The organism is Aquincola tertiaricarbonis (assembly GCF_000969605.1).
GTDB lineage: Bacteria > Pseudomonadota > Gammaproteobacteria > Burkholderiales > Burkholderiaceae_C > Aquincola > Aquincola tertiaricarbonis.
The window spans coordinates 1-40,790 of sequence record NZ_JZUE01000037.1 but is presented as its reverse complement, the minus strand read 5'-3'; the positions used below and the strand labels follow the sequence as shown (position 1 = coordinate 40,790).

The window sequence follows — 40,790 nt, the reverse complement described above, 5'->3', positions numbered from 1 at the left end:
GGTGGTGCCGCCGTTGCCCACCTGCAGCGTGTTGCCGGCGTTGATGGTGAGGCCGCCGAAGCTGTTGGCGCCGGTGAGCACCAGGCTGCCGCCGCCGGCCTGGGTGAGCGTGCCGGCACCGCCGAGCGATGCGGCGACGGTGGAGGCACCGCTGAGCGTCCAGATGCGCGGGTTCACCAGCGTGGCCGCGCCGTCCAGCACCAGGCTGGTGGCGCTGATGTCGGCGCCCAGCTGATGCGGCGTGCTGCTGACGCCCTGGGTGATGGAGACGGTGCCGGCTGCCGTCACCGCGGCGCCCAGCGCCACCCGGCCGGCACCACTGGCCGGCCCGCCGGCATCGTTGGCGGACAAGGTGAGGTTGGCGCCCGCACCGGTCACCGAGATCGCGGCGGCCACATTGATGTTGTTGCCCGCCTGCAGCGTGAGCGACGAGCCGTTGGTGGAGGTGATGGTGCTGTTGACGAACAGGTCGTTGGTCGCCTGCAGCGTGACCGAGCCGGCGCCGAGTTGCGTCTGCACCGCGCTGGCGCTGATGCGGCTGTTGGTGCCGGGGTCGGCAAAAGCCAGCGTGGGGCTGCCGAGGTCTTCGCTGACACCGTCGTCGTTCACATCGGGCGTGGCCAGATCGTCGATGGTGATGTTGGTCGGGTCGAGCAGCAGCCGGCCGCTGCGGCCCTTCGGGGCCAGCAGGTCCGCGCTGCCCTGGTAGTCCAGGAACCGCTTGCCGGACACCTCCACCTGCCCGCCATCTCCGCCTGCCTCGCCACCGCGCGCAGCGATGCGGCCCTGGTAGCGCGTGGCCTCGTCCGACCACACCACCACCGTGCCGCCGTCGCCGCTGCGCCGGGCGCTGGCGTCGATCTGCGCGCCGGCGGCCACGGCCGTCATGCGCGCATTGGGCTGCGGACCCTGGCCCTGCCAGTTCCCGCCCACCAGCACGGTGCCGCCGCCCGCGTCGCCGCGGGCATCGATGCGGGCGGTGCCCGAGAGCAGCAGCTTCTCGCCCAGCAGTTCGGCCTGCCCGCCCTGTTGGCCGGGCTGCTGGCCGCTCACGTCCACCGTGCCGGCCATGGTGGTGATGCCGGCGCTGCCGCCGTCGATCACCACGCGGCCTTCACGCTGGCCGATGCTGCGCGCACGCACGATGCCGTCCATGTTCAGCACCGTGTCGGCAAAGCCGCTGCGGGCCACGGCGCGCGCTTCCACGCTGCCGCCATCGGCCAGCACCTGGCCCAGCACCGACAATCGCGTGGCCAGGTCTTCGTGCCGCATGTGGAAGAAGATGAGGCCGTCGCCCTCCACGTCCACCTGCACCGCGCCGGCCGCGGCCAGGCCTACCCGGGCGCCGCTGATGTGGCCGCCCTGCACCAGCGTCGGCCCTACCAGGGCCACGGTGCCGCTGGCGCGGATGTCGCCTTCGGCCCGCAGCTCGCCCGGCTGGTCCAGCCCGCGCGTGAGCTGGTAGCGACCGTTGGCCAGCGCCTGCGGATCGAGGTTCAGCGTGGTGGCCACGAGGCCGCCCACGTCCACCTGCGAGCCGGCGCCGAACAGGATGCCGCGCGGGTTGGACAGGAACACCCGGCCATTGGCCTGCAGCTGCCCCAGGATCACGCTGGGCTCGGCTCCCACCACGCGGTTGAACAGGATGGACGAGGCGCCGGGCTGCTGCACCTGCACCCGCTCGCCGGCGCCGATGGAGAAGCCCTGCCAGTCGATGCCGGCCTTGCCGGTGGTCTGGCGGATGACCAGCTGCCCGCCCTGCGGCGTGCCCACCTGCACCTGGCCGGCAGTCACCTGCGCGCCGGTGGGCAGCGCCTGCGCCGGCAGCGCACCGGCCGCCAGCGCGGCGGCCAGGCACACCGGCTTCAGCGCCGTGGCCAGCGGCCGCGCGGCACGCCGCAGGACCGGCCGATGGTGTGGGTGGGAGCGTTCACGCATGGCATAACCCCTCGTGCGGCCGCCGGCGGCCGCCATCCAGTTCAGAACAGCTTGCTGAATTGCAGGTACAGGCGCGGGTCGCGCTCGCGGGCATCCGCGCGCGGCGTGCCCACCAGCGGCTTGGCCAGGCTGGCCCGCAGCGCATAACCACCAGGCCGCACCCACGACACCGCCAGCCCGGCCGCCGTGTAGGTGGCCGCGTTGTCGAAGCCCGCCGGCCGGGACGAAGCGTCATGCCGGAACTTCACCCGGCCCGCGTCGTAGAACACGCCGAACACCACCTCGCGCGACAGCGACCCGAGCCAGCTCTCCGGCGGCAGCAGCCGCAGCTCCAGCGTCATCAACTGGCCGCTGTCGCCGGTGCCTTCGCCGGGCGCGAAGCCACGCACGCCGTCGGGCCCGCCCAGTCGGAACTGCTCGGTGGTGTCCAGGTTGGAGAACGCCTGCTGCGCCCGCAGCGCGATGTACAGCAGCAGCCGCTGGTCCACGATGTTCTGCAGCCGGCTGAAGGCCAGCATCAGCTTGCGGTAGTGCTCGTCGTCGTCCAGCCCGGCGGGCGTGCCGCCGGGATAACGCACGCGGCCCAGCGCGATGTTGGCCTCGTAGGTGTTGACGCCGCCGCTCAGCAGGCTGTCGCGGAAGTCGCCGGTGGTGCCCAGGGTCAGGCTGTCCACGCGCTTCTTGTCCTCGCTGCGGGTGACGTCGCGGCGGTCTTCGTACCGCTTGTGCTCGAAGGAGCCCACCACGAAGGTGTTGAGGTTGCGCGAACGCACCAGCGGGTACAGCGCATAGGCGGTGAGGTTCAGCGCGTCGCCGTTGACGTCGAGCGGGAACTCCTCCTCGTCCAGCTGGTAGCGCACCGCCGAAATGGAAGCCCCCACCTTCAGCCCGTCGCTGCCGATGGGCAGGGTATAGCCGGCCAGCGCGAAGCTCAGCCCGCGGTCGAAGCTGGTGAGCGCATTGAGCGTCAGCGCATCGCCGCGGCTCAGCAGGCTGTTGCCCGAGACCAGGCCCCCGATGCGCTCGGTGCCCAGGAAGCGCGAGCCGTTGAGGTCCACGTCGAGCTTGCCGGTCCAGCGGGCCTCGGCGGTGGGCGTGACCACCAGCGTGGCGGTGCCGGGCACCGAGCCGGTCTTCACGTCGAAGCGGGCGGTGATGCCGCGCAGGTCGTTCAGGAGGAACACCACCCGCTCCACCTCGCGCACCCGCAGGATGTCGCCCGGCTTCAGGCGCGCCAGGTAGGCCTCCACCACCTCGCGCTTGACCGGCAGGCCATCGCGCCAGTTCAGCTCCACCCGGTCGAGCCGGCCTTCCAGCAATGCGATGCGGATGACCCCGCCTTCCGGCGTCTGCTCCGGCAGGTAGGCATAACCCAGGTAATAGCCCAGCTCCCGCTGCAGGAAGCGCGTGACCTCCGTGGCCGCATTGACCAGGTCTTCATAGGAGCGGCCGCGACCCACGTAGGCCGCGGTCAGCGCCGGAAGCGCGGCGCGCAATTCCGGCGGGGCATCCGGCGACACCGCATAGGCGGTCACGTCGATGGCGATGTCGTCCTGCGGCTTGGCCAGCTCGCGCGGCACCGGCTGCGGCGGCAGGCCCGGCGTGTCGGCCAGCGACGGCAATGCACGCGGCGCCAGCTCCGAAGGCGTGGGCACCACCGGCAGCGGCCGCTCGGGCGGCTGCTGGGCTTGTGCGCCGCCATGGAACAGGCCCGCCAGCAGCAGGCACGCAGGCCACGTCCGCCGCCCGGCGGCTGCCTGGAACGTGCTGGATTGCCGCTGAGCCCCATCTATTTTCATCGTCCCCCCCAAGGGCGGCATTGCCGACTGCGGGCGCATGGTAGCGAAGGAGTTCACGCTTCCTTATCCCCCAACGGGTTGACATCAATAAGAACGACTCGCGGCACTTTTCACGGTCACGGAACACTGCGACACTCGCGCCTCGCTGCGGGGGCTGCAAATAGTGCATACCTTTGTAGCAAGTGCACAACATAAAACCAACGGGGCGTGATCGATGCTGAGGATGTCGAAGTGAGCGACGGTTTCACGGGCACCAGTGCCATCGACGGCTGGCTTCAACCCCTGCCGGACGACGACGCGCCCTGCGGCCCCGACCTCGAATACGACAACGACTTCCTCGCGCTGAACCAGGCCGCCGCCGGCCGGCCCGAGACGCAGTTCGAGGCCGCCGTGCCGCCCGACTGGCGCGACGTGCGGGTGCGCTGTGAAGCGCTGATGGAACGCACGCGCGACCTGCGCATCGCCGTCATCTGGGTGCGTGCCTGCGTGCACCTCGAAGGCTTCGCCGCGCTGCCCGAAGGCCTGCGCCTGCTGCACGGCCTGCTCGACGCCTTCTGGGACACGCTGCATCCGCTGCCCGATCCTGACGACGGCGATCCCTATGCCCGCATGAATGCGCTCGCCCTGCTGCGCGAATCCAACGGCCTGGTGGGCGACGTGCGCCGCGCGGTGCTGTTCAGCCAGCGTGGCATCGGCGAAGTGCGGGTGCGGGCGGTGGAAGTGGCGCTGGGCCTGATGCCGGCCAAGGAAGGCGATGCCAACTACTCACGCGACCAGCTGCAGCAGATGCTGGCGGCGGCCGCGGGGCAGCAGCCTGCATTGCGCAGCAGTCCGTCGGAGGCGATGGCGCAGCTGAAGGCGCTGGCCAGCCTGGCCAACGACAAGGCCGGCATCGAATCCGCGCCCGACTTCAAGCCGCTGCAGTCGCTGCTGCACATGCTGGTGGGCGTGATGCCGGCCGAGGCCGCCGATGGCGCGGCCGACGCCACCGGCGCCGATGCGGCGCAGGACGACGGCGCTGCAGCGGTGGATGGCGGCGGCGCTGCAACGTCGGGCGCCGCGCCGCGCCGGGGGCTGTCGGGCACCGTGGCCACCCGCGACGACGCCATCCGCGCCATCGACATGGTGTGCGACTTCCTCGAGCGCACCGAGCCCACCAACCCCGCGCCGCTGCTGTTGCGCCGGGCGCGGCGGATGATCAACCGCAACTTCCTGCAGCTCATGAAAGAGCTGGCGCCCGATGCACTGGCCGAGGTGGCCCGTGTGATGGGCGTCGATCCCGACAGCGTGCAACTGGACGACGAGTCCGCGTAGGGCCACAGCGCCCGGCCTTTCAACCAAGGAGTGAGTCATGGGTAGCAGCCAGAAATTCATCGCCCGCAACCGGGCGCCACGGGTTCAGATCGAGTACGACGTGGAGGTCTACGGCGCCGAGAAGAAGGTGCAGCTGCCCTTCGTGATGGGCGTGCTGTCCGACCTGTCGGGCAAGCCGGCGGATCCGCTGGCGCCGGTGGCCGACCGCAAGTTCCTCGAGATCGACGTCGACAACTTCGACGCCCGCATGAAGTCGATGAAGCCGCGCGTCGCCTTCCAGGTGCCCAACACGCTCACCGGCGAAGGCAACATCAACGTCGACCTGTCCTTCGACAGCATGGACGACTTCTCGCCCGCGGCCGTGGCGCGCAAGGTCGATTCGCTGAACAAGCTGCTGACCGCGCGCGAGCAGCTGCAGAACCTGGTCACCTACATGGACGGCAAGGGCGGCGCCGAGGAGTTGATCGCCAAGCTGCTGGCCGACCCGGCGCTGCTGGGCTCGCTGGCCGCCTCGGCCAAGCCGGCCGACGAAGGCAGCGCCACCTGAGGCGCGCCGCACGCTGACACCGCATTCCGGAGCAACACCCATGGCAGAAGCCCAAACCAGCCCTTCCGCATTGGCCGCGGTCAGTCTCGAAGGCAACGACCTTGCCTCGCTGCTGCAGAAGGAGTTCAAGCCCAAGAGCGACGAGGCCAAGAGCGCCGTCGAGCAGGCCGTGCAGACGCTCGCCCAGCAGGCCTTGTCGCAGACGCAGCTGATCGGCAAGGACACGATCAAGACGATCGAGGACATGATCGCGGCGATCGACAAGAAGCTGTCGGAGCAGATCAACCTGATCCTGCACCACGCCGATTTCCAGAAGCTCGAAGGTGCCTGGCGAGGCCTGCATTACCTCGTCAACAACACCGAGACGGACGAGATGCTGAAGATCCGCGTGATGAACATCAGCAAGCAGGATCTCGGCAAGACCCTCAAGCGCTACAAGGGCACGGCCTGGGACCAGAGCCCGCTGTTCAAGAAGCTTTACGAGGAGGAGTTCGGCCAGTTCGGCGGCGAGCCCTTCGGATGCCTGGTGGGCGACTACCACTTCGACCAGAGCGCGCCCGACGTGGAGCTGCTCGGCGAGATGGCCAAGGTGGCCGCGGCCGCGCATGCACCCTTCATCACCGGCGCCTCGCCCAGCGTGATGCAGATGGACAGCTGGCAGGAGCTGGCCAACCCGCGCGACCTGACCAAGATCTTCACCACGCCCGAGTACGCCGCCTGGCGCTCGCTGCGCGAGTCCGACGATTCGCGCTACATCGGCCTGGCGATGCCGCGCTTCCTGTCGCGCCTGCCGTACGGTGCGCGCACCAATCCGGTGGAGGCCTTCAACTTCGAGGAAGACACCGGCGCGGCCGACCACAGCAAGTACACCTGGGCCAATGCAGCCTATGCGATGGCCACCAACATCAACCGCTCCTTCAAGGAATACGGCTGGTGTTCGCGCATCCGCGGCATCGAGTCCGGCGGCGCGGTCGAGGGCCTGCCGACGCACACCTTCCCCACCGACGATGGCGGCGTGGACATGAAGTGCCCCACCGAGATCTCGATCAGCGACCGCCGCGAGGCCGAGCTGGCCAAGAACGGCTTCATGCCGCTGGTGCACCGCAAGAACAGCGACTTCGCCGCCTTCATTGGCGCGCAGTCGCTGCAGAAGCCCGCCGAATACGACGACCCCGACGCCACCGCCAATGCCAACCTGGCCGCGCGGCTGCCGTACCTGTTCGCCACCTGCCGCTTCGCGCACTACCTGAAGTGCATCGTGCGCGACAAGATCGGCTCCTTCAAGGAGCGCGACGAGGTGCAGCGCTGGCTGCAGGACTGGATCCTCAACTACGTCGACGGCGATCCGGCGCATTCGTCGGAATCCACCAAGGCCCGCAAGCCGCTGGCCGCCGCCGAGGTGGTGGTGGAGGAAGTCGAAGGCAACCCGGGCTACTACACCTCGAAGTTCTTCCTGCGGCCGCACTACCAGCTCGAGGGGCTGACGGTCTCGCTGCGGCTGGTGTCGAAGCTGCCTTCGGCCAAGGGGGCCTGAGTCTCGTTTCTTGGGGATGGCGGCGCAGGGTGCGCCGCCTAGAGTGTTCACGCGACAACCAACCGCCCGCTTCCGTCCAGGGCATCAAGGAGATCCATCATGGCTGTAGACATGTTCATCCAGATCGGCGACATCAAGGGCGAGTCGACCGACGCGAAGCACAAGGAAAAGATCGACGTGCTGGCCTGGAGCTGGGGCATGAGCAACTCGGGCACCACGCACATGGGCGGCGGCGGCGGCAGCGGCAAGGCCGCCGTGCAGGACCTGTCGTTCACCAAGTACATCGACTCGTCGTCCAACGCGCTGCTGAAGTCCTGCTGCGAGGGCACCCACCACGACAAGGCCACGCTGATCGTGCGCAAGGCCGGCGGCACGCCGCTCGAGTACGTGGTGCTGGAGCTGGAGGAAGTGCTGGTCACCTCGGTGTCCACCGGCGGCAGCGGCGGCGAGGACCGCCTGACCGAGAACGTGTCGCTGAACTTCGCCAAGTTCAGCTTCAAGTACCAGCCGCAGGATCCCAAGGGCGCCAAGAAGGGCGGCACGATGGACTACGTCTACGACATCGCCGGCAACGCCGCAGCCTGAGCGGGCGCCTAGCCCGCACCGCACCACCGGGCACCGCCAGGGGCCCGGACCGACTGTCCGCTGTACCAGAGCGCACCCATGGCCAAAGGCGACATGCACCTGCGCATCGAGGGAAAGAGCACCGGCGCGATCCGGGGCGAATCCAACGTTGCGAGCCACATCGGCGAGATCGAGGTCAAGGAATGGTCTTGGGGCATGGCCGCCGCCTCGGGCCTGGGCGGTGCCGGCACCGCCTCGCGCGCCGCGCTGTCCGAGCTGCGCCTGACCAAGGGCGTGGACAGTGCCTCCACCGCGCTGATGGCGGTGATGCGCAACAACGAGCAGATCAAGAAGGCCGTGCTGTCCGTGCGCAAGAGCGGCGGCGCACCGGCCATCGACTACCTGCAGGTCACGATCGAACGCGGCCGCATCACGGCCTTCGACATCGGCACCGAGTCGCCCGACAGCCCGGTGCTGGTCGAGCGCATCGCCATCGCGTTCGAGAAGATCGACGTCACCTACAGCGCGCAGGATGAAAAGGGCGCCAAGAAGGCCGCTTCGTCCTTCTCGGCGGAGATCACAGGATGAACCCCACACCCGAACAAGCCCTGCGCGAAGGCGACCCCCAGCGCGCGCTCAAGCTGCTGCAGGACCAGGTGCGCGCGAAGCCGGCCGAGCCGAAGCTGCGCATCTTCCTGTTCCAGCTGCTGTGCGTGCTGGGCCAGTGGGAACGTGCACGCAACCAGCTGGACGTGGTGGGCGAGCTGGATGCCTCGGCCCTGCCGATGGTGCAGACCTACCGCGAGACGCTGCAGTGCGAGGCCCTGCGCGAAGCCGTGTTCCAGGGCCGCAAGGTACCGCTGCTGTTCGGCGAGCCCGAGGCCTGGGTGGCACTGCTGATCGAGGCGCTGATCCGCGATGGCCGCGGCGAGGCCGAGGATGCGCACAAGCTGCGCATCCAGGCGCTGGACGATGCGCCCGACTGCGCCGGCCAGGCAGACGGCCAGGCCTTCGCCTGGATCGCCGATGCCGACATGCGCCTGGGCCCGGTGATCGAGGCGGTGATCAATGGCCGCTACTACTGGGTGCCGATGACGCGCCTGGCCGAAGTGAAGATCGAAGCCCCGGCCGACCTGCGCGACCGGGTGTGGACACCAGCGCAGCTGCTGTTCGACAACGGCGGCGAGACGGTGGCCTTCATCCCCACCCGCTATGCCGGCACCGACCTGACCGACGGCCTGCTGGCCCTGGCCCGCCGCACCGACTGGCTGGAGCCGCGGCCGGGCCTGTTCGTCGGCGCCGGCCAGCGCATGTGGGCCACCGACAGCAGCGAGCTGGCCCTGATGGACACCCGCTCCATCACCTTCAGTGCCTGACCACCGCCCTCTGATGGACACGAGGGCGCGATGGCCCTGAACAAAGTCACCGACCGCCTGCAGCCCGCGCTGCTCGACCGCCTGCGCGACGACGATCCCGGCAGCCGCACCGACGCGCCCGAGCAGCGGGTGCTGTCGCGCCAGCAGCTGCGCCAGGCGGTGCTGCGCGACCTGAGCTGGCTGTTCAACAGCGCGCGGCTGTCCGACTCGCAGCCGCTGGACGCGTACCCGCAGGCCCGGCGCTCGGTGCTCGACTACGGGCTGCCGGCGTTGTCGGGCCTGTGCGCCTCGTCGGTGGATGCGGTGTCGCTGGAAGCGCAGGTGCGCCAGGCCATCGTCGACCATGAGCCGCGCATCCTGCCCGCCACGCTGCGGGTGGAAGCGGTGGTGGCCGACGAGCAGCTGGACCACCACAACCAGATCAGCTTCCGCATCAGCGGCCAGCTGTGGGCGCAGCCGGTACCGCTGGAACTGCTGCTGCACACCGACATCGACCTGGAGACCGGGCGTGTCGACATCAAGGAACTGGCCCGCTGATGGACCCGCGACTGCTGCGCTACTACAACCAGGAGCTGGCACACCTGCGCGAGATGGGCGCCGAGTTCGCGCAGCAGTTCCCCAAGATCGCCGGCCGCCTGCGCATGGACGGCGTGGAGGTGGCCGACCCCTACGTTGAGCAGCTGCTGGAGGGCTTCGCCTTCCTCACGGCGCGAGTGCAGCTGAAGCTGGATGCCGAGTTCCCGCGCTTCACGCAGCGGCTTCTGGAGATCGTCTACCCCAACTTCCTGGCGCCCACGCCGGCGATGCTCATCGCCCAGCTGCAGCCCGACCTGGCCGATGCCGGCCTGGCCACCGGCACCACGCTGCCGCGCGGCAGCATGCTGCGCAGCGGCACCGGACGCGCCGGCCAGACGGCCTGCCGCTTCCGCACCGGGCAGGACCTGACGATGTGGCCGCTGGAGATCACCGAGGCCGCCTACTTCACCCATGCGGCGCAACTGCCGCTGGCCAGCGTGCCCGAGTGGCGCAGCTACGGCGGCGGCGTGCGCATCAAGCTGCGCACGACGGCGGGGCTGGACTTCTCGCAGGTGCAGCTGGACGACCTGCGGCTGCACTGCGCCGGCATCGACGACATCGCCTACCGGCTGCATGAACTGGTGTGCGGCCATGTGCTGGGCGGCTTCGTGCTGCCGGCCGGCCCGCAGGCGCGGCGCGACCGCTGGCAGGTGCTGGATGCCGATGACGTGAAGCGGGTGGGCTTCGAGCCCGAGCAGGCGCTGCTGCCCCCCGCCCTGCCCGGCTTCGACGGCTACCGGCTGATGCAGGAGTACTTCGCCTTCCCGCAGCGCTTCCTGTTCTTCGACGTCTGCGGGCTGGGCGAGGCGCTGCGCACGCTGGGCGGGCGCGAGGCCGAGCTGGTGCTGCTGTTCTCGCGCGGCGACGGCAGCTTGCAGCAGTCGGTGGACGCCAGCGCCTTCGCGCTGAACTGCGTGCCGGCGGTCAACCTGTTCGAGCAGCGCTGCGACCGCATCCATGTCACGCCGCAGACCAGCGACTTCCATGTGGTGGTGGACCGCACCCGGCCGATGGACTACGAGATCCACGACGTGCTGCAGGTCACCGGGCACGGCGTGGGCAGCGGCAGCGAGCGGCAGTTCATGCCGCTGTATGCCGCCTTCCATGCCGAGGACCATGAGCACGACGCCTACTTCGCCCTGCAGCGCGAGCCGCGGTTGCTGTCGACCACGCAGAAGCGCGACGGGCCGCGTTCCTCCTACGTGGGCAGCGAGGTGTTCATCAGCGTGGTGGACGCCCAGGAGGCGCCCTACAGCGGCAGCCTGCAGCAGCTGGGCGTGAAGGCGCTGTGCAGCAACCGCGACCTGCCGCTGCTGCTGCCCGCGGGCGCGGAGCTGACGCTGGAGACCACCGCGCCGGTCAAGGGCGTGCGGGTGATCAAGGGGCCGTCGCGGCCGCTGTCGGCGCTGCGCGAGGGCAACGTGGCCTGGCGCTTCGTCAACCAGCTGTCGCTCAACCACCTGTCGCTGCTGGACACCGATGCCGAGCAGGGCGCCGCCGCGCTGCGCGAGATGCTGCGGCTGTACGTGCACGAGGCCGATGCCGCGCAGCACAAGCAGGTGGAGGGCCTGCGCTCGGTGCGCACCGAGCCGGTGGTGCGCCGGCTGCCGATGCCCGGGCCCATCGCCTTCGGCCGCGGCGTGCGCATCGAGCTGGAGGTGGACGACCTGGCCTTCCAGGGCAGCAGCGCCTTCCTGCTGGGCTGCGTGCTCGAGCGCTTCCTGGCGCGGCATGTGTCGATGAACGGCTTCACCGAGACGCATGTGCGCTCGGCCAGCCGCGGGGCCATCCTGGTGGGCCGCCCCACCACGGGCACGAGGCCGGTGCTGTGAGCGCGACGAGTGCGGAGCAACTGCTGCAGGCGCTGGCCGCCGAGCCCTGGCGCTACGACTTCTTCCATGCGCTGCGGCTGGTGGAGGCGGCCCATCCGCGGGCGCCCCGGCTGGGCACCGCGCGTCGTCCGCAGGACGAGCCGGTGCGGCTGGGCCAGTCGCCCGACCTGAGCTTCGCGCCGGCCACGCTGCATGCGGTGCGGCCGCGCACCGGCAGCCGGCCGCCGCGCATCGACGTGCGTTTCCTCGGCCTGTTCGGCCCCAACGGACCGCTGCCGCTGCACCTGACCGAATACGCCCGCGAGCGCGAGCTGCACCACGGCGACGAGACCTTCGCCCGCTTCGCCGACCTGTTCCACCACCGGGTGCTGCTGCTGTTCTACCGCGCCTGGGCGCAGGCGCAGCCGGCGGTGGGCATGGACCGGCCGGACGAGGACCGCTTCGCCGCCTTCGTCGGCTCGCTCATCGGCATCGGCAGCCCGGCGATGCGCCGGCGCGATGCGGTGCACGACCATGTGAAGCTGCACTTCGCCGGCGTGTTCACCCGCCAGTCGCGCAGCGCCGAAGGCCTGGCCGCGCTGCTGGGCGGCATGCTGCGCCGGCCGGTGCAGGTCGAGCAGTTCGCCGGCGCCTGGATGCCGCTGCAGCCGGCCGAACGCAGCCGCCTGGGCACGCGCCGCAGCGGCGCCCGCCGCAACACCAGCGCAAAGCTCGGCGCCGGCGCCGTGCTGGGCGCCATGGTGTGGGACCGGCAGCACCACTTCCTGGTGCACATCGGGCCGCTGGACCATGCCGCCTTTGCCGCCCTGCTACCGGGCGGCCGGGTGCTGCCGGCGGTGGTGGCGCTGGTGCGGCAGTACGTGGGCGATGAATTCGGCTGGGGCCTGCGCCTGGGGCTGCAGGCCGAGCAGATCCAGCCCGCCCGCCTGGGCCGCCATGGCCGCCTGGGCTGGGACAGCTGGCTGCGCCAGCCCGGCCGCACCGGCATTGCGCCACTGCGGCTGCAGCCGATCGAGGCGCTGCGCTCCCTGCGCCGCCGACAGCACACCGAGAGCCACCGATCCACCACCGACTCGATAGAGGTCTGACCATGGCAGAAATCAGCCGCGTTGCCGTCTTCGGCAAGCTCAACGCCCTCGCCTACAAGGCGGTGGAAGGCGCCACGGTGTTCTGCAAGCTGCGGGGCAACCCGACGGTGGAGCTGGAGCACTGGATCGCGCAGATCCTGCAGAGCCCCGACTCCGACTGGCACCGCATCGTCAAGCACTACGGCCTGGACGCCTCGGTGCTGGCCAAGGACATCACCACCGCGCTGGACCGCCTGCCGCGCGGCGCCACCTCCATCAGCAACATCGCCGACACCATCGACACCGCGGTGGAACGCGGCTGGGTGTACGGCTCGCTGATGTTCGGCGACACGGCCGTGCGCAGCGGCACGCTGCTGCTGGGCATGCTGAAGACCGGGCTGCTGCGCAATGCGCTGTTCGCGATGTCGCGGCAGTTCGAGAAGATCAAGGCCGACGACCTGGCCGACAACTTCGCGCGCATCACCGAAGGCTCGCCCGAGGACGGCCAAGGCGCCACCGACGGCTCCGGCGTGGGCAGCGGCGCGCCGGGCGAAGGCTCGGGCGCCATCGCCCCGGCTGCCATGGGCAAGCAGGAGGCGCTGAAGAAGTTCACCGCCGACCTGACGGAGCAGGCCCGCAGCGGCAAGATGGACCCGATCGTCGGCCGCGACGACGAGATCCGCCAGGTGGTCGACATCCTGATGCGCCGGCGGCAGAACAACCCGATCCTGGTCGGTGAGGCGGGTGTCGGCAAGACGGCGGTGGTGGAAGGCTTCGCCCAGCGCATCGCGCGCGGCGACGTGCCGCCGGCGCTGAAGGACGTCAAGCTGCTGACGCTGGACGTGGGCCTGCTGCAGGCCGGCGCCAGCATGAAGGGCGAGTTCGAGCAGCGGCTGCGCTCGGTGATCGAGGAAGTGCAGGCCAGCCCGCAGCCCATCATCCTGTTCGTCGACGAGACCCACACACTGGTGGGCGCGGGCGGCCAGGCCGGCACCGGCGACGCGGCCAACCTGCTCAAGCCCGCGCTGGCCCGCGGCACGCTGCGCACCGTGGGCGCCACCACCTGGGCCGAGTACAAGAAGTACATCGAGAAGGACCCGGCGCTGACCCGCCGCTTCCAGAACGTGCAGGTGGACGAGCCCGACGAGAAGAAGGCCATCCTGATGATGCGCGGCGTGGCCAGCACCATGGAGAAGCACCACAAGGTGCAGATCCTGGACGAGGCGCTGGAGGCCGCCGTCAAGCTCAGCCACCGCTACATCCCGGCGCGCCAGCTGCCCGACAAGAGCGTGAGCCTGCTGGACACCGCCTGTGCCCGCGTGGCCGTGAGCCTGCATGCCACGCCGGCCGAGGTGGACGACAGCCGCAAGCGCATTGAGTCGCTGGAGACCGAGCTGCAGATCATCGGCCGCGAGAAGGCGATCGGCATTGACGTGCGCGAGCGCGAGGACGACGCCAGCAGCGCGCTGGCCGAGGAACAGGCGCGCCTGGCGCAGCTGGAAGAACGCTGGGCCGGCGAGAAGAAGCTGGTCGACGAGCTGCTGAGCCTGCGCGCCACGCTGCGCGGCGGCCCCGGCGGCACGCAGCCGGTGGAAGGCACCGGCAGCACGCTGGAAGCCCAGGCCGCGGCCGATGCGAAGGCCGCCGCGGACGTCGACCGCGAAGCCACGCTGGCCCGGCTGCAGGAGGTGCAGCAGCAGCTCACCACGCTGCAGGGCGAAAGCCCGCTGATCCTGCCCACGGTCGATTACCAGGCGGTGGCCGCGGTGGTGGGCGACTGGACCGGCATCCCGGTGGGCCGCATGCAGCGCAACGAGATCGAGACGGTGCTCAGGCTGCCGCAGCTGCTGGCCCAGCGCGTGATCGGCCAGGACCATGCGATGGAGATGATCGCCAAGCGCATCCAGACCAGCCGTGCCGGGCTGGACAACCCGAGCAAGCCGATCGGCGTGTTCATGCTGGCCGGCACCTCGGGCGTGGGCAAGACCGAGACCGCGCTGGCGCTGGCCGAGGCGCTGTACGGCGGCGAGCAGAACCTCATCGTCATCAACATGAGCGAGTACCAGGAGGCGCACACCGTCTCGTCGCTCAAGGGCGCGCCCCCGGGCTACGTGGGTTACGGCGAAGGCGGCGTGCTGACCGAGGCGGTGCGCCGCAAGCCCTACAGCGTGGTGCTGCTGGACGAGGTGGAGAAGGCCCATCCCGACGTGCACGAGCTCTTCTTCCAGGTGTTCGACAAGGGCTTCATGGAAGACGGCGAAGGCCGCAGCATCGACTTCAAGAACACGCTGATCCTGCTGACCACCAATGCCGGTACCGACCTCATCGCCAGCATGTGCAAGGACCCGGAGCTGATGCCCGAGCCCGAGGGCATGGCCAAGGCGCTGCGCGAGCCGCTGCTCAAGATCTTCCCGCCCGCGCTGCTGGGCCGGCTGGTCGCCATCCCGTACTACCCGCTGTCCGACGAGATGCTGGCCAGCATCGTGCGGCTGCAGCTGGGCCGCATCAAGAAGCGCGTGGAAGCGCGCTACAAGATTCCGTTCGAGGTGGGCGACGACGTGGTCAAGCTGGTGGTCAGCCGCTGCACCGAGAGCGAATCCGGCGGCCGCATGATCGACGCCATCCTCACCAACACCATGCTGCCGGACATCAGCCGCGAGTTCCTCACGCGGATGATGGAAGGCAAGCCGATCGAGCAGGTCAAGGTGGGCGTGGCGGACGGCAACTTCAGCTACAGCTTCGGCTGACCGCTGGCCCGCATACCAGTCCTGCACAGCCACCCCCACGGGAGTTCCACTGACATGATCGACCTCACGCTTTGGTCAGCCACCCTGCGCGACGACCTGCTGCTGAAGAACATCACCATGCCGGGAAGCCACGACGCCACCATCTACGACGGCGACGACTTCAGCAAGAGCGGCTTCACCAAGTACGTGGTGTCCAAGTCCCGCTCGATCACCCAGAGCGGCACGATCGGCGAGCAGTGCCGCGCCGGCTCGCGCTTCTTCGACGTGCGGCTGAAGACCGACGGCGGCGTGGTGCGCGGCTACCACCAGACGGCCGGCCAGGGGGGCGTGGGCGCCACCTCGCGCAAGATCCTGGACGACGTGGACGGCTTCCTGGGCGCACGGGGGAGCGAATTCGTCATCCTGCGCATCTCCCACACCGACCGCTCCACCGGCATCGTGGACGAGGTGCTCAACCATCCCATCGCCAAGCGGCTGTACAAGGGCAACGGCAACCTGGCCAATGCCCGCATCGGCGACCTGCGCGGCAAGGCCATCTGCATCTTCGACGTCAAGAAGTTCGGCTTCAAGAAGAAGACGATCGGCAGCAACAAGGACAGCCAGATCGACCAGGCCAAGGGCATCCACGGCTTCTACAAGTATTCGAACGGGCAGAACGTCACCGACGGCCTGCCGATCTGCGGTTGCTTCGAAGGCAAGGTGTCGATCAACGACGTGATCGCCGACGGCCTGAAGGGAGCCAACGAACATGCCTGCCACCCGGACGACCACCTGTTCTTCCTGTACTGGCAGCAGACCGGCGGCTACGTGGAAAGCAACACCAAGGCCCCGGGCGGCGTGGACCCGAAGTCGCCGCTCAAGCTCACCGGCGGCACGCATGCCAACACACCGAAGATGATCAAGCTGCTGCAGCAGCATTCGGTCAAGCACTTCGCCTACAAGCCCGAGAAGGCGGACGAGGCGCAGTGGAAGGTGGTGGCCGCCAGCCGCGGCGACCGCATGTGCCTGCCCAACGTCATCAGCTACGACTTCGTCAACCCGACGACCAGCGAGCAGATCGTGCTGATCAACGATCCGGGCGTGCGCCACTACCTGCAGCGCCGCGCCTGAGCGCCTTGCGGAAGCTGCCGGCATGCAACGCCCCCCAGCCCCTGCGCCCCAGGCCGAAGTGACCTTCGACGAGGCGCTGCGCATGGCCATCGGCCTGCACCGCGACGGCCGCTGGGAAGGGGCCGAGAAGCTCTACCGCCGGCTGCTGGCCTTCCAGCCTGGCGATGCCAACACCATGCACTTCCTGGGCATGCTGCTGCACCAGCGCGGCCAGCGGGCCGAGGCGCTGCCGCTGCTGCAGGAGTCGGTACGGCTGGACCCGACGGTGGCGGCCTGGCAGAACAACCTGGGCAATGCGCTGCTGGACGCCGGCCGCGGCCAGGAGGCGGCCGATGCCTATGAGCGCAGCTTCGACCTCGACCCCGGCAACCTCGACGTGCTGAACAACCTGGGCTGCATGCTGATGCGGCTCAGGCGCTTCGACGAGGCCGAGGCCTCGCTGCGCACCGTGCTCGAGCGCAACGCCGACTACGCCGACGCGCACTTCAACCTGGCTTCGCTGCTGTCGCGCGTGGGCCGGCTGCCCGAGGCCTATGTGCACTTCGCGCGCACGCTGGAACTCAAGCCGCAGGACACGCGCTCGCGGCGGCTGCTGGGCATCGTCTATGCGCAGGCCGGCCGGCTGGCCGAGGCGGCCGGCGTGTTCCGCGAATGGCTGGCGGTGGAGCCCGACAGCGTGCAGGCCCGCCACCACCTGGCGGCCGTCACCGGCGACGGCGTGCCCGAGCGGGCGCCCAACGACTACGTGGTCGACGTGTTCGACAGCTTCGCCGGCAGCTTCGACGAGCGGTTGACCGCGCTGGAGTACCGCGCGCCGCAGTTGGTGGGCGATGCGCTGGCCGAGGCGCTGGGCGCCCCGCCGGCCAAGCCCACGCTGGACGTGCTGGATGCCGGCTGCGGCACCGGCCTGTGCGCACAGCATCTGCGGCCCTATGCCCGCCGGCTGGTGGGCGTGGACCTGTCGCCCGGCATGCTGGCGCAGGCCCGCCTGCGCGGCGGTTATGACAGTCTGCAGGCCGCCGAGCTCACCACCTGGCTGGCCGCCCATCCGTCGGCCTTCCACGTCATCGTCTCGGCCGACACGCTGTGTTATTTCGGCCGGCTGGACGAGGTGCTGGGTGCGGCCGCGCGCAGCCTGCGGCCCGGTGGCCTGCTGGTGTTCACGGTGGAGGCGCGCAGCGCCGGCGCCGACCACCTGCTGGAGCCGCACGGCCGCTACAGCCACACGCAGGACTATGTGCAGCGCAGCCTGGCGGCTGCCGGCCTGGCGCATGTGCAGCTCGCCTCGGTGGCGCTGCGCAAGGAAGCCGGCCAGCAGGTGGCGGGCTGGCTGGTGACCTCCCGGAGACAAGATGCCTGAAGCCAGCGCCACGCCGCTGATGACGCTCACCACGCCGCTGGGCGAGGACGTGCTGCGGGTGCGCAGCCTGTCCGCCCACGAGGAACTGGGCCGTCCATTCGAGTTCCACGTCGCCGCGCTGGCGGACGATCCCTCGGTGGACCTGGACAGCCTGCTGGGCCAGCCGGCACACGTCACGCTGCGGCTGGCGGACGATGGCGCGCGGCACTTCCACGGCGTGGTGGCGTCGACGGGCATCGACGGCGTGGCTGGCAGGCTGCTGGCGGCGCGGCTGGTGCTGCGGCCGTGGCTGTGGCTGCTGACGCGGCGGGCGGACACGCGCATCTTCCAGGGCAAGACGGCGCAGCAGATCCTGGCCGACGTGTTCAGCGCCTATGTGCACAGCGTGCGCTTCGACCTCGGCACCACGCTGCCCACCTACGAGTACTGCGTGCAGTACCGCGAGTCGGACTTCAACTTCGTCAGCCGGCTGATGGAGCAGGAAGGCCTGTACTACTTCTTCGAGCACACCGAGGCCAACCACACGCTGGTGATCGTGGATGCGATGTCCGCGCACACGCCCTACCCCGGCCACGAGACCGTGCCCTTCCGTGAATCGCTGGACGGCATGCTGGAGCTGGAAGCCATCACCGAATGGCGCAGCAGCCTGGAGGTGCACACCGGCAAGGTGGTGCTGGACGACTACAACTTCACCACGCCCGACACCTCGCTGCAGGCCCAGGCCACCGGCAACGGCACCGGGGCCGACGGCGCGCTGGAACACTACGACCCGCCGGGCGACTACCAGACCAGCGCCGACGGCGACCGCTATGCCGCGCTGCGGCTGGACGAGCTGGCCGCCGCCGCGGTACGCAAGTCGGGCTCGGGCAATGTGCGCGGCCTGGCCACCGGCAGCCGCTTCACGCTGCAAGACCATCCTCGCGATGCCGAGAACGCCGAGCATGTGCTGGTGTCCACCCGCATCGACGCCGGCTTCACCGACCAGGAATCCGGCCAGGCCTCGTCCTGGTTCCGCTGCAGCTTCACCGCCGTGCCCGGCAGCACGGTATACCGGCCGCCGCGCATCACGCCCAAGCCCACGGTGCCGGGGCCGCAGACGGCGGTGGTGGTGGGCACCTCGGGCGAGGAGATCGACACCGACGAGCATGGCCGCGTGAAGCTGCATTTCCACTGGGACCGGCTGGACCAGCGGAACGAGAACAGCTCCTGCTGGGTGCGCGTGTCGCATCCGATGGCGGGCAAGGGCTTCGGGATGATCGCGCTGCCGCGCATCGGGCAGGAGGTAGTGGTCGACTTCATCGAGGGCGACCCCGACCGGCCGCTGGTCACCGGCCGCGTCTACAACGCGACGCAGACGGTGCCCTATGCGCTGCCGGCCAACAAGACCGTGTCCACCGTGCGCAGCATGTCGACCACCGGCGGCGCGGTGTCCAACTTCAACGAGCTGCGCTTCGAGGACAAGAAGGACAACGAATACGTGTGGTTCCAGGCCGAGAAGGACTTCTACCAGTACGTGAAGAACGACAAGGCCGTCTGGGTGGGCAACGACGAGTTCCGCATCGTCACCAACGACCAGAAGGAAGAGATCAAGAACGACGTGCAGCGCAAGATCGGCAACCACCGCAAGGAAAGCGTGGGCGGCGACCAGAGCCTGGACATCACCGGCAAGAGCGCCAACCAGGTGGGCGGCGCCTACGGCCTGAAGGTCACAGGCGACCTGGTGCTGGAGTCGGGGGCGGCGGTGTCGGCCAAGTCGGGCGCGGACATGGTGCAGAAGGTGGGCGCCAACCTGGGCGTAGAGGCCGCGGCCAATGTGCACATCAAGGGCGGTGCCAACGTGGTGATCGAGGCGGGCGCCATGCTCACGCTGAAGTGCGGCGGCGGCTCGGTGGTCATCGGCCCGGCCAACGTGGCCATCACCGGCGCCATGGTGCTCATCAACTCCGGCGGCGGTCCCGGCGCCGGCAACGGCGCGAGCCCCAAGACGCCCGAGGCCATCCAGGCACCCGAGGCGCCCGAGGCCCCCACCGATCCGCTGGCCTGATGCACCCGGCCCGCCGCGGCGCCTGAGATGGCCCAGTACCGCCTTGCCGGCCCCACCTGCGGCGCGCAGCAGACGCTGTTCACGCAGGACGGCACCCTGCAGCGCGCACCCGCTGCGCTGCCCGGCGCGCTGGTGGCGGTGCAGGCCGGCGCCGCCAGCGGGCTCGATCCGCTGGTGCTGTGGCGCCGCGCCGCCTGCGTGCAGGAGGCCGCCGCGCTCGGCGCCCGCGAGGCACCGGCCGCCATCCTGCGCGAGACCGGCTACCAGCTGCAGTCCTTGATCGAAGGCCTGCTGCCCGGCCTGCTGATGATGATGGCGGTGGTCGGCGCCTCGGCCGCGCTGGGTGGCGCCATCGGCGCCGCGGTGGGCGCGCTGGCCGGTGGCGTGGGCGCGGTGCCCGGTGCGGCGGCCGGTGCCACGCTGGGCACCGACGTGGGCATCGCGGTGCTGGCGTGGCTGGGCCTGGGCTTCCTGGCGGCGGCCATCGGCCGCGGGCTGGGCGAGGTCAGCGGCATGGTGATGCAGGCGGTGCGCCTGGCCTGGGACGCGCACGGCACGCCGCGCCGCGATGCCGACGTGCAGGCCGCCGGCCGGCTGATGGCCGATGCAGTGGCGCGGCTGATGATGCTGATCCTGATGGCCATCGTGGCGCGGCTGACGATGGGCCAGGCCACCGGCGCCAGCGCACGCGCGGCCGGCTCGGCCGACGAACTCATCGCCGCGCTGCGCAGCAGCCGCCTGGGCGCCGGCTTCGCCGACTGGGTGGCGGCCAATGCGCAGTCGCTGCTGCGCAACCCGCGGCTGCGCCCGCAAAGCGGCGGCAGCGGCGGCGCGGCGGGTGGCAGCGCGACCAGCACACCTTCCCAGTTGCGCCCGGCGGCACCGCCCCCGCCCGCGCCGGCGCCCACGCCGGCCCCCGCCGCGGCCGGCCGGCCGCAAAGCGCGCGCACGCGCTACATGGGTCGCACGCCGGGCAAGGACTCGGCCACCGGCCGGCAGGTGCAGGCCCGCATGCGGACCGACGGCACGCTGCGCGACAACCTGATCACCGGCAAGCCGGAGATCCTGGCCAGCGACGGCAGCTGGCAACCGCTGGCCAAGGCCGACATGACGCATGTGGCCGGCAAGGACGCGGTCACGCAATGGAACCAGCACCTGCGCCAGTTCGGCGCCAAGTCGCCGGAGGTGCGCGAGTTCATGCTGAACCCCGATAACTACACTCTGGACTACTACCGGCTCAATCGCTCGGCGGGTGCCGTGCTGGGCCAGACCGAGCGCTACCTGCCGCCGTTGAAGTGAAGCCCGCCGATGACCTCATCCCCCGCACCCATCCCCTTGTCCGACGCCGCCTTGCAGGCCCTGCAAACCCATGCCAGCCAAGGCCGTGCGGCCTGGGCCGCCGGCGACCTGCCACAGGCCGAGGCAGAGTTCCTGGCCGCCTGGGCGTTGATCCCGGAGCCCAAGCCCGCACATGGCCATGCGCAGTCGATGGCGTCGGGACTGGTGGCGTTCTTCATGCAAACCCGGCAGTTCGACAAGGCCGCCCTCTGGCTCGAACGCATGCGCGAGGCCTACGGCCCCGGGCCCGATGCTTCGGAAGCTGATTTCATCGGCGCCGCACTGGCCTACGAGACCGGTGACCTCGACACGGCCTTCCAGCGCTTCCAGGCGCTGTACAAGCGCTTCAAGCGCCGGCCCTTCCAGGACGAGGACCCGAAGTACCTGAAGTTCTACCTGCAGCGCGCCGGCGGCGCATCCAAGCCATGAACTCGCTGCCCGATGCCCTGCATCAGCGGATCGAAGTTCTGTCGGAACAAGGCAACCAGCACTTCGACGCTGGCCGGCAGGCGGCCGCCATCTCGGCCTGGCAGGCTGCGCTCGAACTGCTGCCGCCCCCGGCGGTGCAATGGGAGGCCTGGACCTGGCTGCAGACCGCCATTGGCGACGCCTATTTCCAGCTGGGCAACTTCGCGGCCGCGCGTGCCGCGCTGCTCGACGCACTCAACGGCCCCGGCGCGCAGGAGAACCCCTTCGTGCACTACCGGCTGGGCCAGGCCAGCAGCCGCCTGGGCCAGGAGGCCGAAGCACGCGAGCACCTGCTGCGCGCCTACATGCTGGATGGCGAAGACATCTTCCACGCCGAGCCCGGCGGCGAAGGCTGGCTCGGCCTGCTGCGCCAGGCCGGCCTGGTGGATTGACGCCACGCAGCCACCCGTGACCACACAGTCGCTCATCGGTGTGCTCGGGGGCCACACGCTGCTGTTGCTGGGCATGCCTTCGCAGGTCGAAGCCTTCTTCCAGGCCGTGGCCACGCCCGGGTTGCTGTGGCCCGCGCAAGTGCCGCCCGAGCTCGTGACCGACCGCCTCTACCGCCGCTATCTCCTGGTGGACCAGTTGCCGGGCGCATGTGCCGCCTTCGGCGCGCTGAGCCCCCAGCTGGAGCAGCTGCCTGCCGGTGCGGCTCTTGTGCCGCTGCTGCAGCAACTGGACGAGGCCGCGCACGCCGCAGCCGCGTTCCATGCCGAGTTCGGCATCGACCAGCCGCTGCGCCTCGTGCGTGCCGACATGCCGGCCTTCATGCTCGACAAGAAGCGGCCGCTGGCCGACTACGACGCGCTGCAGGGCGCGCCGTTCTGGAGGCGTTGACCTCGCCATGCCCGGTACACCACGCGCCATGCCTGCATCCGACGCCTTCGAGCGCATCGCGGCCCACTGGCCCGCCGTGGCCGAGCGGCTGGGCGAGCGGCGCGAGGCCTTCCTGACCACGGCTGCGCAGCATGCGGCGCGGCATGGCCTGGCCGATGCGTTGTCGCAGCAGCGTTACCTCAACCTGAGCTTCGCCTTCGGCCCGGGCTTCGAGACCCGGCCGCAGCATGAATGGGCGCTGGCACTGCTGGCCGACGAGCGCCTGCTGCCGCAGGTCAAGCTGCACCAGCTGCTGCACCGCGCACAGGCCGAACTGCAGCGCAGCGGCGGCGACGCGGCGGCGCTGGTGCGTGCCGACGGCGCGCTGCTCGACGCAGCCGATGCACACGCGCGCAGCCAGGACGCCGATGCCGTACCGCTGCCGCGCACCGCCTGCGACATCGAGGCGATCGACCTGCGTGTGCTCGATACCGAGTGGCGCCACGAATACTGCCTGCTCGACGGCCAGTGGCAGCGCGTGCCCGGCCCGCCCGCGCCTCCGGCCCTGCGCATCGACGCCACGCAGCCGGCGCCATCGGTGCTGGCAGTGCTCACGCATGCCGCACAGCAGGGCCCGCTGGCCCGGCTGCAGGTGCGCCAGGCGCTGCATGCCGGCTGCGGGGAGCGGCATCCGGCCGTGCGCTGGCTGGGTGCCGAAGGCCTGGCACACCGGCAGGGCCATGAGGCCCGCGCCGCGAGCTGGCCGGTGATGGCGATGCCGCCGCAGCCGCCCGCCACCGGCCTGGGCCTGGCGCTGGCCGAAGAGGTGTCTCCCGCCGTGTGCCTGCTGCAGCTGCCCACCTGCGGGCTGCGCGACACGGGCGTGCCGTTGGGTCCGCAGCAGGCGCAGGTGTGGGCCTATCCCGCCGACCAGTGGCTGTTCGCGCTGCAGCGCGAGGCCGCGCCGGAGGCCGCCTGGCCCACACCGGCCGGCCATGCCGCACCGCCCGCCGCTACCGGCCCGGCCACCCGCTGCCACATCGAGCACGACGGCTTCGCCCTCGATTCGCGGGCATGGACCGCCGGCTTCGACCAGGCGCTTGCCGCGGCCTGGCGTCAGGGCCTGGACAGCCTCTTCACCCATTGGCAGCGCAGCGCCGAAGCGGCCACGATGCGCGCCACGCCCGGCCTGCTCACCGGCCGCGCCGCGCTCACCTGGGGCTGGCGCGAAGGCCCCGGCGGGCTGGCGGGCGAAGCGCTGCTGCGCGTGGCGGGCGAGCTGGATTTGGCCTGCAGCCTGGCCCTGTCGCTGGAGGGCGAGATCGACCTGGGCGGCAGCCGCGCGCGCGTGGCGCTGCAGGCCGAAGGCCAGGCCCCGCTGCAGCGCACGCTGCTGCGCGACACGTTGCGCCCCGGCCTGCTGGACACGGTGCTGCCGCTGTCGATGGAACTGCGCCTGCCCTGGCAATTGAGCCTCGACCCCATCGCCCATGACGACGGCCTGGTGTGGCGCGAGGCCGGCCCCTGCAGCGGCGCCCTGGTGCTGCAGGCCGGCCTGCGGCCGCGGCAATCCGGCGGCAGCGGCTGGCAATGGTTCGTGCGCGCCTCGCTGGAGCCGGTGCTGGCACCGGTGACGCTGCACGACCCCCTGCTGGGCCACACGCGGCGCCAACTGGCGCTGCTGCCCGCATTGCTGCTGCTGGACTGGAGCCTGGGCTGATGGAACGCCTGCTGCTGCTGCGGCTGCGCTCGGTGGGCTGTGCCGCCGAAGCGCGCATCAACGACATCCCGGTGGTCCGCACGCCAGCCAGCGGCGGCCAGGTGAATGTGCCGGTGCATGAATACCTGCTGTCGGGCACCAATCAGCTGACGCTGCTGCTCGACCCGCGCGCGCCCGGCCTGCCGGCCGCGCCGCGGCTGGCCGCGCAGGGTCTGGCGGCCCAGGCGCGGCTGCTGCTGCCGCGCATCGGCCAGCCCGGCAGCGAACTGAGCGCCCGCACGCTGGCCGAGCTGGAACTGGGCGTGCTCGAGGGCGAGATCTACACCGCCCCGCTGGCCGCCCAGCGCAGCACCGAGCTGCCGATCAGCTTTCCGCGCTGGCGCTGGCTCGACCTGCCGCCGGTGGCCGATGCCGCCGCGGTGCAGCCGCTGGTGGCGGCCTTCGTGCAGGGCCTGGCGGTGTCGCTGGCCAAGGGCGATCCCGAGCCCTTCGTGCAGGCCGCGCGCCTGCGCTTCGAGGAGCTGGCGGTGGCCTACCAGAAGCCGGTGGCCAAGCTGGCCGCGCGCTGGCGTGCCCGCATCCAGATGCTGTATGCCACCAAGGCGCTGCGCATGGTGCTGCCGGCACCAACCGAGCTGCAGCTGCGACCCTGCGCCGGCGGCCGGCTGCTGGAGTGCGTGGACGCTGCCGGCCAGCCCATCCTGCGCACCGAAGCCGCGCCCGACGGCAGCAGCCACGCCTGGCCGCTGCGGGTGGGCGTGGTGGAAGGCCATTGCCACGTCATGCGCTGACGCACCGCAACACGGACCGCTATGCTTGCAACGTCTGTTTACCCGCCCTGCCGTCGTCAGCCATGATCGTCCTCACCGTCCAGAGCTTCAACGGCCAACCCACGGCCGCGCTCTCCGCGACCTTTGACGAACTGGGCGGCACCGTCGGCCGGGCCGACAACAACCAATTGGTGCTGCCCGACCCCGACCGTTCCATCTCTCGCGTGCATGCACAGGTGGTGTTCCGGCATGGCGCCTTCGCGCTCGTGGACCGCGGCAGCAACCCGGTGCTGGTCAATGGCACGCCGCTGGGCAACGGCCGCGAGGCGCCGCTGAAGCAGGGCGACACGCTGCAGATCGGCGGCTACCTGATCGGCGTCAGCCTGGGCCAGCACACCACGGCCAAGGACCTGTTCGCCGACCTCTTCGGCGACGCCGGCGCCAAGGCACCGGCCGCACCGCCGCGCCCGCCGCCGCCGCTGTTCACCCAGTCCTTCGGACCCACGCCAGTGGCCGCGCCGCCGGCGCCCGCGGCCGGCGCAGCCAGCGTGATCCCCGACGACTGGGATCCGTTCGCGCCCTCACCGGCGCCGGCCTCCGTTGCCACGCCTTTCGGCGCGCAGCCACCGGTGGCGGGCGGCTCCAGCCCCTACATCCCCGACCTGCCACTGCAGGCCCCCTCGGCCGGCAACTCGCTGGATGCGCTGTTCAATCTCGGCGGCAGCGGTGCCGACCCCTTCGCCGGCTCGCCGCTGGCCGCGCCGCTGGCCGGCCCCAACACCGCGGCCGATGCCGACCCCTTGCGCGCGCTGGGCCTGCAGGCCACGCCGGTCGCGCCCAGCGCTTCCGACCATGTGTCCGACCTGAACACGCCGTGGATGGCGCCACCCCTGCGCGAAGCCGTGCCGCCCGCGCCGGCCATGGCGCCGCCGGTGGTGCCGGCACCTGCGCCGCTGCCCCCGCCGGCGCTGCCGCCGGGTGCGGTGCTGTCCTGGGACCAGCCTTCGCGCGAGACCAAGGTCGTCACCCTGCCCGGCGTGCGCCGCGTGCCGCCGCCGGAGCCACCGGCCCCGAGCCCTGCACCCGCACCGACGCTCGAGGCCGGCTGGATGGCCGAGGCCGATCCGCGGACGATGATCCGCCCGCCATCGGCGCCGCGGGCTGCGGCCGTGGGCACGACGCCGGCGCCCGCGCCCGACGAGCTGCTGGCCGCGCTGGCCGAGGGCCTGGGCCTGCCGGCGGCCGAGCTGCGCGGGCTGGATGCCGACCAGCTGCGCCGCGTGGGCGCGCTGCTGCGCGAGTCCACCCGCGGCGCGGTGGAGCTGCTGGTGGCCCGCGCCGCCATCAAGCGCGAGATGCGCGCCGACGTCACGCTGATGGCCGCGCGCGAGAACAACCCGCTGAAGTTCTCGCCCAACGTGGAGGTGGCGCTCAAGCACCTGCTGGGCGCGCCCACGCCCGGCTTCATGGGCCCCACCGAGGCCATGCGCGATGCCTTCGACGACCTGCGTGCGCACCAGCTGGGCGTGATGGCCGGCATGCGCGCCGCGCTCGAGGGCGTGCTGCAGCGCTTCGACCCCGCGGTGCTGGAAGCCAAGATCAGCAAGCGCTCGGGCCTGGCCGGCCTGCTGCCCTCGGGCCGCAAGGCGCAGCTGTGGGAGCAGTTCCAGCAGCTCTATTCGCAGTTGTCGGCCGAGGCCGCCGACGACTTCCAGGAGCTGTTCGGCAAGGCCTTCCGCAAGGCCTATGAAGCGCACATCGATCAGCTGCAACAGGACGAGTGACCCTCGTTCCACTTGAGGAGAGCCCGCGATGCTGGCGTTGGAAGTCGCCCTGCTTTCCGAGATGGGGGGCCGCAAGGCCAACGAGGATGCCTGTGGCCACTGGCATTCGGTGGACGAGCTGTGCTGCGTGCTGGCCGATGGCGCCGGCGGCCATGGCGGCGGCGGCGTGGCCGCGCGGCTGGTGGTCGAGCGCATGCTGCAGGGCTTTGCCGCCCGGCCCACCACCGGCGCGCGCCAGCTCACCGACCTGGTGTTCGACACCAACCGCGCGGTGATCGAGGCGCGCACGCCGCACACCGAGCGGGCCAACATGTTCAGCACCGTGGTCGGCCTGGTGATCGACTTCGTACGCCACCGGGTGCACTGGGCCCATGCCGGCGACTCACGGCTGTACTGGTTCCGTGGCGGCCGGCTGCATGCCCGCACGCGCGACCACAGCCTGGTGCAGTCGCTGGTGGATGCCGGCCTGCTGCCCGCCGACCAGGCCCGCCATCATCCGCAGCGCAGCGAGCTGCGCTCGGCGTTGGGCACTGCCTCCGACGTGCTGGAGGTCAGCGACAGCGGCGAGCCGCACGAGGTGCTGCCCGGCGACGTGTTCCTGCTGTGCACCGACGGCCTGTGGGAGCACGTGCCCGATGCCACGCTGGAGGCCACGCTGCTGACCGCCGGCACCCCCACCGCCTGGCTGGCCGCGCTGGAGCGCGTGGTGACCGAAGCCACGCGGCAGAAGGCCAGCCATGACAACTTCACCGCGCTGACGGTGTGGACCGCCGCCGCCGCGGCCGACTGAGCAAAGGACACCGCATGCCGAACCAGACCTGCATGGGCGGACTGCTGAAGTGCAGCTTCGGCATGGCGCCGAGCAGCCTCATGCCCACGCCGAAGACGGTGATGACCAGCAACATGGTGGCGGCCAACATCCTGGACCATGTGCCGATGACCAACGTGATGCCGTTCGGCATGTGCCAGTCGCCGTCCAATCCGACGGTGGCCGCGGCCACGGCAGCCGCGCTGGGCGTGCTCACGCCCATGCCCTGCGTGCCCGCCACGCCGGCGCCCTGGGTGCCGGGCGCACCCACGGTGATGCTGTGCAATGCGCCGGCGCTGGACGACACCAGCAAGCTGATGTGCATCTGGGGCGGCGTGATCGAGTTCGTGCAGGCCGGGCAGGCGACCCACCAGATTCCCTGATCCCTCAGGGCTTGGCGCCGATGCGGCCGATCTCCACGCGGCGGTTCTCGGCGGCGAAGGGGTCGCTGCTGATCTTGGGCGTGGTGGCGCCCAGGCCGACCGCCTCGAGCATCGCGGGGTCGGCGCCCTTGTCCACCAGGTAGGTCTTGACGGCTTCGGCCCGGCGCTCGGACAGCGCCTTGTTCGCCTCGGCCGTGCCGGAGGCATCGGCATGGCCCTCGATGCGCACGGTGCGGCCGGTGCCCTTCTTGCCGCGCAGCACGTCGGCGAACACGTCGAGCTGCCGGCGCAGCATCTCGGGCAGCTCGGCCGAGCCCACCTTGAACGAAGCCGCGGGCAGCGAATAGCGCACCGCCGGCTTGAAGCCCATGCACTTGAAGCCCGCGGCCTCCAGCTCCTTGCAGGCGTCTTCCGGGAACAGGCCTTCCTTCACCGCCTCCGCATCGGGCACCTGGTTGCCGATGTCCAGCGCATCGGCGGCATTGGCCTGCAGCAAGGTCACCAGGCACACGACGACGGCCGCGCTACGGCCGGCGTGCAACACAGTGGGCGAGCGTTTCATGTCGATTCCCCAACGAGCATTCATGCGGCAGACCGCGCCGCACCGAAGGCAAATGATAGTCGGCCAGCGTTGCGCAGCATCCCACGCAGGAGGGAATCAGGACGCCTTTTCCTATCGCGCAAAGCGTGACGCTGCAAGCATCGGCGTGTATCGTTGCCACCTCGTTTTGCGGGGCTGACACGCATGTGGGGTGCGCCGGTTCCGCCGGCTCCGGCTGCCACCGGCCGCCGCTGGCCCAGCACACAACCAAAACATCCATGACCTGGCACAACAAGGTGATGTGGACGGAGGGCATGTTCCTCCAGCCCCAGCATTTCCAGCAGCAGGACCGACACACCGCCCGACTCGTCGATGCCCGTGTCAATGCCGTGGTACCGCACTACTGGGGCTTCACCACCCTGGCCCTGGACGACGCCGCCTTGCTGCAGGGCAAGCTGGCCCTGACCAGCGCCAGCGGCGTGCTGCCCGACGGCACGCCCTTCCACATTCCTTCGCACGACGCCGCGCCGCCCGCGCTCGACGTGCCGGCCGACGCCCGCGACGAGCCGGTGCTGCTGGTGGCCGCGATGGCCCGCCCCGGCGTGGCCGAGAGCGACGTGGAGGACGCCACGCCCACCATGCCGCCGCGCTACCTGGCCAGCGACGTGGAAGTGGCCGACAGCCATGCAGTGAGCCTGCGCCAGGCGCCGCTGCAGATCGGACGCCTGAACCTGCGGCTGATGCTGGCGCGCGATGCGAACGAAGGCTTCACCCAGCTGGGCGCCGCCCGCATCGTCGAGCGCCGGGCCGATGGCCGCGTGGTGCTGGATGCGCAATACGTGCCGCCGATGCTGCACGTGGCCGCGCATCCGGTGCTGGAGAGCTACCAGCGCGAGGTGCTGGGCATGGTGCGCCAGCGCAGCGAAGCCCTGGCCGCACGGCTGGCGCAACCGGGCCGCGCCGGCGTGGGCGAGATCGCCGACTTCGTCTTCCTGCAGGCGCTCAACCGCACCGAGCCGCTGCTGGCCCACCTGCCGCAGCTGCCGGTGCTGCCGCCCGAGCGGCTGTACACGGTGCTGCTGCAGCTGGCCGGCGAGCTGTCCACCTTCCGCGACCGCAAGCGCCCGATCGACTACCCGCCCTACCGCCATGACGACCTGGCGCCGTGCTTCCGCGCGGTGATGGGTGACCTGCGGCAATCGCTGTCGATGGTGCTGGAGCAGACCGCCATCCCGATCGAGCTGCAGGAGCGCCAGCACGGCGTGCGCGTGGCCATCATCGCGGACGTCGACTTGCAGCGGCGAGCGCAATTCGTGCTGGCCGTCAATGCGCAGATGCCGAGCGAAGCCCTGCGGGCGCGCTTCCCGTCGCAGGTGAAGATCGGCCCGGCCGAACGCATCCGCGACCTGGTGAACCTGGCGCTGCCGGGCGTGGCCGTCAAGCCGATGCCGGTGGCGCCGCGGCAGATCCCGTACCACGGCGGCTTCAGCTACTTCGAGCTGGAGACCCGCGGCAGCGAGCTGTGGCAGCAGCTGGAACGCTCCGCGGGCCTGGCCATGCATGTGTCGGGCGACTTCCCCGGCATCGAGTTCGAGTTCTGGGCGATCCGGCCATGACGGCCCGGCGCACCGACCAGCGGGACATTGAGCGATGAGCGACCAGGATCCGTTCTCGGCCTTCGAGTCCGACCGCACCGTCATCAAGCCCAGTGCCGGCCGCGGCATGCGGCCCGGTGCCGCCGCACCCGGCCAGCCCGCGGCCATGCCCGGCGCCGCGCCCGCGCTTGAAGCCGCGCCGCTGCCCGAGCTGCCCGGCGTGGCCGGCTTCAACCCGCTGCTGCAGGCGGCCTCGCCGCTGCTGGGCACGGCGGCGCGGCTGCGCACCATGCCGCACCATCCCAATCCGGCCGCATTGCGCGCGGCGCTGGCCGAAGGCGTCAAGCAGTTCGAGGCCACGACGCGTGCGCAGGGCCTGCCCAACGAGCAGGTGATCGCCGGCCGCTACGTGCTGTGCACCTTCATCGACGAATGCGCCAGCAGCACGCCCTGGGGCGGCTCGGGCGCCTGGGGCTCGCAGAGCCTGCTGGTGCTGTTCCACAACGAGGTGTCGGGCGGCGAGAAGGTGTTCCAGCTGATGGGCAAGCTGGCCGAGAACGTGCCCGCCAACCGCAACCTGCTGGAGCTGATGTACATGGCGCTCGCGCTTGGCTTCGAGGGCCGCTACCGCGTGATCGACAACGGCCGCGCGCAGCTGGAAACCGTGCGCGAGCGGCTGGCGCAGATGCTGAAGCAGGCCACGCCCGCGGTGGACAAGGAGCTGTCGCCCGCCTGGGTCGGCGTGCGCGCCGCGGGCCAGCGGCTGCGCGACGGCATCCCGGTGTGGGTGGTGGCGGCCGTCACGGCGCTGGTGCTCATGCTGGTGTTCATCGCGCTGCGCATGGCCATCAATGCCCGCACCGATCCCACCTTCCAGGCGCTGCAGTCGCTGGACGTGAAGGCGCCGCCGCCCGCGCCGCCGCCGGTGCCGGCGCCCCAGCCACGCCTGGCCGGGCTGCTGGCACCCGACATCCAGGCCGGCCTGGTGGAGGTGCGCGACTATGCCGACCGCTCGGTCATCGTGATCCGCGGCGACGGCTTCTTCGAGCCCGCCAGCGCCGACGTGGCCGACCGCGTCAAGCCGCTGCTGGGCCGCATCGCCGCTGCGCTCAAGCCGCTGCCCGGCCCGGTGCTGGTCACCGGCCACAGCGACAACCAGCCCATCCGCTCGGTGCGTTATCCGTCGAACTGGCACCTCTCGCAGGAGCGGGCCGACAGCGTGAAGGCGCTGCTGGCCGCCACGCTGCCGGCCGAACGGCTGCGCGCCGAGGGCCGTGCCGACAGCGAGCCGGTGGACGGCAACGACACGCCCGCCGGCCGCGCCAAGAACCGCCGGGTCGAGATCACGCTGGCTTCGCCGCCGCAAAGCTGAAGCCTGCCGGAGCCACAGTCCATGAAACGTGTGTTGAACGTGTTGCTGGGCCCTGCCGTGCTCGGCAGTTTGGCGGTGCTGGCGCTGAGCGCCATCGTCTGGTGGCTGGGACCGCTGCTGGCCTTCGGTGCCGATGCGGCAGGCCAGGTGTCGCGGCCGCTGGGCAGCGCGATGGCGCGCGCGGTCGTCATCGTGCTGATGTGGCTGCTGTGGCTGGGCCGCCTGGGCTGGCTGGCCTGGCGCCGCAAGCAGGCCAATGCCGCGCTGCTGCAGGGCATCGCGCCGGGCCCCAGCGCCAGCGACCAGGAAGCGCAGGTGCTGGACCAGCGCTTCCGCGAGGCGGTGGCCAAGCTGAAGGCCGGCGGCCGGGGTCGCCGCTGGCTCAGCGGATCGGACGCGCTGTACGAGCTGCCCTGGTACGTCTTCGTCGGCGCGCCGGGCTCGGGCAAGACCACGGCGCTGCTGCATGCCGGGCTGGACTTCATCGGCGCCGACAGCCAGCAGGGCGCGGCCGTCAAGGGCGTGGGCGGTACCCGCCACTGTGACTGGTGGTTCACCGCCGATGCGGTGCTGATCGACACCGCCGGCCGCTACGCCACGCAGGAATCCGACCGCCAGGTCGATGCCTCGGCCTGGGACAACTTCCTCGGCCTGCTGCGCAAGTCGCGGCCGCGCCGGCCGATCAACGGCGTGCTGCTGACCGTCAACGTGCAGGACCTGCTGCAGCAGGGCGCGACCGAACGGCAGGAGCATGCGGCCGCGCTGCGCGCCCGGCTGCAGGAGCTGCAGACCAAGCTGGGCGTGCGCCCGCCGGTCTACGTGATGGTGACCAAGGCCGACCTGATCGCCGGCTTCATGGAGAGCTTCGACGCGCTGGGCAAGGAAGAGCGCGACCAGGTCTGGGGCTTCACCTTCCCGCACGGCGCCCAGCCGGCCGAGAACCCGCTGGCCGACTTCGATGCGCAGTTCCGCGCGCTGGAAGAGCGCCTGTCGGCCGGGCTGATCGACCGGCTGCAGGCCGAGCGCGACGTGGCCAAGCGGGCCGCGATGTTCGCCTTCCCGCAGGAATTCGCGAGCCTGAAGCCGGTGCTGGCCGGCTTCCTGCAGCAGGTGTTCGGCCCCGCGCCGGCGCTGCAGGACCGGGTGGACCTGCGCGGCGTGTACTTCACCAGCGGCACGCAGGAAGGCACGCCGATCGACCGCGTGATGGGGCTGCTGTCGCGCTCCTTCGGGCTGGAGCGCCGGGGTGCGGCCACGCTGGCCGGTGCCCGTGGCAAGAGCTTCTTCCTCAAGCGGCTGCTGCAGGACGTGGTGTTCCCGGAGGCGCACCTGGTCTCAGCCAATCCGCAGGCCGAGCGGCGGCGCTTCGCGCTGCGCATGGCCGGCTTCGCCACCGTGGCCGTGGCCGGCACTGCGCTGGCCGTGGGCTGGGCGGTGAGCTACGTGCGCAACCAGGCCTACGACGCCGAAGTGGCCGCCAGGCTGCCGGCGCTGCAGCAGGCGGTGGACGCACTGCCGCCGGCCACCAGCGCCGACCCTGCGCCGATCGCACCGGCGCTCACGGCGGTGCGTAATGCCGCGCAGAGTGAACGTTTCTCGCTCGACGATCCGCCGCTGCTGGACACCCTGGGCCTGTACCAGGGCGACAAGCTGGATGCCGGCGCCCGCCTGGGCTACCGCCGACTGCTGGAACATGCGCTGCTGCCGCGCGTGGCCCAGCGGCTGGAAGAGCGCCTGCGCGCGGCCAACAAGGACAACCTGGAGCAGGCCTACGAGGCGCTCAAGGCCTACCTGATGCTCTACACGCCCGACCAGTTCGACGCACCCACGCTCAAGGCCTGGATCGGCATCGACTGGGATGCGCAGTTCCGCAACCTGCCGCCCGAGCAGCGGGCCGCGCTGGATGCCCACCTGGATGCGCTGCTGGCCCAGGGCGCGCCGCAGAGCGCGCGGCCGATCGACACCGCGCTGGTGACCAGCGTGCGCGACATGCTGGCCTCCTTCCCCATCGAGTACCGCATCTACAGCCGGCTGAAGCGGCGCTTCCGCGGCGACCTGCCGGAGTTCTCGGTGGCCGCCAAGGCCGGCCCGCAGGCCGACAAGGTGTTCGAGCGGGCCAGCGGCGAGCCGCTGTCGCGCGGCGTGCCGGGCTTCTATACGCGCCAGGGCTATGTGCAGGCCTTCCAGGGCAGCGTGGGCCTGTCGGCCGCGCAGCTCCAGGCCGAGGAGCAATGGGTGTTCGGCCGCAAGGCCAGCGCCGGCCAGGCCGCCAATGCCCTGCTGGGCAATGAGCTCACCGACCGCGTGCGGCGCCTGTACCTGCAGGACTACATCAAGGCCTGGGACGCGTACCTGGCCGACGTGCGGCTGGTCAAGCTCACGAGCCTGGAGCGCAGCATGGAAGTCGCGCGGCTGCTGTCGGGCGTCGATTCGCCGCTGAAGCTCTACCTCGCCGCCGTGGCGCAGGAGACCACGCTGGTGCCGCCTGCCGCGGCGCCGGGTGCGCTGGACAAGGCCGCGCAGGCCGCCAACCAGGCCAAGGCCGACCTCGCCAAGCTGGCCGGCGGCGGGCCCGCCGTGGCGCCGTCGGCCGGGCCGGTCGAGAAGATGGTGGACGACCATTTCGCCAGCATCCGCCGCCAGGTGCAGGGCCAGCCGGCGCCCATCGACGACACGGTAAAGGCCTTCGGCGAGGTGTTCGCACAGCTGCAGGCCATCGACGCGGCGCAGAAGAGCAAGTCGCCGCCGCCGCCGGCCGGTGGCGGCGCCGCCAAGCTGGTGGCCGCGCAGCAGCCGGAGCCGGTGCGCTCGATGCTGGAACAGCTGGCCGACGTGAGCGCCAAGCAAGGTCGCGTGGCCGAGCGCGACGTGATGACCGGCGACCTGAAGCCGATCTTCGACTTCTGCACCCGCGCGGTGGCCAACCGCTATCCGTTCGCGCCCAGCTCGCGGGCCGACGTGCTGCCGGAAGACTTCGGCCAGCTCTTCGCGCCCGGCGGCCTGCTCGACGAGTTCTACAACCGCCGGCTGGCCGCGCTGGTCGACACCAGCGGCGCCACCTGGACCTACAAGCCGCTGGCCGATGGCACCCGCCCCGCTGCGCCCGCGGCACTGGCCGATTTCCAGCGTGCGTCACGCATCAAGGAAGCCTTCTTCCGCGGCGGCGGGCGCACGCCGGGCTTCAAGCTGGATCTGCGCGCGGCTGAGCTGGGCACGCTGCAGGAGGTGACGCTGGACATCGATGGCCAGGTGGTGAAGTTCACCCCCGGCGCGGCCAGCGCCGCCACCGTGAGCTGGCCCAGCCAGCGGGTCGCCTCCACCGTCAGGCTCAGCAGCACGCCGGGCGCGGCGCCGCTGGTGTTCGAAGGGCCGTGGGCGCTGTTCCGGCTGTTCGACCGCTTCGAGGTGCAGCCCTCGGCCCAGCCCGAGAAATTCAGCGTGCTGATGACGCTGGAAGGCCAGCGCGTGCGCTTCGACGTCACCGCCAACAGCGTGCTGAACCCCTTCCGGCTGCGCGAGATCCAGCAGTTCCGCTGCCCGGGCGCCTTGTGAGCGCGGTGCAGGCACCCGCCGCCGGTTGGCACGGCAAGCTGCCGACGCTGGGCGACTTCGCCAGCCGCCGGCTGCCGCCGGCCTTCGTGCAGCGCTGGGACGAATGGCTGTCGGCCGGCCTGGCCGGCCTGCAGCAGCAGCCGGGTTGGCTGGACGGCTACCTCGCCAGCCCGAGCTGGCGCTTCCTGCTGATGCCCGGCGTGATGGACGAGCAGCCCTGGGCCGGCGTGCTGATGCCCTCGGTGGACCGCGTCGGCCGCTACTACCCGCTGACGATCGCGCAGCCCCTGCCCGCCCTGCCTTCGGAGACCGACGCGATGGAAGCGCTGTGGGCCTGGCTGCTGCGCATCGACGAGGCCGCGGCCGATGCGCTGCACGAGGACTGGACCATCGACGCGCTGGAAGCCGAGTTGCAGCGCATCGGCACACCGCCGTGGACAGGCGGCCCGCCGCCGCTGCTCGCAGCGCCCGCCGCCGGCGGGGTGCAGCGCCTGGCGCTCGGTGGCCATCGCCATGGGGCGGCGCGCGTGGCCGCCGACTGGCTGTCCGCGGGCCTGATGCAGGCCCGCGGCGCCGCCTACTGGTATGCCGAAGCGGACCTGGCCACGCCGCAGCTGCTGCGCTCCGAAGGCCTGGCCACCGCCGGCCTGCCCGGTCTGCTGTTCGGCGGCCTGCCGCAGCCGCTGGCGGACAATGGCCCGGCCAACGCAGACGCATCACGATGAGTTCCACTGACGACGACGATGATCGCACCCTCATCCGGCCACCGGTGCCGCCTGCCGCCGGGTCCACGCCCGCCGACGCGCCGACACCCGCAGCCGCTGCGGCCGACGATGAGCGCACCGTCTTCGCACCGTCGCCTTTGCTGGGCACCGACCAGCCGCCCCCGCGCCCGCCTGCGGCCTCGCCCGACGACAACGGCAACGCCTTGCCGGTGGGCACCCGCCTCGGCGAATTCGAGCTGACGCGGGTGCTGGGCGAAGGCGGCTTCGGCATCGTCTACCTGGCACAGGACCACTCGCTGCACCGCCGCGTCGCGCTGAAGGAGTACATGCCTTCGGCGCTGGCGGCGCGCAAGGGCGGCACGCAGGTGTCGGTCAAGAGCGAGCGTCACCGCGAGACCTTCGAGGCCGGCCTGAAGAGCTTCGTCAACGAGGCCCGGCTGCTGGCGCAGTTCGATCACCCGTCGCTGGTGAAGGTCTACCGCTTCTGGGAAGCCAACGGCACCGCGTACATGGTGATGCCCTTCTACGAGGGCATGACGCTGAAGGACAAGCTGCGCGAGATGGGCGCCGCGCCCGACGAAGCCTGGCTGCGCGGCCTGCTGGCGCCGCTGACCGAGGCGCTGGCCGTTATCCACGCCGAGCATTGCTACCACCGCGACATCGCGCCCGACAACATCATCCTGCTGGCCGGCAGCGGCAAGCCGCTGCTGCTGGACTTCGGCGCCGCCCGCCGCGTGATCGGCGACATGACGCAGGCGCTGACCGTCATCCTCAAGCCCGGCTATGCGCCGCTGGAGCAATACGCCGAGGTGCCCAGCATGAAGCAGGGACCGTGGACCGACGTCTATGCGCTGGCCGCGGTGGTGTATTTCGCCATCCAGGGCCGCACGCCACCGGTGTCGGTCGGCCGCATGATGGGCGACAGCTACCAGCCGCTGACGGAGGCCGCACGCGGCCTCTACAGCGGAACCTTCCTGGCCGCGGTCGACCGGGCGTTGAAGGTGCGGCCCGAAGACCGCACGCCGAGCATCGAAGCCTTCCGCGCCGACATGGGCCTGGGCCCCGGCGGCGCGCCGGACGTGCAGACGGTCTTGCAGGGCGAGGCACCACCGCCGCCGGCCGCGACCGGCACGCCCGCTTCGGCCGCAGGGCGCGCCGCCGCCGCCGGTGGGGCGACGACGGCCGGCGGCCGCTCGGGCCGGTGGATCGGCATCGGCGCCGGCGTGCTGGTGCTTGGCGGTGTGGGCGCGTTCTTCGCGCTGACACCCGGCAAGCCGCCGCCCGCGCCGCCGGTGGTGGCGACGGCACCTGCGCCGGCACCCACGCCGTCTCCGGCGCCGGCGCCCCTGCCCGCCCCGTCGCCTGCGCCCGCACCAATCCCCGCGCCGAACCTGCCCTTTACCGTCGACGGTGAACTCGACCGCATCGTGCAGGCGCAGACGCCGGGTTTCAGCGTGGAAGCGTCCTCTGCGCGACCGCAGCTGCGCATCGGCCGCGACCGGCTGCGCTACACCGTCACCTCGTCGCGCGACGGCTACGTCTACACGCTGGTCAAGGGCCCCGACGGCTCGCTGGTGCTGCTGCATCCCAACACGATGGCCCGGGCCAATCGCATCAGCGCGGGCAAGCCGCTCACGCTGCCGCCGGCGGACGCGGCCATCGAGACCTCGGAGCCCGCCGGGCGCGAGGACTTCGTCGTCATCGTGTCCGCCGTGCCACGCAGCTTCGACCACCTGCGCGGCAAGCGCGACACCTTCCTGTTCCTGCCCACCGGCGCCGACGCGGCCGCCCTGGCCGCCGCCCACACCGGCCCCGGCTCCACCTTCGCCGGCCGCCCCGGCCCGTGCGAAGGCGACGCCTGCACCGCCTACGGCGCAGTGCGCTTCAGCGTCGACGTGGTCAGGTAAGCCCGCGCACCGGCGCGGAGATGCCGGGCACGAAGGCCTCGAACACCCGCAGCGGCGCCTCGCCGCGCGAGAACACCGAGCTGCGCCCGGCCACCACCGGCCCGGGCCAGTGGCCGCCCGCCACCTGCTGCCAGGCGTCGCTGGCCCGGTGATGCCACGGGCTCCCGCGCCCGTGCCACTCCGCCACCAGCGGCGTGCGGCGCACCGACCGATCGACGAACAGCAGCGCCGCCAACGGTCGCTGGCCCAGGCCCACCAGGGCCTTCCACGGCCCGTGCAGCGCGCTGTGCGGCGCCACGCTGCGCGCCCACACCACCGGCGCATCACCCACGTGCAGCACCACCTCGCGCACCAGGCAGCGGGTGCCGGGCGGCACGCCCAGATCGGACGCCTCACCGGGCAGCAACGGCGCCACCGCCTGCAGCAACCGCTGCACGCGCACTTCACCACCCCACGCAAAAAGCCGCTGGGTCAGCGAGCCCGGGGCCCGCTGCCAGCGGCGTACCGACTGCCTTGCCGCCGGCGTCACTTCGAGGTCGGCATCACGAACTCCGCGCCCTTGGGCGTGCTGGCCGGCCAGCGCTGCATGATCGACTTCTGCTTGGTATAGAAGCGCACGCCTTCCTCGCCATAGGCATGCATGTCGCCGAACAGGCTGCGCTTCCAGCCGCCGAAACCGTGCCAGGCCATCGGCACCGGGATCGGCACGTTGATGCCGACCATGCCCACCTGGATGCGCCGTGCGAACTCCCGCGCCACGTTGCCGTCGCGGGTGTAGCAGGCCACGCCGTTGCCGAACTCGTGGTCGTTGACCAGCTGCACCGCCTCGGCGAAGTCCTTCGCGCGCACGCAGGCCAGCACCGGGCCGAAGATCTCTTCCTTGTAGATGCGCATCGTCGGCGTCACGTGGTCGAACAGCGTGCCGCCGGTGAAGAAGCCTTCCTCATGCCCCGCCACCTGGTGGCCACGGCCGTCGACCACCAGCTGCGCGCCCTCTTCCACGCCCAGCGCGATGTAGCCCTCGATGCGCTCCAGCGCCTGGCGGGTGACGATCGGGCCCATCTCGGCGTCGAGCTCCATGCCGTTCTTGATCTTCAGCGCACGGGCGCGCTCGGCCAGCAGCGGCACGATCTGGTCGGCCACCTCACCCACCAGCACCGCCACGCTGATGGCCATGCAGCGCTCGCCGGCCGAGCCGTACGCCGCGCCGATCAGCGCATCCACCGTCTGCTCGATGTCGGCGTCGGGCATCACCACCATGTGGTTCTTGGCACCGCCCAGCGCCTGCACCCGCTTGCCGTGGTGGGCGCCGGTCTCGTAGATGTACTGCGCGATCGGCGTGGAGCCGACGAAGCTGAGCGCCTTCACGTCCGGGTGGGTCAGCAGCGCATCCACGACCGTCTTGTCACCCTGCACCACGTTGAACACGCCGTCGGGCAGGCCCGCCTGCTTCAGCAGCTCGGCCATGAACAGGCTGGGCGATGGATCGCGCTCGCTGGGCTTCAGGATGAAGGTGTTGCCGCAGGTCAGCGCCACCGGAAACATCCAGGCCGGCACCATGCACGGGAAGTTGAACGGCGTGATGCCGGCCACCACGCCCAGCGGCTGGCGCAACGTCCAGTTGTCGATGCCGGTGGACACCTGGTCGGTGAAGTCGCCCTTCAGCAGCTGCGGAATGCCGCAGGCGAATTCCACGATCTCGATGCCGCGCGTGACCTCGCCTTGCGCATCGGTGAACACCTTGCCGTGCTCGGCGGTGATCATCGCCGCCAAGGTGTCGCGGTGCTGGTTCATCAGCGCCAGGAAATTGTTCATCACGCGGGCGCGGCGGATCGGCGGCGTGTCCGCCCAGGCCGGAAAGGCGGCGCTGGCCGCGGCCACCGCGGCGTTCACGTCGTCCACGCTGCCCAGCAGCACCTGCCGCGCCACCTGACCCGTGGCGGGGTTGTAGACGGCCTGGCTGCGGCCGCCATTGCCGGCGCTCGGCTGGCCGCCGATCCAATGGCCGACGTCGGTGGTACGGGTGAAGGCTTCGGGTGCGCCCATGGTGTCTCCAGCTGCTGATGCGGTGATGCGAGGCCGCGAGTCTAGAAGCCGCGCAGCGCGATGCACAGCCATGGCGCGTAGACGCATTGTTCAGTGCGGTGAACAATCAGCCGATGACTACGACGTCTCCCGACCAACTCTGGGCTCATGTGCACTGCCTCGGCGCCCTGGCGGAGGCGGGCAGCTACACCGCGGCTGCCGCCAGGCTGCAGGTGAGCAAGGCCGCGGTCAGCCAGCGCATCACCGAACTGGAACGGGCGGCCGGCGTTCCGCTGGTGCAGCGCACCACCCGCAGCGTGCGGCTCACGCCGGCCGGCCAGCAGCTGGTGGACCAGACGCGGGGCGCCTACGAGCAGATCCAGCGCAGCTTTGCCAGCGTGCGCGACCTGGCCGCCACGCCCAGCGGCGTGCTGCGCCTGACCGCACCGGTGGCGCTGGGCCGCCAGTACATCGCACCGGCGCTGGCGGGTTTCCACCGCGCGTTTTCGTCCGTCCGCGTGGACCTGGAGCTGTCCGACCGGTTGGTGCCGCTGTCACGCGAAGGCTTCGACCTGGCGGTGCGCCACACCCATGCGCCGCCCGACGACCATGTCGCCTGGAAGCTCTGCGACTCCCGCACCCTGCTGGTGGCCAGCGCCGACTACCTCGACCGGCGCGGCCTGCCCGAGCATCCATCGGCGTTGGCCGGACATGACGCTTTGGCCTACCTGCGCCCCGGGCCGTCCATCTGGCAGTTCGAACGGCAGGCGCAGGCGGCTGCGGAGCCCGAGCGCATCGAGGTGACCGTCCATGGCCCGTTCCGCGCCAACAACTCCGAAGTGCTGCGTGACGCGGTGATCGATGGCCTGGGCATCGCGCTGTTGCCGGACTTCAGCGCAGCCGCCGCGCTGGGCTCCGGCCGGCTGCGCGTGGTGCTCCCGGACTGGCGCCCGGTCGGCTTCTTCGGCGACGCCATCCATGCCATCCGCCCTTGGAGCCCGCACACGCCGCGCGCAGTGCACGAGGTGGTGGAATGCCTGCGTCGGGCCCTGGCGCCAGGATTCGCCTCGCCCTGATCCGACGCACGCAAGGCAGACACAAAACAAAACGGGGAAGCCACTGGCTTCCCCGTTTGCATTGCATTCTGGAGCGGGAAACGAGACTCGAACTCGCGA

The 40,790-nt window shown here is 71.1% G+C and carries 33 protein-coding genes; 28 read left to right on the top strand and 5 right to left on the bottom strand.

Features of this window, described 5'->3' with window-relative positions:
* The coding region (locus VO99_RS25895; RefSeq protein WP_198157074.1) for a two-partner secretion domain-containing protein at positions 1-1,938 on the bottom strand (1,938 nt) is incomplete at its 3' end.
* Positions 1,939-1,979: 41 nt separating this feature from the next.
* The gene (locus VO99_RS25890; RefSeq protein WP_198157073.1) at positions 1,980-3,593 is read right to left on the bottom strand and encodes a ShlB/FhaC/HecB family hemolysin secretion/activation protein; all 1,614 of its coding nucleotides are present in this window, start codon (positions 3,591-3,593) and stop codon (positions 1,980-1,982) included.
* Positions 3,594-3,968: 375 nt separating this feature from the next.
* On the opposite strand from VO99_RS25890, the gene tssA reads away from it, so the two are divergent.
* From tssA to VO99_RS25780, 22 genes are all read left to right on the top strand, one after another.
* Entirely contained in the window at positions 3,969-5,051 is a 1,083-nt protein-coding gene (gene tssA, locus VO99_RS25885; RefSeq protein ID WP_198157072.1) for a type VI secretion system protein TssA, read from the top strand.
* A 37-nt stretch (positions 5,052-5,088) separates the two neighbouring features.
* Entirely contained in the window at positions 5,089-5,598 is a 510-nt protein-coding gene (gene tssB, locus VO99_RS25880) for a type VI secretion system contractile sheath small subunit (protein WP_046115848.1), read from the top strand.
* Between the two features lie 40 nt (positions 5,599-5,638).
* Entirely contained in the window at positions 5,639-7,132 is a 1,494-nt protein-coding gene (gene tssC / locus VO99_RS25875; RefSeq protein ID WP_046115847.1) for a type VI secretion system contractile sheath large subunit, read from the top strand.
* Between the two features lie 99 nt (positions 7,133-7,231).
* Positions 7,232-7,717, top strand: a complete 486-nt coding sequence (locus VO99_RS25870) for an Hcp family type VI secretion system effector (protein WP_046115846.1) — start codon at positions 7,232-7,234, stop codon at positions 7,715-7,717.
* A 78-nt stretch (positions 7,718-7,795) separates the two neighbouring features.
* Positions 7,796-8,284, top strand: coding sequence for an Hcp family type VI secretion system effector (locus VO99_RS25865; RefSeq protein ID WP_046115845.1), 489 nt, complete (start codon positions 7,796-7,798; stop codon positions 8,282-8,284).
* Entirely contained in the window at positions 8,281-9,072 is a 792-nt protein-coding gene (locus VO99_RS25860; protein ID WP_046115844.1) for a type VI secretion system accessory protein TagJ, read from the top strand. Before VO99_RS25865 ends, VO99_RS25860 begins: the two co-directional genes overlap by 4 nt.
* Before the next feature lie 30 nt (positions 9,073-9,102).
* Positions 9,103-9,609 carry a type VI secretion system baseplate subunit TssE gene (tssE, locus tag VO99_RS25855; RefSeq protein ID WP_046115843.1) on the top strand — a complete coding sequence of 169 codons (507 nt, stop codon included), beginning with the start codon at positions 9,103-9,105 and terminating at the stop codon, positions 9,607-9,609.
* Positions 9,609-11,480: a type VI secretion system baseplate subunit TssF gene (gene tssF / locus VO99_RS25850; RefSeq protein WP_046115842.1), complete on the top strand. Its 1,872-nt coding sequence runs from the start codon at positions 9,609-9,611 to the stop codon at positions 11,478-11,480. Before tssE ends, tssF begins: the two co-directional genes overlap by 1 nt.
* Positions 11,477-12,568, top strand: a complete 1,092-nt coding sequence (gene tssG, locus VO99_RS25845; protein ID WP_046115841.1) for a type VI secretion system baseplate subunit TssG — start codon at positions 11,477-11,479, stop codon at positions 12,566-12,568. Before tssF ends, tssG begins: the two co-directional genes overlap by 4 nt.
* Positions 12,569-12,570: 2 nt before the next feature.
* The gene (tssH, locus tag VO99_RS25840; RefSeq protein ID WP_046115840.1) at positions 12,571-15,294 is read left to right on the top strand and encodes a type VI secretion system ATPase TssH; all 2,724 of its coding nucleotides are present in this window, start codon (positions 12,571-12,573) and stop codon (positions 15,292-15,294) included.
* A gap of 54 nt (positions 15,295-15,348) precedes the next feature.
* On the top strand, positions 15,349-16,404 hold the full coding sequence (locus tag VO99_RS25835; protein WP_046115839.1) for a PI-PLC domain-containing protein: 1,056 nt from the start codon (positions 15,349-15,351) through the stop codon (positions 16,402-16,404).
* 22 nt (positions 16,405-16,426) lie between these two features.
* Positions 16,427-17,764, top strand: a complete 1,338-nt coding sequence (locus VO99_RS25830; protein WP_046115838.1) for a tetratricopeptide repeat protein — start codon at positions 16,427-16,429, stop codon at positions 17,762-17,764.
* Positions 17,757-19,808: a type VI secretion system Vgr family protein gene (locus VO99_RS25825; RefSeq protein WP_052736634.1), complete on the top strand. Its 2,052-nt coding sequence runs from the start codon at positions 17,757-17,759 to the stop codon at positions 19,806-19,808. Before VO99_RS25830 ends, VO99_RS25825 begins: the two co-directional genes overlap by 8 nt.
* A gap of 27 nt (positions 19,809-19,835) precedes the next feature.
* The gene (locus tag VO99_RS31565; protein WP_052736633.1) at positions 19,836-21,107 is read left to right on the top strand and encodes a DUF6861 domain-containing protein; all 1,272 of its coding nucleotides are present in this window, start codon (positions 19,836-19,838) and stop codon (positions 21,105-21,107) included.
* A gap of 9 nt (positions 21,108-21,116) precedes the next feature.
* On the top strand, positions 21,117-21,575 hold the full coding sequence (locus VO99_RS25815; RefSeq protein WP_046115837.1) for a tetratricopeptide repeat protein: 459 nt from the start codon (positions 21,117-21,119) through the stop codon (positions 21,573-21,575).
* Positions 21,572-22,006: a tetratricopeptide repeat protein gene (locus tag VO99_RS25810; RefSeq protein WP_046115836.1), complete on the top strand. Its 435-nt coding sequence runs from the start codon at positions 21,572-21,574 to the stop codon at positions 22,004-22,006. The genes VO99_RS25815 and VO99_RS25810 overlap by 4 nt, the downstream gene beginning before the upstream one ends.
* A gap of 16 nt (positions 22,007-22,022) precedes the next feature.
* Complete coding sequence (locus VO99_RS25805; RefSeq protein ID WP_046115835.1) at positions 22,023-22,454, top strand: hypothetical protein; 432 nt, start codon at positions 22,023-22,025, stop codon at positions 22,452-22,454.
* 28 nt (positions 22,455-22,482) lie between these two features.
* Complete coding sequence (locus VO99_RS25800) at positions 22,483-24,153, top strand: hypothetical protein (protein ID WP_046115834.1); 1,671 nt, start codon at positions 22,483-22,485, stop codon at positions 24,151-24,153.
* Entirely contained in the window at positions 24,153-24,944 is a 792-nt protein-coding gene (locus VO99_RS25795; protein WP_046115833.1) for a hypothetical protein, read from the top strand. Before VO99_RS25800 ends, VO99_RS25795 begins: the two co-directional genes overlap by 1 nt.
* 62 nt (positions 24,945-25,006) lie before the next feature.
* On the top strand, positions 25,007-26,707 hold the full coding sequence (gene tagH / locus VO99_RS25790; RefSeq protein WP_046115832.1) for a type VI secretion system-associated FHA domain protein TagH: 1,701 nt from the start codon (positions 25,007-25,009) through the stop codon (positions 26,705-26,707).
* Between the two features lie 28 nt (positions 26,708-26,735).
* Positions 26,736-27,497: a PP2C family protein-serine/threonine phosphatase gene (locus tag VO99_RS25785; RefSeq protein ID WP_083440933.1), complete on the top strand. Its 762-nt coding sequence runs from the start codon at positions 26,736-26,738 to the stop codon at positions 27,495-27,497.
* A 14-nt stretch (positions 27,498-27,511) separates the two neighbouring features.
* Positions 27,512-27,898, top strand: coding sequence for a DUF4280 domain-containing protein (locus VO99_RS25780; protein WP_046115853.1), 387 nt, complete (start codon positions 27,512-27,514; stop codon positions 27,896-27,898).
* Positions 27,899-27,902: 4 nt separating this feature from the next.
* Here VO99_RS25780 and VO99_RS29230 read toward each other — a convergent pair whose 3' ends face one another.
* Complete coding sequence (locus VO99_RS29230) at positions 27,903-28,460, bottom strand: OmpA family protein (RefSeq protein ID WP_232315552.1); 558 nt, start codon at positions 28,458-28,460, stop codon at positions 27,903-27,905.
* A 257-nt stretch (positions 28,461-28,717) separates the two neighbouring features.
* Here VO99_RS29230 and tssK point away from each other — a divergent pair, with 257 nt between their 5' ends.
* From tssK to VO99_RS25750, 5 genes are read left to right on the top strand one after another with little or no spacing between them, the layout of a single operon-like run.
* Positions 28,718-30,055: a type VI secretion system baseplate subunit TssK gene (gene tssK / locus VO99_RS25770; protein WP_046115831.1), complete on the top strand. Its 1,338-nt coding sequence runs from the start codon at positions 28,718-28,720 to the stop codon at positions 30,053-30,055.
* Positions 30,056-30,089: 34 nt separating this feature from the next.
* Complete coding sequence (locus VO99_RS25765; protein WP_046115830.1) at positions 30,090-31,406, top strand: DotU family type VI secretion system protein; 1,317 nt, start codon at positions 30,090-30,092, stop codon at positions 31,404-31,406.
* 21 nt (positions 31,407-31,427) lie between these two features.
* The gene (gene tssM / locus VO99_RS25760) at positions 31,428-34,958 is read left to right on the top strand and encodes a type VI secretion system membrane subunit TssM (protein ID WP_046115829.1); all 3,531 of its coding nucleotides are present in this window, start codon (positions 31,428-31,430) and stop codon (positions 34,956-34,958) included.
* A gap of 5 nt (positions 34,959-34,963) precedes the next feature.
* Entirely contained in the window at positions 34,964-35,683 is a 720-nt protein-coding gene (gene tagF / locus VO99_RS29225; RefSeq protein WP_083440935.1) for a type VI secretion system-associated protein TagF, read from the top strand.
* Positions 35,680-37,590: a serine/threonine protein kinase gene (locus VO99_RS25750; protein WP_083440931.1), complete on the top strand. Its 1,911-nt coding sequence runs from the start codon at positions 35,680-35,682 to the stop codon at positions 37,588-37,590. Before tagF ends, VO99_RS25750 begins: the two co-directional genes overlap by 4 nt.
* On the opposite strand, the gene VO99_RS25745 is transcribed toward VO99_RS25750, so the two are convergent.
* Positions 37,583-38,119 (bottom strand): chorismate--pyruvate lyase family protein, encoded by a 537-nt coding sequence (locus VO99_RS25745; RefSeq protein ID WP_046115827.1) that lies wholly within the window; start codon positions 38,117-38,119, stop codon positions 37,583-37,585. The two genes, VO99_RS25750 and VO99_RS25745, sit on opposite strands and share 8 nt — an antisense overlap.
* Positions 38,116-39,636 (bottom strand): CoA-acylating methylmalonate-semialdehyde dehydrogenase, encoded by a 1,521-nt coding sequence (locus tag VO99_RS25740; protein ID WP_046115826.1) that lies wholly within the window; start codon positions 39,634-39,636, stop codon positions 38,116-38,118. Before VO99_RS25740 ends, VO99_RS25745 begins: the two co-directional genes overlap by 4 nt.
* 113 nt (positions 39,637-39,749) lie before the next feature.
* Between VO99_RS25740 and VO99_RS25735 the strand changes: the two genes are divergently transcribed.
* Complete coding sequence (locus VO99_RS25735) at positions 39,750-40,691, top strand: LysR family transcriptional regulator (protein ID WP_046115825.1); 942 nt, start codon at positions 39,750-39,752, stop codon at positions 40,689-40,691.
* Positions 40,692-40,790: the final 99 nt, after the last annotated feature.

What these genes read in the sequence shown, in the direction of transcription:
- tssC (WP_046115847.1), top strand. Translation starts at nt 5,639, where the DNA reads ATGGCAGAAGCCCAAACCAGCCCTTCCGCATTGGCCGCGGTCAGTCTC.
- VO99_RS25750 (WP_083440931.1), top strand. Translation starts at nt 35,680, where the DNA reads ATGAGTTCCACTGACGACGACGATGATCGCACCCTCATCCGGCCACCG.
- tssM (WP_046115829.1), top strand. Translation starts at nt 31,428, where the DNA reads ATGAAACGTGTGTTGAACGTGTTGCTGGGCCCTGCCGTGCTCGGCAGT.
- tssB (WP_046115848.1), top strand. Translation starts at nt 5,089, where the DNA reads ATGGGTAGCAGCCAGAAATTCATCGCCCGCAACCGGGCGCCACGGGTT.
- VO99_RS25795 (WP_046115833.1), top strand. Translation starts at nt 24,153, where the DNA reads ATGGAACGCCTGCTGCTGCTGCGGCTGCGCTCGGTGGGCTGTGCCGCC.
- VO99_RS25810 (WP_046115836.1), top strand. Translation starts at nt 21,572, where the DNA reads ATGAACTCGCTGCCCGATGCCCTGCATCAGCGGATCGAAGTTCTGTCG.
- tagH (WP_046115832.1), top strand. Translation starts at nt 25,007, where the DNA reads ATGATCGTCCTCACCGTCCAGAGCTTCAACGGCCAACCCACGGCCGCG.
- VO99_RS25780 (WP_046115853.1), top strand. Translation starts at nt 27,512, where the DNA reads ATGCCGAACCAGACCTGCATGGGCGGACTGCTGAAGTGCAGCTTCGGC.
- tssF (WP_046115842.1), top strand. Translation starts at nt 9,609, where the DNA reads ATGGACCCGCGACTGCTGCGCTACTACAACCAGGAGCTGGCACACCTG.
- tssK (WP_046115831.1), top strand. Translation starts at nt 28,718, where the DNA reads ATGACCTGGCACAACAAGGTGATGTGGACGGAGGGCATGTTCCTCCAG.
- VO99_RS25785 (WP_083440933.1), top strand. Translation starts at nt 26,736, where the DNA reads ATGCTGGCGTTGGAAGTCGCCCTGCTTTCCGAGATGGGGGGCCGCAAG.
- VO99_RS31565 (WP_052736633.1), top strand. Translation starts at nt 19,836, where the DNA reads ATGGCCCAGTACCGCCTTGCCGGCCCCACCTGCGGCGCGCAGCAGACG.
- VO99_RS25835 (WP_046115839.1), top strand. Translation starts at nt 15,349, where the DNA reads ATGATCGACCTCACGCTTTGGTCAGCCACCCTGCGCGACGACCTGCTG.
- VO99_RS25865 (WP_046115845.1), top strand. Translation starts at nt 7,796, where the DNA reads ATGGCCAAAGGCGACATGCACCTGCGCATCGAGGGAAAGAGCACCGGC.
- VO99_RS25825 (WP_052736634.1), top strand. Translation starts at nt 17,757, where the DNA reads ATGCCTGAAGCCAGCGCCACGCCGCTGATGACGCTCACCACGCCGCTG.
- VO99_RS25740 (WP_046115826.1), bottom strand. Translation starts at nt 39,636, where the DNA reads ATGGGCGCACCCGAAGCCTTCACCCGTACCACCGACGTCGGCCATTGG.
- tssE (WP_046115843.1), top strand. Translation starts at nt 9,103, where the DNA reads ATGGCCCTGAACAAAGTCACCGACCGCCTGCAGCCCGCGCTGCTCGAC.
- VO99_RS25800 (WP_046115834.1), top strand. Translation starts at nt 22,483, where the DNA reads ATGCCTGCATCCGACGCCTTCGAGCGCATCGCGGCCCACTGGCCCGCC.
- VO99_RS25870 (WP_046115846.1), top strand. Translation starts at nt 7,232, where the DNA reads ATGGCTGTAGACATGTTCATCCAGATCGGCGACATCAAGGGCGAGTCG.
- VO99_RS25765 (WP_046115830.1), top strand. Translation starts at nt 30,090, where the DNA reads ATGAGCGACCAGGATCCGTTCTCGGCCTTCGAGTCCGACCGCACCGTC.
- tssH (WP_046115840.1), top strand. Translation starts at nt 12,571, where the DNA reads ATGGCAGAAATCAGCCGCGTTGCCGTCTTCGGCAAGCTCAACGCCCTC.
- VO99_RS25735 (WP_046115825.1), top strand. Translation starts at nt 39,750, where the DNA reads ATGACTACGACGTCTCCCGACCAACTCTGGGCTCATGTGCACTGCCTC.
- VO99_RS25830 (WP_046115838.1), top strand. Translation starts at nt 16,427, where the DNA reads ATGCAACGCCCCCCAGCCCCTGCGCCCCAGGCCGAAGTGACCTTCGAC.
- VO99_RS29230 (WP_232315552.1), bottom strand. Translation starts at nt 28,460, where the DNA reads ATGAAACGCTCGCCCACTGTGTTGCACGCCGGCCGTAGCGCGGCCGTC.
- VO99_RS25860 (WP_046115844.1), top strand. Translation starts at nt 8,281, where the DNA reads ATGAACCCCACACCCGAACAAGCCCTGCGCGAAGGCGACCCCCAGCGC.
- VO99_RS25815 (WP_046115837.1), top strand. Translation starts at nt 21,117, where the DNA reads ATGACCTCATCCCCCGCACCCATCCCCTTGTCCGACGCCGCCTTGCAG.